Origin of the sequence: Desulfosporosinus sp. FKA (genome assembly GCF_002196785.1) — a bacterium.
Classification (GTDB): domain Bacteria; phylum Bacillota; class Desulfitobacteriia; order Desulfitobacteriales; family Desulfitobacteriaceae; genus Desulfosporosinus; species Desulfosporosinus acididurans.
In genome coordinates, this window is the sequence record NZ_NAHZ01000034.1 from 288,358 (window position 1) to 346,028 (window position 57,671).

The window sequence follows — 57,671 nt, forward strand, 5'->3', positions numbered from 1 at the left end:
GCCACAAAGGATTCATAAACAGGTACTTTACGCAAAAAGGCAATCACCGGGATAAACAAAAGAAGCAGCGGAATCGCCCAACGTGAAATTTCAGCAATTGCCTTCATTTGGCTGCCCTCCTACGGAAAAGATAATCCACAATAATAGCCGAGGTCATAGCACACCCCGTTGCAACAATAGTTGTTCCGATAATTTCTGTTGGATTAGCCGAATTAGCCTTCAGCCTTACCCCAATAATTGTAGCGGGTATTAGAGTTATACACGAGGTGTTTAGGGCGAGAAATGTTATCATCGCAGGACTTGCCGTTTCCGGCGTGGGATTTTCCTTTTGCAATTCCTGCATAGCTTTTAGTCCAAAAGGAGTCGCTGCATTTCCCAATCCCAAAATGTTGGCGCTCAAGTTCATAATTATGGCTCCAAGAGCCGGACTATCCGGTTTTAAGGTAGGAAATAAGAGGCGAACGACGGGCCCAAAAAGACGAGCGATTCCCTTTACAATTCCCGCTTCTTCGGCTAAACGCATCAACCCTAACCATAAACTCATTACTCCGATAAGTTCAATGGCTACCTCTACCCCTAATTCGGCAGCTTTCATAGCCGAAACTGTGACAATTTCTATCTGTCCATTAAGTGCTGAAATCAAAATGCCGATGACTAACATAATCAGCCAGATGAGGTTAACCATAGCCCACCCCCCTTGAAAAAATCTATGAAAAGGGCGGACAAAAAAGAACGAGATCTTCTCGTTCTTTTATTGAATATTGCCTATGTATTTGGGCGGCTAGAACTTATTCTCTGGCCAGTATAATTTCATCTGAAGTCTTCTTCTTTTTGTGAAGCATTCCTGACAGTTTGTCTAAAAGATCTGGAACCGTATCTAAGATACGATCGATGACGACATTACTGTCGACAGGCAGCAGGCGAATGGTTCCATTGCCAACGACTAAGAAACCGACGGGTTGTACGGATACCCCGGCACCTGCGCCGCCTCCAAAAGGAAGTTGGTTTGCCGAATCCCCTGAATTATTTCCGTTCTCTTTTTGCTGATCGGGCGGGGAAAATTCGCTGCCCCCTGCTGCAAAACCACACGCTACCCGTGATATTGGAATAATAACGGATCCATCATGGGTTTCTACCGGGTCACCAATAATGGTATTAACGTCAACAATTTGCTGGATACTTTCCATGGCTGTTTTCATCAATAATTCTATAGGATGATTACCCATGCTACTACCCCCTTCTAGCCCGCTTGAAACTACGCACAGCATTAAATCCAACAAAAATAATATGACCGATTCTTAATTGGAATATGCATTGGATATCACATAAAAATCCTTCTTTTTTAAATTGTGGAACGACCACAAGTTCAGGATTCTTAGCCTCCACGATAACTTGTTTGTAGAGACGGGCCAGGGCAAATCCAAACAGGCTCCAAAAAGCTCCCGCAGCCATCGCTGTTTGAGCCGCATCCTTGAAGCCAATCTCAATTCGCCATTTAATAGTTTTGCAATGGATTCCGCCATAAAACTTGTTCTTTAGCCAAACTAATCGATGAACATAAATTTGCAGCTTAGGCCAAAGCCGATAGATCCATCCTCCGCGGAAATATCGAAAACGTACGCTTGATTTTGCTTTTCGCCTGCCGCCCTTTCCTTCAGCGACTTGATCTACTTCTAATTCCGGACCTTTTTCCCATTCCAATTGGAGTGTTGGAATTTGATATTGAGTATGCCAAATCCCATGTAATGCTCGAAAATCAATTTCCAGATGATCTTTTTCCTCCACTCGCCGATAGCGAAAATCAACCTCCGCTTTTATTGCTAAGCTCAAAAGAAAAAGAATCGTTAACGCGAGTAAAAAGGCTAAAACTCGCACAGTAACCCCTCCGAACCAAACACTATCGTCTAAATAATTCTCTAAATAACTAAGATGTCCGAAGGAAGGTCATATTATGCTAAAGATTCCTTCTCGTAACAATTATTTCCTATAAGAGCTCTAAAAATTCTAAGGGATGGTTAATTAAAGATTGGGCACCGTTTTGGCTTAACTCCTCTCTCCTGCGATAGCCCCAAAGAGCTCCCACCGCGTACATCTTGGCAGTAGCTGCCGTTTGCATATCAACGCCTGAATCTCCCAGATAAACAATCTCAGCCTGAGGGATATTTAATTGCTTGCTGATATAGAAAGCGCCTGTGGGATCAGGCTTCCTAGGAATATCTTCCCTAGGTCCCAAAACAACTTCAAACTTCCAATTCGCAAGAAGAGCTGACACAACTTTTTGAGTCAGTTCATCAACCTTATTAGACAGAACGCAAAGCTTGAGTTTACGTCTTGTCAATTCATCAAGCAGCTCAGGGATACCCTCATAAGGTCTTGTTTTTTCAAGGCATCTCTCGCGATATTCCTTCATCATCAGATCGAAACATTCTGTAATGAAGGTTTCTTCTCTGGATTGTTCAGGCAAAGCTCGACTAACCAGATTTCTGATCCCATTGCCAATAAAGTATTTATAATCTTCCAGGTTGTGCACTTTCATGTCTAAGGTTTTCAAAACCAGGTTCATTGAATCAGCAATATCCTCAAGGGAGTTAACCAAGGTCCCATCGAGATCAAAAATAACAGCTTTGTAGGTCATGCTAAAATTATCCTCCTTGTTTCATTGAATATTAACAAATTGCCAAAAATCAACATTATTGTCTATGAATTGTCTAAAAAGCTACGGATAATTGACCAATGACAAATTTTCTCTTCCAGCTTTATAGTGTTGGCAGGACTAGTTGAAGGCAATTGCTTGAAACTTACCTTGGTGAAGTCAAACCCTACCTGTTTTTTAAACGTTGCATAAGCCTTTGATCCATTAAACACTACCAGGCCTAGGTTTGTATAGGTATTGAATAGCTGACCAAAATCATTTGCTTTTTCATCCTTGATCTTGGAATCTAAACTTCCTTCTCTGTGACAGGTAGCAATAACATCCCACAAGGCAATTCTTTTACTCCTAATAAACTCGATTCTCCGGGTATAATCAGAGTCCAGAGACGCGGAAAAAATAGTATATATAATCCGCCAGAACTGATTCTGAGGATTGGCATAATATCGCTGTTCTCTTAGGGACTGAACACTGGGCATTGAACCGAGAACTAAAACGCGGGAAGTCTCATCAATTATCGGCAGAAATGATTGGAGAGATGTCTTTGTCAAATGATCCCCCATCTTTCTAACTAAAATTCAGGAACGAATAAAGAAGAGAGTCCTTTCCATTCCAGAAAGTCTCCCTTATCATGAATCTTTCTAAATTACTTATTACTTAGCTATCTTTCCAAACCGCTGTAAGGGCCAATATCTTAAAACCGCTTTTCCTTCGACCTCTTTGGCGGGCAAAGCTCCCCAATAATGACTGTCGAGACTATGATTGCGATTATCACCAAGTAAAAAATATGCATCTTTGGGAACAATTACAGGACCGTAATTATAATTAGGAGCTTCCATTTCAAAGGGTTCTGACAGAGGCTGATCATTAATGTAGACCTTCCCGCCCTTAATTTGAACCTTGTCTCCCGGCAATCCAATAACCCTCTTAATCCAATAGTCCCCACTGGAATCCAAGTTCTTTGGAGGGTTAAAAACAATGATATCGTCCCTTTGTATTCCGGTAAATTTATACAACAACTTGTCTACAATGACTCTATCTTGTACATGAATAGTAGGCATCATTGAAGGGGACGGTATCGTTGCCGCTTCCACCACATTACTTCGTAAACCCCACGATAATATAAAGGCAAATATCAGAATTTCTGCAGCTTCCATTATTACCCTAGTTAAACTTCGCTTTTTCGCCAAAAAAATCCCTCCTTTCAAAGTTCTCCACCAAGTTAATTCGCTGTCTTTTGAAAATCCCCTCTAAATTTAATTTGTTGTTTTAAGCCATTTCATTGTCTCTTCTCATGTAGACTCTTTCTTTGATTGCATTAACTCTTCAAGAAATTGGGCAAATTAATAAGGAGGTGATTGTATGAAATGTAATGTTGGGAAAACTGAGCAAATTGTTAGAATTATCGTAGGAACAATTATTATACTTTTAGGTTTGGCCTTCAAAAGCTGGTGGGGGCTTATCGGACTCCTGGGAATAGCAACAGGATTACTGCGATATTGTCCGGTAAGCGCTATTTTGGGAATCTCGACCTGTGAAGTCCGAGACAAGAATTAATGTTTTAATAAAATAAAGGCTACCCTAGAACTGTAAATTCTGTTATACTTTCATTAATTGAATTTGATCCTTCGGGGCAGGGTGAGATTCCCTACCGGCGGTGACGATTGCATGTGCAATTCAGCCCGCGACTCGATGCATCTTTGACGATGCATCGACTGACTTGGTGAAATTCCAAGGCCGACGGTAAAGTCCGGACGAGAGAAGGTTAAAACTAGGTTTGGCCAAGCTGCTATCCTGGTTCCTCGTATATGCCTCGTGAAAAGAATTGTTTCTCGGGGTATTTTTCATGCACAATTTTCTCTTTGTGACATATGAAGGTTCAATTCAAATACATGCAAAAGATATGGAGGGTTTGAATTTGATTCAAAAAAAGCAATCATCTCCTTGGGCCATTTGGTGGATCGCCCTTGGAGCAGCCATGTGGGGACTTGATGGTGTCTTTATTGTTACATTGCTCCACTATGTGACATCCTCTCAAATTGTCTGGATGGAACATATATTATTGTTCCTCTTCGCTGCTCCGGTGCTTATTTGGAAACGTCAGGAACTGCGCCATTTAAAGCTCGCTGACTGGTTAGCCGTCATATTCATCAGCTGGGGCGGATCTGCTATAGCTTCGATCCTGTTTACTGCCGGATTTACTTACGGTAACCCCAATGTTGTTCTCATTCTGCAAAAACTGCAGCCTATTTTTGCCGTCCTCCTTGCCGCCTGGGTACTTAAGGAGCAACTGCGGAAAAACTATTGGAAATTATTTATTGCTGCACTCATCGGTGCCTACTTACTCACCTTTGGCCTGCACATTCCAACTACCGCTGCTAACACCTCACAGCTAATTGGGTCCTTATTTGCCATCGGTGCTGCCGCACTTTGGGGGGGATCTACAGTGATGGGTAAACATCTCGTTGGCAAATTGTCGTTTACTACTTTAACGGCACTTCGCTTCGCTGTTGCTCTGCCTTTGTTGACAGTAATTATCTTAGTCCAACATCCAAACTGGCTTATCATCGGTCAAGCCCTTAGTCTGGCACCTGTTTGGGCAAACCTTTTGTTTCAAACGCTCGTTCCAAGCCTTGTAAGTTTACTTCTTTACTACCGTGGGTTAGATGGCGTCAAGGCCTCTCATGCCACCATCGCGGAACTTGCCTTTCCTGCAACCGGCTTACTTCTAAACTGGCTGATTTTACATCAGACTATTGATCTGGGACAATGGGTTGGTTTTGCCATAGTTTGGATAGCCGTGCTTCTGTTATCCCGGATGAGCCGCGAACCGGAAGCAATAGGACTAAACCTTGAATCATCTGCTCAGCAAGCGGATTTAGCAAGCAAATGAGAGTTTGGAATATATGAAGTGAAGATTGGCGATTACTGAGTCCGTTGCATAATGAAAATCTATCCTTTTTTTATAAACAAGACCCTGCATATAAGTGGAGGATTTACGCCACTATTTATGCAGGGTTTTGTTAACTTCCTTTGTTTATTAAAAATTTAATATAAGGAAAAATACGGATATTAAACCAACAACCTTTACTTTTCACATGAGTTTTTAGATGCTAAGATTTAAACCATAACTTGTCCATGAACATTGCAGCGGAAAACCTAAAAAGTGATAAAATTCATTAGGAGGCAAAAATGCAGCAGAATTATTCATCTAAAAAATGGAGTCAAACACTTAAGCTTTTAGCAGCCAGTACATTTATCTTTACAAGCCTGGTAACTTTCACACCGACAGTTCAGGCAGCAACCCTTATGAGATTTGGCTCAACTGGTAATAATGTCGTAACCTTGCAAAAGGAATTAGTTAATTTGGGATATACTGTTGGCCCAATCGACGGAATTTTCGGTTCCAAAACATTTTCAGCTGTCGAGAATTTCCAACAAAATGATCATCTCCAAGTAGATGGAATCGTTGGCCCGCTGACTCAAAGCGCCTTAGATAAGGATCTAACTACCCAAGCTCCTGCCACAAACTCCTCTCAAATTGAGGGGATCATTGCCAAAGCGAAAAGTCTGCTTGGAACACCGTATTTATGGGGAGGCACTACTCCTGGTGGTTTTGACTGTTCCGGTTTTACTCAATATGTTTTCGCTTCCCAGGGGATTAATCTGCCTCGTACCAGTCAGGATCAGGCAAAGGTCGGAACTTCAGTATCTTATGGAGACCTGAAACCTGGTGATTTAGTCTTTTTCTCCACAGCTGGAAACGGAACCATTGACCATGTAGGTATTTATCTTGGTAACTCACAATTCATTAGTGCTACAACTCACAAAGGTGTGGCCATTTACCCACTGACTTCATCCTATTGGCTAAACGCCTATAAAGGGGCTCAAAGGGTTTTATAATTTAACACAGAACAAAGTGAACTCATTCAGCTCTAGCTGAACATCGGGGCTTCGGTGACAAAAGTGTCCTGTGGGCACTGGATAATATCCACAAAGGACCGGGTATCCGGTCCTTTTAAATTTATAATTATAATCCAGAACAGATGCCGCCCTTTCACGGATGATGATCAGTCGTTTCTATCCTATGGTTCCAAGCTTATGATTCCAAGAAACCGGTCGAAGCAGTGAGTATGGCAACAGGGTACTGTTATCACCTTTGGCGGCGTTTATTTGTCCTTGTGTAAGAAAAATGCTCTTACTTAAATCAGCTCCTCTTATGTCTGTGTCACGAAAATCAGCACCGATAAAATCTGTACCGCTGAGGTCGGCTCCTCTCAGGTCTGCAGCAATAAGAAAAGCTCCCCTTAAATTAGCCCCTCTAAGATCAAACTTCCTTAAATCTTTGCCAATAAGATCAGCTCCCCGTGAAAATGCCTTTCGCCGCCCTGCATGAACTTTTTGCTCCAGGCAGGCATCAGTGCGTAGGAGTTCGCTGGCTTTTAGGAGCAATACATTGGCATCAGCTCGAAGGGCAGCAACATCAAGTCCCAGAACTAAATCTGGTCTCAGCTGCGTCAAGGTCTCTATCTCTTCAAGCATAGTGCTGATTCCGCCATGAATTGGAAAGGCAGCCTTTAAGGTCAGCGCTTCAGTTAAATACCAAAGTAATTCATGAAGCTGCCGCATAATTAGAAATACCTCAAACATTTGTTTTGCCGATTCCGAGGCTGTTCGCCAATCCTTTCCGGCATAGCTGACCTGGGAAACCTTCTGACCGGCGCCAAAACAGTCAAAAGCAAGACATCCTTTTAAGCCGCGTTTCTGAAGATCTTTATGAATTCGGCAACGAAAATCAGATTGCAGGTTAAGACAAGGCTGACCAGCCTTTTTGTCGATCGGAAAACCTTCTGAAGCCGAAAAATAGAGTGCAACACAGCACAAGCCAAAGCAATTTTCACAGTCGGCTCGAAGTTTAGGGAGAATTATATCTGTAAATGAGGATGGATATTCCCGATTGAAAGATATTTTGTTAGTATTTTGGGGGTCAATTTGCTTTTCCATTGTGCATACCTCGTACTTACCTCAGATTTTCACCGATAACTTACCCACTAAAAACAGCCCTTCAAAACGGGCTGATTGGATGTTACCGCTGAGTAACGTTACTTCTGGCATTTTGGACAATAGACCGTTGTACGTCCAGCCAAACGCAAGCGTTCTAAAGTTTCACCACAAATACGACAGGGCTTTCCCCCTCTGCCATAAACCTGGAGAGCCTGTTCAAACTGTCCCTTTTCTCCATTGGCATCTCGGTAATCTCTAAAAGAAGTCCCTCGGGCATCAATACCCGCTTGTAAAACATCTTGTATTGATTTATGCAGCTGCTTGATTTCCTCTTCCGAAAGAGTATTGGCCTGCCGCTGCGGAGATATTCCCGCTCGAAATAAAGATTCATCTACATAAATGTTCCCTAATCCGGCAAGGACACACTGATCCAACAAGGCGGCCTTAAGGGCAACTCTTTTCTTGGCTAAATGATCCTTGAGCACGATTGGTGTAAATTCAGGTTCCAAGGGTTCCGGGCCAAGCTTACTTAGTGAGGACTCTTGGATACAGAGTGACGTTGGAATAGCTTGTATTCTGCCAAATTTTCGGACATCCGAAAAATGCACTTCGCCATGCTCCAAGGTAAAAACTACATGAGTATGCTTTTCCGGTTCTCTATGATCCGGATAATAATTTAGCCGCCCCGTCATACGCATATGGGCAATTAAGGTCATCTCCTCATCCAAGCGGATGAGGAGATATTTTCCCCGCCGGTCAAGACGTGTTATACGGCGTCCCAGGACTAGTTCTTTAAAACCTTTATCCTTCCAGCCGCAGACAGCGGAGGGCCAAATGAGAGCTATATCTTTTATCCTTGAATCTTTAATGTGTGCTGCTAAAGTTCGTCGAATAGTTTCAACTTCTGGTAATTCTGGCATGGTTACTCCTTGTTATCATTAGGCTGATATGGTTTCATATCATACCAATTTGGTCCGACTTTGCAATCGACAGTCATGGGAACTGATAAAGGAAAAGCATTTTCCATAGTTTCTTTTAAAATCAGAGCTACCTTCTTCAAATCTTCCGGAGCAACTTGGAGCAGCAGTTCGTCATGGACCTGCAGGAGAACAGCAGCTCGATAGGGTTTTATCCCTTCTGCGACTTGAATCATCGCCAATTTCATAATATCTGCTGCTGTTCCCTGAACCGGCGTATTCATAGCAATCCTTTCTCCAAGCTGCCTTTGGACTCTGTTAGCATGATATAATTCGGGAATCCGGCGCAGGCGATTAAATAAAGTACGGACTTGTCCATCTTGTTTAGCTTGAGCGACTACACTTTCCAAATAGTATTTTACGCCGCTGTAACGTTTAAAATATTGTTCTATATAAAACTTAGACTCTTTGCGGGGAATTCCCAAATCCCTGGACAAGCCGAACTCGGTTAAACCATAAACGAGCCCAAAATTGACAGCCTTGGCGCTTCTGCGCATATCTGAGGTAACTGCTTCCAGGGAAACTCCAAAAACTTCGGCAGCAGTTCTCGTATGAACATCTTGACCTAAGGCAAAAGACTCGCAGAGCAGGGGATCTTGCGAATAGTGGGCCAAAATACGCAGTTCAATCTGAGAATAATCTGCCGAAAGAAGGAGATAGCCCGGTTCCGTCGCATGGAAGATTTTTCTTAACTGCCGCCCTTGTTCCAAGCGAATTGGAATGTTTTGCAAGTTCGGCTCCGTACTGGACAGTCGTCCCGTTGCCGTAACGGTCTGCTGAAAGGTCGTATGAATTCTGCCCTCTTTCTCTTGGGCAAGTAGCCCGTTGACATAGGTTGACATAAGTTTATTCAGCTGGCGATAATCTAAAATTTTCTCGATAACCGGATGGGCCGAGCGAAGCTCTTCCAACGTCTCAGCATCTGTGGAATATCCTGTTTTAGTCTTTTTAGCGGCGACTAATCCGAGTTTTTCAAACAATATCGTTCCTAACTGTTTCGGAGAATTAATGTTAAAGGACGATTCGGCTAAATCATAGATGTCTTGTTCCAACTGTTTTAAGGTAATACTGATTCCTTCACCGAAATGTTTCAATTGCTCAATATCAACGCCAATCCCTTGACGCTCCATTTGAGCCAAGACCAGACTTAAAGGCTCTTCAATCGTATGCAGCAAATCTTCCAAGCCCAAAGTTTCGATGTCCTTTTGATATTTCGGAGCAACTTGAGCCAGGGCTGCAGCCTCCTCTGCAATACTATCAAAAGCGTCTAGCATAGGAACATATTCTTTGACTAAATCCAGGGGAGTAAACTTCGTGCGGGACGCTTGAATCAAATAGGATGCTAAGCCAAGGTCAAAGGACACTCCCTTTAAGCACTTATTCTCGTTCCCAAGTAATAAGTCCACCGTTTTTGAATCAGCCAAAATCTTGGGAACTTGTTCATTTGCCAACAGCTCCAGCCATGCCTCAGAAACCTTTGAGGATACTTCTTCGCGGGACAGTTTAAAAGACTCCCCTGAAACAGCAACTCCCCACTCAAGCCAACGTCCTCCTTGCAGCCCAGTTCTCTCATAACGGCAAGTCAACGTAAGGACGGTTTTTGAGTTTTGCCATTGTTTAATCTGAGTTAGCCAGCCTTCTTCAGAAAGTTCACGGACCGGCCAGGTCGCTAGAGACATTTCTGCAGTATCCTGCCTTGCCTCTTCATCCTTGGAATGACGTTCCTGCCATATACGTGTGACATTTCTTAGATCGTATTTATTTAACGCGGGAAGAACTTTATTGGCTTGAGGCCGCCGATAAATAAAGTCCTCCAAGGAAAATTCCAGAGGAATCTCCGTTAACATCGTTGCTAAGGTTTTACTTAATCTTGCTTGGTCTGCATATTCCTTTAAACTGCTTTGCAGTTTTTTCCCGGAGACCTTCTCAGCGTTCGCTAAAACGCCCTCGACTGTTTCATATTCCCAAAGCAATTTTAGGGCAGTTTTCTCCCCGACACCTGGAACACCGGGAATATTATCGGAAGTATCTCCCATCAAGCCTTTTAAATCAATAATTTGGTGAGGACGCAGCTGATAACGCTCCCATAAAGCATGCTCATCGTAGCATTCAACCTCGCTGATTCCCTTCTTCGTTAAATAAATATGAGTCTTAGGCGAGATCAGTTGTAAAGCATCTCTATCACCGGTGTAGACCTGAATCTGCATCCCCTGCGCTTCAGCTTGCTTTGTCACGGCCGCGATGAGATCATCAGCTTCGTAGCCTGCAAGTTCCAGCATCGGCACGCCCAATTCGGCGAGAATTTCTTTGAGATAGTCAAATTGCGGACGCAAACCTTCCGGAGTAGCTTTTCTTTGGGCTTTATACCCTGCGTACTGCTCTATACGCACCGTTGCCTTGGTTTTATCGAAAGCCACCACCCAGTAGTCCGGATGTTGTTCTTGTTCTAGACGAAATAACATCGTCAGAAAACCCTGCAGCACATTGGTCGGGCGTCCATCGGATGTTGTTAGTAAAGGTAAAGCATAGAAAGCGCGATTCGCTAAGCTGTTTCCGTCTAATATCAGCATTTTCGGCATCGTGAAAACCCCTTTCTCTTCGCACTTTACTATATCATACCCACTTGTTTCTAACAAACACTACTACCCTTCCCGAGGTTCTCAACTTCCTGTTTATTTTTTTTGTTGTTTTTTGCTCAAGGATCAAGTGCAGTGCTACAATAAAGTTAACATTAGTTCACAAAAACTACTTCTTACATTCATCAGAGCCATTTAAAATTTCGACACCGAAAGGAAACCTAGCGTGAAATATAAGAATATGTATCTTTTGTTCAGTGTGCTTATTACTTTTTTCCTTCTCCTCTTTAGTACCCTCAAAGGCATATTTATAGGTTTTCCCCTGATTCTATGTTTTTTAAACTTTGCCTGCATTGCACATCAACGCGGATATCCCCTTCGAGAGATTATGGGAATGTCATACCGGGGCGGCAAAAAATCTCTCCTTGTTTTACGTATTCTTGTTCTGGTAGGTGCTATTACCTCTCTCTGGATAGCCTCCGGAACGACCCCGGCCATTCTTTATTATGGAATGCTCCGGATGAATCCCCACTTATTCATTCTGTACACCTTTCTGATCAGCTCTGCAGTTTCCTTTTTGCTGGGAACCTCCTTCGGCACCGTCAGCACGGTTGGCTTAGCTTTGATGATCATGGCGAAAGGCGGTCACATTAACAGCAACATTGCGGCAGGAGCCATTATTGCCGGATCCTATTTTGGTGACCGCTGCTCCCCCATGTCCTCAAGTGCAAATTTAGTTGCTCATTTAACTCATTCTGACCTGTATGCTAATATTAAAGGCATGTTTCGCACAGGGATGTTACCCTTTCTTCTCTCTGTTTTAGCCTATCTTGGATTATCAATCTCCCAGCCATTACGATTCACCGGGACTACGATGATTAACGAGATTTCTCTTCTATTTACTCTTCACTGGATTGTTTTGCTGCCTGCCCTGGCGATTTTGGTGCTTGCTGTTTTCCGAGTTGACGTTCAAATCTCTATGGTTGTCAGTATTTTGTTGGCCATTTTTATTAGTTTAGAAGTACAACATTATCAAATTCTTGAAATACTGAAATTTATTCTATTTGGCTTCACTCTTCACGCCGGCAGCCCTCTTTCCGCAATTCTCCAGGGCGGTGGTATCCTATCGATGTGGAAAGTATCTGTGGTTATTTACGTATCCTGCTGTTGGGCCGGTCTATTTGCTGAAACAGACCTTTTAAAGGATTTAAATGAATTTCTTAGGACGATAAATTCACCGTCCGCAAGATTTCTGATGACGACACTCATGAGTCTTCTCACCTCAATTCTCGGCTGCAGTCAAACGATCTCTATCGTTTTAACCCATTCCTTGATGAACGACGTTTATACCAATGGTCAATCATCAAGGACTCAATTAGCTCTTGACTTAGAAAATACGTCAGTCCCCTTAGCAGCTGTCATCCCCTGGAACACTGCAGCCTTTGTTCCTACTGCCACACTTAATGTTAGTTTGATGGGATTCATCCCCTATGCCTTTTATCTTTATCTGTTGCCACTGACTCAAATAATCTTTTCTAGCCTAATCAAATCTCTATCATCACCGGTACATCGTTTGAGGAAGCCGAGAACGCTCTGAGTAAAAGAGGAATATTGGGAGCAAACAAAAAGGACTCTGTACGCATCACTGTGTTCAGAGTCCTTTACAATGGCTATTATTTAGATGTTTCTATAAGAGGGAACCAAACGCAAAACATAGTTCCTTCGTCAACAACACTATCGACCCTTATTGTACCGCCGTGAAGTTCCACAATTGATTTTGTAATTGCTAAGCCGAGCCCTGATCCCCCGTATTTTCGAGTTCTGGAAGAATCACTGCGGTAAAAACGATCAAACAATTTTGACAAATGTTTCTCAGAGATCCCGGAACCATTATCACGGATCAACAATTCTACGCCGCCCTTAACATTAATTAATGAAATTTTAATTTCACCTCTCTCAGAGTCGGTGTGTTGAACCGCATTATGAAAAAGATTTAAAATAACTTGTTTAAGACGGTCAACATCAAACCAACCTCTTAAATGAGATGTCAGTTCTAAGATAACCTTCCGGTCTCCAGCCAATACTCGTAGCTGAGGCGCCATTTCTTTAATAACTTCGTCCAAAACAACTTCTTTTCTCTGAATATTGGGTGAGCGATCAAGTTTAGCCAACAAGAGAAGGTCTTCGACCAACTTCTTCATACGCTCTGATTCGACGAACATACTCTTTAAGGAACGATCAAGCATATCCGGTTGATTTACAGCACCGCGCAACAGTACCTCCAAAAAACCATGAATAGCTGTCAGGGGAGTACGCAGTTCATGAGAAGCGTCAGCAACAAAGCGGCGCATTTGCTCTTTGGACTCTACTTCCGCGTCAAAGGATGACTCTAGTCGCTGCAGCATCCCATTAAAGGAATTTGCCAAATGATCGATCTCGACTTGACCTTGATCGGCTGGTATACGTTCAGCAAGATTTCCGGCATCAATTTGTTCCACCTTGTCAACCATGTTTGATAAAGGGACAAGTGTTTTTCTCAGCACGGGGATAAAGGTTAATATTCCAATGACAAGAGCAATTAAAGAAACTCCAAGAAAAACAAGCAGTTGATGCAACATCATATTCTTTAGAGGTTTAGTACTGATGCTCACCTGAATTAATTCCTGAGTATGATTTTTTGTGCGAATCGTCTGGAGAACGATAAGCTGCTCATTTTCCCCTGTTGGATTGACAATTTGATAGGATAAATGATGCTCATTGCTTTGCAAAGCATTCTTATAATCTTCCTCTGCTAAACGAGGGGATGTTCCCCCATCCCCGGAGCCATTCGTAAGCTCTGTAAATGTCCCCTTCTGATCGATAAGGGCAATGTGGGCGTCTTGAAGCAAAAAGAAAGGCCCATGACGATGAGGCCCCAACGAACTTGAATCTGGAACATCTGTGGTATCATGAACACTTTTGGCCATCATCATCCAAGCATCAGGGGGCAGGGACTGAATCTGGCTCTGAATGCTTTTGGCCTGATTCTGATAAATAAATCCCTGCATAAAAATGTATTGCAAGAACCCAATAACGATTAATAATCCAGCCAAGAGCATAAGGGAACTGGACAAGAGCTGAAAGCGCAGGGAATTAGGAACTATATAACGTCTCAGCCGAGTTTTTATGGTCATGATATGTCAACTCTGTATCCCGCTCCGCGTAACGTTCGAATTAGGCGGTGTTCTTTGTCATTAAGTTTATCTCGCAAAGATCGAATATAAACCTCCACAATATTTTCGTCTCCACCGAAATCATAACCCCATACTTTATCTAAAATTTTCGCTTTACTTAAGACGATACCTTGATTCAGCACTATAAATTTGAGCAGCTCATATTCTGTCGTTGAAAGCTCCAGTACGCGCTGTTGATAGAGAATTTCTTTACGCCGGTCATCGATTCGAAAGTCTCCGATGACTACCTCTCCCATAAGATATGGGAATTGATTGCGTATTCGCGCTTGTATACGCGCCAAAAGCTCCTCAAAACTAAATGGTTTCATCATATAATCGTCCGCGCCCAAGGTTAGTCCCTTTACACGATCGTCAACTTCATCTTTAGCAGTGAGCATAATGATGGCTGCATTTTCAGTTTTTTTAAGCATTCGGCATACTTCAAAACCATCCATGCCCGGCATCATAACATCCAGGATAATAATGTGAGGGTGAAACTCTTTAGCAAGGGTAACCGCTGTCATTCCATCTTGAGCCGTTTGGACCTCTAAGCCCTCATTCAGAAGTCCCATTTCCAAAAACTGCAAAATATTGGGTTCATCATCTACGAGAAGTATTTTTATACCTTTTAAGCTCTGCATTCCTAAGTCCTCCCAATCATAGAACCTTTTATTCAGACATCATTCCAAACGTTTTTAACTTATTTTCCTATATGCAGCTGAATTAGTACTGAAGAGTTCCTGAAAGTTTGCTGAAGGAATAGTGGATAAAGTATATATAATAAAATAGAGCCCCTAAAGGCTCTTACAAATTTCATTTTGGTGGGCGAGGGGGGACTTGAACCCCCACATACTCACGTATATCGGATTTTGAGACCGACGCGTCTGCCATTCCGCCACTCGCCCAAATCATATTCGCGATGAATTAATACGACTTAGCTATAATAACTTATTCGAACACTTAAGTCAAGCTTTTTTTAAGAATCAAATCGATTTTTCTTGGAACGGACCAATAGCCCGAAGCTTCTGATACCGTTTCTCCTGCAGGGCTTCAGGAGACTCTGTCCGCAGACGGACGAGGTACTTGGCAATAACCGCTGACAATTCATCAGCTGTCTGTCTTAAATTATAATGAGCTCCGCCTTGAGGTTCCCTGATTACTTCGTCAGCGACTCCCAATTTAAACAGATCTTGAGCTGTGAACTTCAAGGCTGCCGCAGCTTCTTTAGCCTTTGAGGTATCTTTCCAAAGAATAGACGCGCAGCTTTCCGGAGAAATGACAGAGAAAAAGGAATTCTCCAGCATTAAAATAACATTTCCTACACCAAGCGCCAAAGCGCCGCCGCTTCCACCCTCTCCGATAACCGTACTGATCACCGGAACATGGTACCCGGACATAGCCAGCAAACATCTTGCAATAGCTTCACCTTGTCCCCGTTCTTCAGCTGCTAAATCGCAGGCCGCACCAGGGGTATCAATAAAGGTCAAAATCGGTCGTCCGAACTTTTCTGCCTGATCCATTAAGCGCAAGGCTTTACGGTAGCCTTCAGGATGGGGCATACCGAAATTGCGCTTAATGTTTTCCTTGGTGTCTTTTCCTTTAACTTGAGCGACCACCGTCACAGGTACACCACGGAAAAGGGCCATTCCGCCGGCAATAGCCTGATCGTCAGCATACAGCCGGTCTCCCTTGAGTTCAATAAAATCGTCAAATAAGAGCGGCGCATAATCGTAAAAGTTTGGTCGCTCTGAATGTCGGGCAATCTGGACTTTTTGCCACGGTTCAAGATTGCCGTAAATTTCTTTCTTAAGAAGAGAGACTTTTTTCTCTAAGGTCTCTACTTCACGGGAAAGATCAATATCTTTTTCGACAGAAAACTTTTGCAGTTCCGCAATTTTCCGTTCAAGCTCTATAATAGGCTTTTCAAATTCAAACAGTTGCGCCATGCTGAACCCCTTCCTGATGGTACCGCAACAAACGTGCCAGTGTAGACCGCATTTGAGCACGTTCCACAATGAGATCGATCAAACCGTGCATTTGATTAAACTCTGCCGTTTGGGCTCCCGCCGGCAATTCTTGCCTCATTGTCTGCTTGATGACTCTTGGTCCGGTAAATCCTATTAAAGCATTCGGTTCAGCAATTAAAATATCACCAAGAGAAGCATAGCTGGCCGTAACCCCTCCAAAAGTCGGATCTGTAAGTACCGAAATATATAACAAATGATTGGCAGCTAAACGTCCCAAAGCTGCACTTGTCTTAGCCATCTGATAGAGAGAAAGGATTCCCTCCTGCATTCGGGCACCGCCGGAAGTAGAGAAAATAACAACGGGCAGGCGTAAATCAATCGCCCGTTCAACTGCCCGAGCAATCTTTTCCCCAACTACAGACCCCATACTGCCCATTATGAAATCAGCTTCATTAAAAGCTAAAACAACAGGAATTCCCTCAATCATAGCCCGGCCTGTAAGAACCCCTTCAATCATTCCCGCCTTTTCCTGAGCCTCAAGAAGTTTCTCTTCATAACCGGGAAACTCTAAGGGGTCAAGAGTAAGTATTTCCGAATCCCATTCTTCAAAGCTGTTTTCATCAGCTAGCAGCGCTAAACGAGCCCGACCGGAAATCCGAAAATGATAGAAACAAGTTGTACAAACTCGTGCATTTTCCTCAAGATCTTTAATGAAAAGTACTTCACCGCATTTTGGACATTTTACCCACAGCCCGTCAGGCAGTTCTTTCTTGACAGTTTTAGGTTCTTGGCGTGTACCTACAGCCGTCGTACGCTTGGGTGCAGGAGCCGATTGAATCGTAACGTATTTCGTTCTTCGGAAGATATCTTTGAACATAGTTAGCTCCCTATTGCGCCGGTAATAATTTCATAGGCTTCATCGGCTTCAGATTCAGGTACAAGAATTTCCACAGAAGCATGATCCCCCAAATGCGCAGAACCAATGGGTCGTAATTGAACAAGCATTCCTTCGTCTGTGAGAATTGTTTTATATTTTTCCGCAATTAACTTGTTGGGTGCAATATAAATAACGGTCCACACAGTAATAGCCCCCTTATTAAATCCGTATTATGATACCATAGCCCAATTAATTGTGCAACAAAGGGCCCAATTATAAATCCTCATCATGAACTTCTGAGCGAAGATTGGAGAATTTGGCCATTAAAGCTTTTTCCACATTAGGTGTTACAAAATCTGATACTCCGGCATGTAAGCTGGAAGCCCATTTTATAGCACTTGAACTAATAAATGAATATTTGCTTTGCGTCATTAAGAAAACAGTTTCGATATCAGGAGCAATTTTTTTATTCATAAGGGCCAATTGAAACTCATATTCAAAGTCAGATAAAGCGCGCAGACCTCTCAAAATTGCCACAGCACCACATTTACGAGCAAATTCCACAGTTAAGCCTTCAAAAACACGAACATTTACATTGGGCATATCTTTTGTAGCTTCAATAAGCAGCTCCATTCTCTCGCCAAGGGTAAACAGGGGCGTCTTTTTACTGTCAGCTGCTATGGCAATCGTTACCCCTTCAAAGAGTTCTTTGCCACGAATTAAAATATCAAGATGTCCATTCGTAACCGGATCAAAGGTTCCCGGATAAATCGCTGTTCGCACATTCAATCTCCTTTATTTCAGGATATCAAGATATCAGGATATTTTCATGGGTTTCGCCTTAAAACACAGAAATCCTGCTAACAAAATTATTTCGGTGAAATTTTTCCTGGTTTCCAGACAACATTACTTTTACCCAGAACCCTAAGCAAAGCATTTCGTAATTCCTCATCATCAGTTACCCAAAACTCACGATTACCCTCAATAACCTTCTGATTGTCCGCAAAATAAAAATAAACTGGCTGATTCCCTGGATAACGTCTCAAAATTTCCAAAACGTCCGCCATGTGGTTGCTTTCATTGCTGGAAAATCTTAAAAAAAGCCGCTCCCCCGCATCTTGAGCCGAGGAATTTGGAGATTTAGCCTCATATACAAGTGCTGCAGAGGGTTTAAGTTCTTCTAGGCGGGTAATCCTCTCGGCAAAGATCTTCTTTTCATCATCGCGAATATTGTACCTGCCGGTTACAACAACCACTTGGTCATTATTCAAGGACCGAGTGAAGGCAAAGACTCGCGGGAACACTAAGACTTCAATTCCGCTGGTCAAATCTTCTAAAATAAAGCTCGCCATCATTTCGCCCTTTTTAGTTACTGTTTGCCGTAAGCTGGTCACTAGACCTCCAAGAACAACCTTTTTTTCTTCTTCGCTTTCAAGGCAAGTCAAAATATCCGAAGAGACAAAAGGCTTTAGTTGTGGAATAACCGCCGAAAGGGGATGACCGCTTAAATAAAGACCCAAATATTCGCGTTCCATCTCCAGAATTTCTCGTTCATTAAACTCGGGCAGTTCAGGCAGGGTAATTCCTTGGTCCATATCTTCGGTTAGATCAAAAAGGGAGAATTGACCATTATTTCGATCTTTTTGCCGCCGCTGAGCAGTGTCCAGAACCTGATCGAGAACTGCCAAGGCCTGAACCCGAGTGCCAAAGGAACTCATGGCTCCCGACCGAATTAAGCTTTCCAGAACACGTCGGTTTAAGACCTTTTGGTCCACGCGCATACAGAAATCATAAAGAGATTTGAAGGGGCCGTCTTGTCTGACTTCCAAGATTTTCTCCAGCACATTGACTCCAACATTGCGGATGGCCCCCAGTCCAAAACGAATGGCCCTTTTTTCTGTGGAAAATCCTATTTGACTGTACTGCACATCCGGCGGAAGAACTTCAATTCCATTTTGTTTGGCATCCTGTATATAGAACGATATTTTATCGGGAGAACCCATGACACTGCTTAAAAGAGCTGCCATAAATTCTAAGGGATAGTTTGCCTTTAAATAAGCTGTCTGATACGAGATCACAGCATAAGCAGTAGCATGCCCTTTATTAAAACCGTATTCCGCAAACTTGGCCATTAAATCAAAAATTTCTTCAGCCTTTTCACTGGTTAAACCGAGGCGAAGGGCCCCCGGAATAAGCCACTGTCCCTTTTCATCCTGCAGGCCGTAAATAAAGTTCTGACGTTCCTCAGCCATAATCTCCTTTTTCTTTTTTCCCATAGCCCGTCGTAACAAATCTGCTCGCCCTAAAGAATAACCCGCCAAATCTCTGGCAATCTGCATAACCTGTTCCTGATAAACGATAATTCCGTAGGTTGATCTAAGTATGGGTTCTAATTTAGGGTGTAAGTAGGTGATTTGGCCCCCATGCTTGCGGCGAATAAACTCGGGGATCTGATCCATAGGACCCGGCCGATATAATGCTCCCACAGCAATAATATCTTCGAAACAGGTTGGTTTTACTTCTTTGAGGACGGCTCTCATCCCACCGGACTCAAACTGAAAGATCCCAGTGCTGTTTCCAGAGGCAAGCAGTTGATAAGTTTTACGATCATCTAAAGACAGCGCCCGCAAATCAAGTTTGATCCCCTGAGTTTCCTCTACCCGTTTCACTGCCTCTTGGATGATGGTTAAATTTCTCAAGCCGAGAAAGTCCATCTTTAACAACCCAATTTCTTCAACTATTTTCATAGGAAATTGAGTCATTACAAAATCCTCTGAAGTTCTCTGCAGAGGCAAATGATTCATCAAAGGATCTTTAGAAATCACGACCCCTGCGGCATGGGTAGAAGCGTGCCTCGTCATACCTTCAAGGGATTGGGCCAGCTTATAAAGCCTCTTAATTTCTTCATCCTCTTCGACCATTTGAGCTAAATCGGGAGACACCTGCAGAGCCTTTTCCAAAGTTATACCCGGATCTGAAGGAATGGCCTTGGCAACTTTATCCACACGGGCCAAAGGAATCGCCAACACCCTCCCCCCGTCTCGAATAGCTGCTTTGGCCCCCATGGTTCCAAAGGTAATAATCTGGCAAACCTTGTCTGAACCGTATTTTTCCGTCACATAGCGAATGACTCGCTCACGGCCCTCCGGGTCAAAATCTATATCAATATCCGGCATAGAAATTCGCTCCGGATTTAAAAAACGTTCGAACAACAAATCATGACTAAGGGGTTCAACGGAAGTGATTCCAAGCAAGTACGCAACCATGCTGGCAGCAGCAGAGCCCCGTCCCGGCCCGACAGCTACCCCGTTCTCTCTGGCAAATCGGCAAAAGTCAGCAACAATCAGAAAATATCCCGAAAAGCCGGTCTGAGAAATAACTCGAAGCTCATAGTCTAAACGATCACATTCATTTTTAGTCATTTGGGGATAGAAGCGCGGAAAAGCCTCCTGGCATTGAGCTTCCAGATATCCGTCTAAGGTGTATCCGGGGGGAACGTCAAAAACCGGCAAGAAATTTTCACCAAACTTAAAATCCACCTGACAACGTTCGGCAATTTTAACAGTATTGTCTAAAACCTCAGGATGTTCTCCAAACAGCAGGGCCATCTCTTGTTCTGATTTAAGAAAAAGTTCCTGACTTGAAAACCTCATTCTCGAGGTATCCGTTAAGGTCTTACCGGTTTGGATACTCAGCAGTGCATCTTGGACAAGAGCATCGTCACGATTTACATAATGCACGTCATTAGTAGCTGCGATAGGAATTCCCGTGAGTTCATGAATCTTCCATATTCCCTGCATAACCTTTAGCTGTTTGTCAATTCCATGGTCCTGAATTTCAAGATAAAAATTACCTTTGCCAAAAATCCTTTCATAATCCAACGCGCTTTGAACTGCCATTTCTAATTGATCATTAAGGAGAAAATCTGCCACTTCACCGGCCAAACAGGCACTAAGGGCAATAATTCCGCTGGAATAGTTGTGCAGAATTTCTTTATCTACTCTAGGCTTATAGTAAAAGCCTTCAATATGAGCCATGGATACTAAGCGGATCAAGTTACGATATCCTTCTTCATTCTCCGCGAGAAGAACTAGATGGTAGTTTTTATCATCTCTTCCCGGAACTTTATCCGTCCGCTTATTGGGCGCAACATAAACTTCACATCCGATAATCGGCTTAATGCCCATTTTGCGGCACGCTTTGTAGAAATCAATGACTCCATACATTACCCCATGATCGGTAATTGCCAGTGCCGGCATATTCAATTCAGCAGCGCGCTTGACTAAATTATTAATGCGGGCAGCTCCGTCAAGCAGACTGTACTCCGTATGGTTGTGAAGGTGAACAAACATCACATATCTCTCCTCAAGATATTAGCAAAGGCCTTGAAAAATTCAAGACCCGTCATTCAATAATTGTTGATTTATTTGTAACTTGTAACTTTGTCAAGGAATAAATTCATCGTCAATTAAATTAATGAACTGCTTTCATTCACCAGTTTTTTATCTCCGATACGTGCTGTCATCAGACCTTTAGCAACTATTTCATTTTCAACCTTAACTTCTACTTCAATATTACAATGTTTCTTAGCTACCAAGAGAAGTTTAGCAGTAACGGTAATTTCCGTCCCTACGGGTATGGGCTGAAGCTGATAGAGGGTAAAGTTTTCGGTAATTGCGTTGAGTTTGTATTTCTTACGAAGCCCGATATATCCAGCCATGTTCATGACTGTAACTATAACACCACAACTGGCTGATCCGTAGTCATCCACCATGGCGTTGGTAATTTCACCTTCAATGGAAAGATGTTCGGAATCATCAACAAACCGAAATCCGCTTAACACCAGATTATCAACGGTCTCTCCGAATTGAGGCTGTTTCTGGACTTGCTGATAAGCTTCAATGACATCTTGTAAACTAACAATGCCTATTAACTTACCCTGATCCGCTACGACCGCAATTTCCCATCCTTCCCAAACCATAATTCGCGAAATATGGGTTACAGGATCATCGCGGCCAACCATAAAGGGATTGCCGTTCATAACGTCCTTGATCGGAGCTTTGAGATCCTCCCCGGCAACATCAACCGCCGTGACAATTCCCACAAGATTCATGTCATTATCAACGACTGGAAAACGGCTATGGTCTGTACTTTGGGAAAGATTCCGCCAATCTTCTACGGTAGCATCAACATTCAAATACTTAACATCTTTGACCATAATATCTTCGACTAAAATGAGTTCTTTTTGAATTAACCGATCATAGAGAGCGCGATTAATCATCGAAGTAACGGCAAAGGTATCATAGGGTGATTGAATAATGACTAACTCACGCTGCCGCGCCAAAGCTACAACGTCTTCGTCAGGTTCTAAGCCTCCTGTAATTAATAAGGAAGCATTATGTTCTAAAGCCAGAATCTGAGCATCATGACGATTGCCCATAATGCACAAAGCATTTTCTTCCAAATAACGCCCCATTGCATCAAGCTCCATAGATGCAATAATAAATTTATGAGGGGAGCGATCGAGATGCTCAAAGCCACAGATAACAACACCTTCGGCGATCTGTGACACTTCGCGCAACGTTAAATCCTCGATCTGGCGTTCCTTAACCCCTTCAATTCGTATGGTACCAACTTTGGGAATTGAGCGAACTAACCCCTTAGCCTCAGCTTCTTTAATAGCACGATAAGCTGTCCCTTCACTGACGTCTAAGGCTTTAGCAATAAAACGGACAGAAACCTTACTTCCGATAGCTAAATCTTCAATGAATGTTAATATTTGTTGATGTTTTGTCAAGTGATAACGCTCCCCACCTATTACTATACAATCATTAATTATACCATATGATTGAAGATCGAACTAGCTTATTCGTTTCTATCTTTAAGATTTTCCCGTCTCCGCCGTTGGGTCATTAACCCGCCGATTTTACCGGCATCTTTGGCGTTTAAGGAGTGCCATCCTTTGGTCTTAACTTGCTCTAAAAGTCCCAATTCTGCGGCTATTTCCATTTTCAATGGTTCTAAGGGGTCTGTTCGCCTTACTCTTGGTTTTGCTGATTTCATCTTATATTCTCCCCCTGCTCATAGTAAATGCATCTTCTTCATAATGCGGACAATTTGGTCCTCTATCTCCTAGCAAATGTTCTAAACGGCAACGTCCGTCGACTCCGTAAAGACAATGAAGCGCACACATTTTTCTGGTCATGTTCTCATCTCCTTATCTAAAAGTTTTACCCTTTTTAATTAAAAATATCCCGCCTGATCTACAAGCGGGATATTTCAGAAAAATTTATTGTTCAGTATTCATTTTATTTATATGTACTATGTATACGGACTAAGCTAATTCAAAAGATTCCCCTGCTTTAAGTACTATGCCCTTCGTCTCAGGTACTCTGCGTTGCAGCATACGCAGGAACTCGTTAACATCTTGGTTGATAAGGGGAAAAGTATTGTAATGCATGGGGATAACTACTTTGGAACGCAGTAATTGGGATGCGTGGGTCGCTTCCTCGACGCCCATGACAAAGTTATCACCGATGGGCAGCATAGCGACTTCCAAAGGATGCCGCAAGCCAATCAGCTCCATGTCTCCAAATAATCCGGTATCTCCGGCATGGTATATCCACTTTCCTTCTATTTGCAGGAGAAAACCGCAGGGCGGACCGCCATAAATCATAGGCCCTCCTGCTGTTTCTTCAATCCCTGAACCATGAAGTGCCAATGTAAGCTTAACCCATCCAAAAGGAAAAAGATATTTCCCTCCAATATGCATACCATGAGTTACTGCACCTTGACTTTGGCAATAGGCTGCCAGCTCATAGACTGCAATAATAGGAGCACCTGTTTGTTGCGACAATTCTACAGCATCGCCTAAATGATCGTAGTGACCGTGGGTAACCAAAATAGCATCAAGCTGTTTGAAGTCTTCAGGTTTCGCAGTAGTACTCGGGTTCCCTTTTAAATAGGGATCAATGATGATTCTTCCCGCCTCGCTCTCAATTTCAAAACACGAATGTCCGTGGAAACGAATATTCATTCTTTAACCTCCATCTGATCGCTTTAACGCGCTGAATATACTTGAAGCACTTCCCACACTGCAGGATAACTTAAATTCATTTCCCAAAGGGCTACTCCTCGAATGCCTTTACTTAAAGCAAGATCCAGCTTATCCTTCAAGCTGCGAGGATCTTCAAAATAAACAGTATGTTTAACACCCATAGTTTCATAGCGAAAATGCAAGCCGTGTTGTCTTGAATCCCAAAGGATGGGGGCGCCATAACGTTTAGCAAGGTCTACTGCCCTTTGGTAACTGATGCTCTGCGCCCCGCCTCGTTCTGACCAATCATAGCCATAAAGAGGAATACCCATATAGATTTTACGGGCCGGGATATTTGCTAAAGCATAGTTTAAATTCTCATTGACCCAAGGCAAAGAAGCTACTGATCCCGGAGGACTTGCCGGCCAATGCTCCTCATAAGTCATGATGATAACCTCATCAACAACCTGGCCGAGAGCCTGATAGTCAAAGACACCTTTCCACGGATCAAGAGGTTCACTCGAGGACTTTGCCGGAACATCAATAGTAATAATATAGTTCGCTTGGTGAAACAAAGTTGACCATCTTTGGATAAGCTGAGTGAAAAGATACCGGTCTCCCGGACTCGCTTTTTCCAGATCTAGATTGACTCCATCAAACTGATACTGTGCCAGAGGATTCCGTATATTCCCCCAAACATAATCCGCGAATTGTCGGTCCCGCACCAACTGGGTCATTAAATCTGTAGAAAAGAGTCCCCTCTGTGTCAAGTTGCTGACGGTTAAAAAAACCTTGATCCCCTTGGCATGGGCTTCGGTTATTATTTTTTGACTGGGTCGGCCCTGAAGTGTTCCATCATTCTGAATGGCTACTTGAAAAATATCCAACTGATCGATAGTATTTCCGTAACGTGCTAAATATGGGTAACCCTTTACTTGTTCCGTCAGACCATTGTAAAAGGCAAAAACATTCAATGGCATACTTATACCCCCTTTCCGATCATCATATGCATCGCGGGGGGTATAAGTGTGAAGAAAACTATTGAGAATAGATTTGGGATAATCAAGATTTTATTTTGAGTGACGCCTTCCAAAAACTGCCAGCATTGCGGTTCTACGCATTAAAATAATCACCAGGAGTGCAAAGACAAGGATGAGAATGGCTAAAGCCATAATCCATTGTCCTTTAGCTCCTAAGACTGCCGAAATCCCGAAGCAAGCACTGATTCCATACATTGACAAAACCGCCTGACGCTGGGAAAGTCCCGCGTCAAGCAGGCGATGATGCAAATGTCCCCGATCGGCGGTGGCCACGGATTGACCTCTAAGTTTACGGCGAATAATAGCAAAGGTTAAGTCCGTTACCGGCATGCCCATAACGAGAAGCGGAAAAACCACGCCTAAAATAGTCGCGGTTTTAAGCAATCCGTAAATGGAAAGGCCACCAATAATATAGCCAAGAAACATACTACCGGAATCCCCCATAAATACCTTCGCCGGGGGAAAATTAAACAATAAAAATCCCAGCAGTGATCCAGCTAAAGCCAAGGTCAGATGCGCTGCAGGACTACTGATTCGATTAGCCGACCAGAACAATAGCAGTGCCGCCATAAAACATATCCCTGCGGCAAGACCGTCTAAACCATCAGAGATATTGACCGTATTAACCAGGCCAACGATCCAAAAGAGCATTAAAGCAAAACCTATAGTACTAAGCCAAAAACCTGTGAAATTAATCTGCCCGATTATAGGCAGGGAAATAAAATCCATGGAAAAATTAAAGCCAAAGAGCAACGCCGCTGAAACAATTTGCCAAAAGAGCTTTACGAGCGGACGAATTTCCCATATGTCATCACATACACCGACCACCATAATTAACGTACTACCTAAAAATAACCCCCAGAATGATAGATCCCATTTTTGAGTTAATGCAGCCGCCAGCCAAAAACCGGCGTACAAGGCCAATCCGCCTAAGCGGGGAATAGGCTTTTTATGAACGTGACGCCCTCCCGGATAAGCAATAGCCCCCCATTTTTGGGCCAGTTTCATCGTCAGCGGTGTACAAACAACTGCAATTACTAAGGCCAAGGCAAAGGTTATTATATAGGCCATGATTATTCCTCCGCAGTCTTAGGCTCAAGCTTATCACGCAGCATTGTCGGTTGGCGCAGTTCCAAACAAGAACAGGAAAAAGTTTGAGGAAGCATAGCCATCGCGCTTAACAAAATTCTGCCGGCGAAATTGGACTGATTATAAAAAATATCAGCTAATTCCTCGTGTTCCCAATCCTTGATGATACCTTCAGCATAGTTAACAACAAGCTGGACCGTAGCGTAATGGGCTCCGATTTCTCGGGCCAGGTATACTTCCGGACACATGGATTGTCCGATGATATCACCGCCCATCTGTTTAAACATCTGAACTTCAGATGGACTTTCGAAATGACGCCCGTCCGTACAAACATAAACCCCTCGTTCAAAGACATAGCGCGGTGGCTGGTTTTGTAAAACGGTCTCATGTAAGACTTTAATCAAGTCCGGGCAAACTGCATTGCGCATGGTTAACAGATAGGGAAGTCCGATGGATACATCTTTCCGCATTGAAAAGTCCAAATAATCGTGAGGAATAACAATATCACGAGGTTTTAGCAGATGATTAATTCCCCCGACCCCGCCCTCAGTTAAAACCACGTGGACCCCTGCTTGATGAAAAACCCAAAAAATTTGCTGAGAAGCCTGAGTTCTGGTGACTCCCTGTCTCCAGCCATGCATCCGGCATGTTAAAGCCTCTTTGCCTGCATATGAAAAATGGGTAAATTCCGGCGACGGCCCATAAGGAGTATCAAAAATCAAGGCCTCACCCAGCACCTTTGTTCCGGGTATTTTTAAATCTTTAGGAAAGGAAATCGAATTAGTACTTGAACCACATATTAACCCTACGTCAACGTTGGGTATCATAGTATCTCCCCCTTTTTAAACAAGATTCGGAAAGCCCCATTGACGCAATACTTCATAAACAACAACAGCTACTGAATTGGATAGATTTAAGGAACGCGCTTCCGCACGCATCGGCAGTCTTATAGTCTTGTCCGGGTAACGGCCCAAAATTTTGGGTGATAATCCTTTCGTTTCCTTACCGAAAATTAAATATCCCCCCGGTTCATAAACCATGTCAGTGTAGGAACGGCCACCTTTTGTCGTTGCTAAGTAACGGAGTCCGTCAGGGTTTTTTTCTTCAAAATCGTTAAAATTGTCATAATAGTAGATATCAAGAAGGTGCCAATAATCTAAGCCGGCACGCTTTAAATGCTTATCGTCAATGCTAAAACCCAATGGTTTAACCAGATGGAGTGCAGCTCCTGTTGCAGCGCAAAGCCGAGCCACATTCCCCGTATTAGGCGGGATTTCCGGCTCAACCATTACTATATTAAGTCGATTGTTCAAAACCTGGTTCCCCTTTCAATGACACCCGGAACAATTTCCATGGCACCCGGGTGAACACGTTCCGCCGCTGTTTCCTTTAGTCACTCCGGGACTTGAAAATTTGGATAATTGTTTGAAAAGTCCTTTATGTCCGCAGCTCGGGCATGCTAGGGACTCTCCATTTTCGCCTAATCTGCATAATTCTGTGGTAAGCAAGCCACAGCTTGGACACTTGAATTCATACATGGGCAATTTAATGCAGCCTCCCACTACTTAAAGCTTATTTCAGATCTTATAAAAGGTTTTGCTTATGATTACCTATTATAACCTGAAATTATTGCAAACCCAAACTTTTGTCTGTTTTTTTCCCCTTTATTTCCCCTTTATTAGAGAATTAAATATTGACCATATTAAACTTTACTAAATATATCGTCTATCTATCCGCCGCAGGACAGATATTTTATATAATTACACCAGAATATTACAAAACAAGTATCTGTTATATAAAACTTCCTTGTAATTATTGTTGTTCTAAGTTATGATAATGTTTATCGACCTTATTAGATTGTTTAAAGAGGTGTAAAAGGATGCTCACTCCAGAAGATCGCAAATTACTTAAAATTATAGCTAAAGACTGCCGCTATACACCGGAGGAACTTTCACTGCAAACCGGCTTATCTGCGGAATACATCAAAAAGCGGATCAAGGACTGGGATAAAGAAAAAATTATTGCCGGTTATCAACCTGTAATCAATTGGGAGCGAACGGGCGAAGAAAAAGTTTCCGCTCTTATTGAAGTAAGAGTTCTCCCTCAACGCGGTTATGGTTTTGACAAAATTGCTAAACGGCTGCAAAAATTCCCGGAAATCAAATCATTAATGCTTATGTCCGGCGGATATGATTTGGCGTTACTTATTGAAGGCAAGACGATGCAAGATGTTGCTCTTTTTGTTGCAGAAAAACTAGCCCCCCTTGAGCATATCCAGAGTACGGCCACTCATTTTGTGCTGCGCCGCTATAAACAGGACGGTGTAGAACTTATGGGTGAGGAAGAGACACTTCAACGTCTCGTGATCTCACCGTGAAGCGTTATCTAGCGAACCATGTTGCTAATATGCCGCCTTCAGGAATCCGCAAATTCTTTGATCTTGTTGCCACGATGAAAGACGTAATATCTCTGGGAGTCGGCGAACCTGACTTTGTAACTCCCTGGACTGTGAGGGAAAGCGGTATATTTTCCCTTGAGCAGGGGCAGACGATGTATACCAGCAACGCGGGACTTTTTGAACTGCGGGAAGAGCTGGCCCATCATTTAAACGTTACTATGGGCCTTTCCTATGACCCACTTAAAGAAATTTTGATTACAACCGGTGCCAGTGAGGCTGTTGATCTCGTTATGCGCGCTGTCCTTGAACCGGGAAATATTGTCTTAGTGCCAGACCCCTCTTACGTATCTTACGGACCCTGCGCAACTTTAGCAGGAGCTAGTGTGCGCTATGTTCCAACCCACGCTGAAGAAAATTTCCGTTTGCGGGTTAAGGACCTGACCCAAGCCTACTCACCCGAAGTCAAGCTCTTAGTATTATCCTACCCTAATAACCCGACAGGGGCTATTATGCAGTGCGAAGACCTCCTGCCTATAGCCGAATTTGTCAAAGAGCATGATTTACTCGTGCTGGCCGATGATATTTATTCTGATCTTACCTACGAAGGCACTCATACTTCATTTGCCAGTTTACCGGATATGCACGACAGAACCCTCTTCGTCAGCGGTTTCTCCAAATCATACGCCATGACAGGCTGGCGAATCGGCTACGTTGCCGGGCACCCTGACCTAATCAGCGGAATGACCAAAATTCATCAATATACCATGCTCTGTGCCCCAATCACTGGCCAAATTGCCGCTCTTGAGGCTTTGCGCTCTGCTTCCGAAGCTAAAGACGAAATGGTCGCCGCCTATGATCGCCGACGCCGGCTTATGGTCCATGGTTTTCGATCCATGGGTCTGGATTGTTTTGAGCCCCTGGGTGCCTTTTATGTCTTTCCCGATATATCGAAAACGAAATTATCCTCGGAGGCCTTTGCCGAAGAACTCTTAAAAGAGGAAAAAGTCGCTGTCGTCCCCGGGACCGCCTTCGGGCCATCCGGTGAAGGATTCATTCGCTGTTCCTACGCTTATTCTCTGGAGCAGCTTGAAGAAGCATTACAGCGAATCGGTCGGTTTGTTGAACGGAGATTCTCCCTTTGAACGTCATCTTCCATTACTTCTTCCAGATATGGAGTCAATATTGGTGGAAGGGCTCTTTCTTTATCTACCAGCCAAGATTTAAGTCTAGGATCCTGCAGGTTACGCAAAGCGAGAAAGGCATTTCGCTGCAGGATGCCTTTACCACGCCATCCGGCTGCCGTATGAAGAAAACGCTCTCGAAACTCCCCTTTGGTTAAATTCAATGTATCCACTAAATCGACACCGCGCTTTTTCCCCGCTGCCGATACCATCTGCATCTCTTCCTGAAGCCGTTGTTGATTATGAGGGCAAGCTTCCTGACAAGTGTCGCAGCCAAAAATTCGATTTCCTAAACCTATTCTCTCTTCTGGCGTTAGCACTTCTTTGCTCTGAGTGAGATAAGAATAGCAACGTTTAGCTGCAAAGATCTCCTTGCCAAGAATTTGGGCAGGGCAAGCTTGAATACATTTACGACAAGAACCGCACTTGTCTAAAATCATTTCATCGCTGGGAAGTTCATGATTCAGCAGCAACAACGCTAACCCCACAAAGGAACCGTAACCAGGTATAATCAGTTGCTGATTTCGGCCGATCCAACCGAGCCCTGCCCGAACCGCAAAGGCTCTTTCAACTAAAGGTCCCGTGTCGACCTGCCAGCGAATAGCTCCGGGCCAATGGTTTTCTGCCATTATCTCAGCGAGCTCTTTTAATTTCTGATTAATTACCCGATGGTAGTCTTCCCCGATGGCCGAGCGGGCTAAAATGCCCTCTCCCTTCTCGGGAGCGACCGTAAGAGGAAGCTCATAACCTAACGCAACAACGCCCCGACAATCCTGCCACACAGCCTTGGGATCAACCCTCTGCTGAATTATTTGACTCTCAAAAGGAGTGGACACACCTTGTTCAAGGCGAACCTGCAATAAACCATTAAGCCCCTTAATCGGTTGGGCAGTGGTAAACCCAACTGCTATAAACCCTAATTCTAAAGCCCATTTCCTAAGCTTCTTTTTCCAATCTTGCCATTCCTCCAAGCTCAATAAACCATCCTCCCTAACAAGGCAAAATGTGATCTTGCATCAGTATTTACATTTTAACTCACTTTTCTCAAACTAAACATCCTTGATATTTCTAATGCTAAAGTGGCTCTGTCAATTAAACTGTGGAATGTAAAGGAATGACCTGTCTGCTTTCCCGCCTAATATTATAAAAAAGGGTGGAGCGGTATCATCCTGTGTTCAATACATAAACAAACCCCCTGAAAACACTAAGTTCTCAAGGGGTTCTATCCGCTATTATTTATTTACCAAAATATCTGTCTAATAATCCTTTGAAAGCTTTACCATGTCTAGCTTCATCCTTGCACATTTCATGAACCGTATCATGAATAGCATCGTAGTTCAGTTGTTTTGCTTTGGTGGCGATTTCTTTTTTGCCTTGGCAAGCTCCATATTCGGCTTCAACTCTTGCTTCTAAATTCTTTTTAGTGTCAGCAAACACTACTTCGCCAAGCAGCTCGGCAAATTTAGCAGCATGTTCTGCTTCTTCAAAAGCAATTCTCTTATAAGCTTCTGCAACTTCAGGATAACCTTCTCGGTCTGCTTGACGGCTCATAGCTAGGTACATACCAACTTCAGTACATTCTCCGGTAAAATTAGCTCTTAAACCTTCAAGAATTTCCGGATCAACACCCTGGGCTACTCCAATTTTATGCTCATCAGCCCATTGCAGAAGGCCGTCTTTTTTCTCGGAGAATTTGTCTTTAGATGCTCCACATTGCGGACATTTTTCCGGGGCCTCATTTCCTTCAAAAACATAACCACATACTGAACATACAAATTTCTTAATCATTTAAATTAACCTCCTCAAAGTTGTTATCAATTAATTTATGTTCTTATTTTACAATTACTTTAAATAAAAATCAAGGGGTTTTGAAAATTTTTTTACATTTTAACCTCTAAGACTTTTACTTCTTCAAGTAGGAGCGGGTCCCCTACCAAGTTCACTCGCCCCCTCGCACATCCACTTTAACATCATAAAGTGTGCTTGCCGAAGCTCGATCAGTCAAACGTTGAGAAGTAAGAGCATTAACCGATGATGTTCTAGAATTCCCATTCCAAAACAGCCCTTCGGTAACAACAACTCCGCTGGGAACCTTAGTCGTTGTTTTAAGAATGAAGTTAACTTCACCACGTTCATTAAAGGCAAGCACCTGCTGAAGATCCTTTAAATTCTTTGCCAGAGCATCCTCTACATTCATTAAAAGATAGGCTGTTTTCTTCTTCTTTAATAAATCTTCTCGCTCATTAAACGATGAATTCAAAGAATACAAATTAGGACTACTCATCAGGAAAAATGGAGCTTTATCTCCATGAGGTTCGATATAGCGGGGCAGAGGGGCTGGTTCCTGGGGATTATAAAGTTCGATTTTTCCCGAAGGAGTCCGGCTATCAGTTCGACCCTAAGCCCACAAGTGTCAGGACAATCATAAGGACAAACTGATCTCTTAACCTCTGAATGCATAATGATCCCCCTAACGCCTAATTTATCCACTGATCCACTACCAAAAACCTTTATGGATTTGTGAATAGAATCAGGCTAATTCTGTTTTACACGAATTAGCCTGATCACTTTTTTCTATAGATTCCTGCAGCCTTTATTTGCTGGCTCTAAAAAAGGCATAGCTCATCGGTTCTCCCTCTTGAAGGATCTCAGCCGCAATAACATCCGCCAAAAAGAGGGTATGAGTTCCCGCATCGAGTTGGCCTACCACTTTAGCTTCCATTGTAGCAAGTACATCATCAAGCAGCAAAACACCCGATTCCCCGCGATGAACCGCTACTCCTTCAAACTTATCCGCGTCACGCCCTGAACGATATCCGAACTTACGAGCATAGTCCTGACCTGTTTGGCTTAAAACGGATACTCCAAATCTCCCGCTTTTTTGGATTAGTTCATGCGTATAATTTGATTTATTAATGCCGATCGCTAATCTCGCCGGATCCGATGTCACTTGAAAACATGTATTGGCACATTGTCCATTATCTCTTCCATCGGCTTCAGCCGTAATAATATAAAGGCCATAAGAAATCTTATAAAGTGCTTGGCGAATGACCTGGGGACCGTCCGATTGAGACGAGGCAATCTTCGCTGCCGATTTGACATTTGAGGTTGCGTTCAATTCAGGGTCCCCTGTTACCAACTCAAAATTACTAGCATCAACACTACAAATAGGGCAAACTTCAGGCGGATTATCGCCCGTATGTATATAACCACATACGTTGCATCGCCAACGCTTCTCCATAAAAGCACCTCTTTTTTAGCAGTAATTATAAACTTATCGTCACTACCGGTCAAGACATATTTTTCCTTTTAGAGCTCAATCTCCGCTCTATTCAAATAAGATATACAATTGCAATTATTTAAAGAACATCTAAGGAACGATATCATTCTCTGTTCGTTTTTCTTACATGTATGTATTCCAGCTGTTCCTTATAGAGCAGCTCCAAACGCTGAGCATCTCTCAGTAAAAAAATCTGGTATTCTGCTTCCAGAAAGGTGGTATCATTCAAACAATACTCTGGGCATCGTATTAGGACTCTGCGCACCTGTTCTTTAAATCGTCCATAGCTTTTACCTCTTAAGCCTTTTTCCTGAACAAATTGAGTGAATACCTTCCAATCCAGAGTCTTCATTCGCTCAGTTATCCATAACGAAGCAGCCCTTACCTCACTTTGAATTCTTGTATACCGTTCAAAATTATTCCAGTATACTTGCCTTCCGCCTTGAAAATCCGCCAACCACAGTTTTAGTAAATTTTCGACTCGAAGAGGATCAAAAAACTGGCCGTTCCAGCCAATTTTCCAAGCGAAACAACGTGCTTTAAAGGATACCTTCCGCCAATCAGCTTCTCTCCTCAATTCCTTTCTAAAGATACGAGAACCCAGACTGTGATGCCTTACAAGATATTCAACCTCTTGTTCTCCATGAGTTCCCCCGGGAAGAACCATACTCCAACGAAAGCGGGTAAAGATTTCCCGCGAAAGCCGGGCACTTTCTTTATCGTGAGGAAAATAATATCCTTTCTCTCTGCCGACGGTTTGCCATTTTCCTAGATCATGAAATAAAGCTGCTAAACGTAAAGTTATCTGCTCTGGGCAATACTGAACCACCTTCAAAGTGTGATCCCACACATCTTTAGTATAAAAGCGATTTTGAGCCAATCCTTTAAGCCTGAATAGTTCAGGAATATATAGTTGGAAAAACCCAATCCGATCTAATAGTGAAAGGCTCTGAGCAATATTCTCCAAAACCAAGATTTTTCCCAATTCTTCAGTAACTCGTTCTTTGGAAACTTCTGAAAGTTGAGGGACAAAGATAACTGCCGACTGCCAGGTCTTATTCTCTATACTTAAACCGTATTTAACGGCAAAGCGTATCATTCGCAAAACCCTTAAAGGATCTTCCTCAAATCGCTCGGAAGGATTGCCGCAAGTTCGTAGATACCTATTTCTTAAGTCGCTCAGACCCTGAAGAGGATCCTCTATTTCCCCTGTCTTAACATCTTGATAGATGGCATTAATCGTAAAATCACGACGCAAAGCATCCCTTTCAAGCTCATCGGGGAAGGAGACTAAGTCTAAGCGATCCGACTCCTGAAACAAACTTATCGTTTGTAGTTTTGCGCCAAGCAAATGAGGTGTATAGCCCCAATGGGTTAAAAGGTTAAAGATTTCTTCAGGGGGCAGGGCAGCGACAGCATCCACATCTTTGTTAGGTATCCCCAGTTCTGCATCTCGCACTGCACCGCCGACACAATAAACAGGACAAATCAGGCTTAGACGTTTTAAAACTTCCTGTTGAAAGGATGAGCCAAGCATCAAGTCCCCCCCATTTAACCTTTAAAATCACGGTCAAGCCTCAAGACCAAAATTAACAAAACACAGAAATTTTGGGGCCAACACAGATATGCCAAGGGCTTTCCGGGCCATGTTCCCCGTCAAGATCCGAGGTTATGAGCCGATCAGTATGAATCGTTAGTTCTGAGATCTGAAATTCTTTCATTTTGGGGGTACTTACCTGTTCTCCGCGTAAAACTCTCAGAAGAATTCGAAGAGTTTCCGGCCAGCCAACAAGTGGGACCATTAAAATATCCAACCTTCCGTCAGACAAAGACGCTCTGGGCATTAGTTGTCTAATTCCCCCAACGGAAAGACCATTAACAGCTAGAAAAAGAATAATTTCTTCACTATAATGCTTTCCATCAAGATCATACTCTACTCCGAAAGGCCGGTATGAAGGAAGCGTCTCAATCCCTTTCAGAAAATAGGCTAACTGACCCAAAGAGTTTTTTACTCTCAGGTCCACTTTTTGCGAAACATCTGTTAAAAGTCCTGCACTGGCAACATTAACAAAATAGCGATTATTGACCATACCCGTATCTATATTGTAAATATTTCCTCGTCCAATTACTTTACAGGCTTCAGGAACACTTTTAGGCAGATGGAGAGCATAAGCCAAATCATTGGCTGTTCCTACAGGCAAAATTCCTAAGGCTGGACGTTGGGATGCCGGAATTTCTACCAAACCATTAACTACTTGGTGAATACTCCCGTCTCCTCCGGCAATTACCAGGCAATCAACATCACTGCTTTGTAAAGCAGTCTCTTCAATGTCTTCCGGAGAACAGGCTCGATGAATACATACATCATGTCCGCTTTCTTGAAAAATACGTATCACCGAATCTAATTGACCTGTTAACTTACACCGTCCAGCGTAAGGATTATAGATTAAACGCAAGCGTTTATTCGACATTGTTATAAATCCGACTCCTCTTCCATAGTTAAACCACTTACTTTTTTATTCCCATACGCCAGCGGCGAATCTTCGTGTTCAATAAATGAGCATTAAAGAAAAATACTCCTGCTAAAATAACAGCAATTAGGCCGCTTTCAATTAACACGGCTCTCGTTTCCTCAAGAGGAAAACCTTTTGCTAGCAAATAAACCATCGCCAAATTAGCCAGGGGAAAAAGAAGCGATTCTACAGCTAAGCCTCTGAGAATAATAATCCATAAATCTATACTTGTCTTTTCTTCTGACAAAGCTTTAGTGGCTAAAAACCCCAGAGCAAGAAGTACTCCCGCCAAAAAAGCCGGCAATCCGTACTTGGCGATGGCAACAACAATATTAATGTAAGTACCCAGCCCCCATAAAACCGCACCTAAGATAATGGATAGCAACTTATTAACCATCGAACCGCCTCCATTTGAATTCAGTAAGCCCCTGCTCAATTCCTAAATGCGGCTTACGACCAAGGTCATCGACGACGTTATTTCAGGTTTTCCGGATTCAACACTTCCAGTTCCGGTACAACAAAACGGCCATCTTTGCGAATTAACTTTTCATCAAAATAGATCTCACCACCGCCATAATCCGGTCTTTGTATACACACCAAGTCCCAGTGAACGGCTGATTTGTTGCCGTTGTAACAGTCATCGTAGCAGGAACCAGGAGTGAAATGAAAACTCCCTTCGATCTTCTCATCAAAAAGGGTGTCCAGCATTGGGTTTAAGATGTATGGATTTACTCCGAGGGCAAATTCCCCCACATACCGTGCCCCTTCATCGGTATTGAAGACATCTTCAATCCGCTGCGTATCATTGGCGACGGCCTTAATGATTTTACCGTTTTTAAAATCCAAGACAATTTTTTCATAGGTGAATCCTTGAAACAAAGAAGGGGTATTATAACTGATCCGCCCGTTTACCGATTCCTTAACAGGCGCCGTATAAATTTCTCCGTCAGGAATATTCATGCGTCCGTCACATTTAATCGCCGGCATTCCTTTAATCGAGAAGACTAAATCAGTACCCGGTCCAACAATTCGTACTTGATCGGTTTTCTCCATCAAGTCCTTGAGCGGGTTCATCGCCAAGGACATTTTACCATAATCTAGGTTACAGACGTCAAAGTAAAAATTTTCAAATCCTTCCAGGCTCATGGATGCTAACTGTGCCATAGAAGCGTTGGGATACCGTAAGACACACCAACGAGTGTGGGGAACGCGCTGTTCAGTATGCACCTTCTTTTGATAAGAGGATGAATATGATTTCAAAGATTCACCGGGAACGTCTGCCCACTCGTTAGCGTTTTCTCCCGCCCGAATTCCTATATAGGCCTGCATTTCTTTCATTCTTGCAAGGTCCCAGCGGGCCATGGCCTCAGCTTGTTCAGCCGTGAATTCTTTTAATAAGTCTCGCATTAGAGTATGATTAATGACAGACACAAAAGGCACCCCTCCAGCTTGATATGCATGCCGTACAAGAGCCTGGGCAAGTGGAATACCTGTTCCAATGACTTCAATAAGAATTTTTTCTCCAGGTTTCAGGGCGATAGAATAATCAATTAAAGAATCGGCTAGTTTTTCAAAACGCGGATCTTTCACGTTAGGGCCTCCTTAGACTAAAATCATAGTTTTAACAGTTTTTGATGTCAATCGCTTTGTTCTACTGACATGATATCCTTAAATTGCTCATTGCTGTGCAAAATGATCTCAATAACAGAAATGATTTTAAGGTCATTTACCAGTAAATAGTTTGTATGTATATTCTTCATACCTTAGCATTTTCCTTTTTATTAACGCATTATGTCCGAAATGAACCTTTAATACACTTCAATTTATGTTGATGAAGATGGAGGCCGCTATGAACTCAGTCAATACCTTATGGGAATATCGTTTACAACCGGAGGATGCCGGTCAGAAATATCTTTCCATATTAAAGCATAAATTTCATTTTTCGCTTAAAGTTTTACAACATTTAAAACAGGGAGAACGAGTCTGGGTAGACGGACGTTTCACTTACTTAACTGCACGGGGCAAAGAAGGTCAACTTCTCACTATCCAGCTTTTTGCGGAAGAAGAATCGCCAATTCAAGGCGAAGATCTACCCTTAAGTATTCTCTACGAGGATGATTATCTGTTAGCTGTTAACAAACCTGTCGGACAGGTCGTCCACCCCAATCGACGTTACCCTGATAATACCTTGGGGAATGCTGTCATAGGTTACTGGGAGCGCAAAGGAGAGCAGAGACTTTTTCGCCCCATTCACAGAATTGACCGCAATACTTCCGGGGTCGTGATCATTGCCAAAAATCAATTTACCCATCAGCAACTTGCTTGGCAGCTAGAGCGCGGTCACATTCACAAGCGTTACTATGGCTTTGTCCACGGGTACCTGCGCGCAGACAGCGGGAGTATTAATTCTCCAATTGGTCTTGCTCCCAATAGTTTTATCAAGCGCCAAATTCAAGAAAATGGAGAACCATCACGAACAGATTATCGAGTCATTCGTCGTTATTCTGAAGCGTGCTTGCTTGAATTTATCCTAGAGACTGGGAGGACGCATCAAATTAGAGTCCATTGTGAAAGCATGGGTCATCCCCTGCTGGGAGATGACCTTTATGGTGGAAACACCTCACTCATAAACCGTCAGGCCTTACATTCTTCAGTTTACGCATTTCTGCATCCTGTCACCGGCCTTCCTCTCGTAATTCGTGCCCCTTTCCCCGAAGATCTTAGACATTTGCTCAAGACACTAAACAAGGCTAAGGAATAGGTTTAAACTCTTTAAATCCCTTAGGTTGTCCTTTAAGGCGAATGCAAACTAAAAAATGATCCGAGTTTATTAAAAAGAGTGGATAACTTCTCCCACAGAAGCATATCCACTCTTTTACAAAATCATATTTTTATCCGATTTTTACGCCCCGATGTTCAGCTTTGGCTGAACAAGTTCACTGTTTTCTTTGTTACTGTTCTAAGTTGATGTCTAAAACTAAACTATGCTCGCGAAAGCACTCTTTACGCTTAAGGAAAGTTCTTTAATACACTCTGTCCCCAATTCCGGACACCCTAACTCTACCGGTTTTTCACTATAAAAACCGTGAAAATCTGAACCGCCTGTAATCACTAAGTTATGCTTCTGTGCATAATGCAGGGATTGGCGTCGGTCAGTGTCATTATGGCTGGGATGAAAAACTTCGATCCCGCCAAGTCCTTCTTCTGCCCACTTATCAATGGCATCAAAATTATCCAGTTGTCCCGGATGGGCAAGAATAGGGATTCCTCCTGCTTCTCTAACAGCCTGAATCGCCTCTCGAACATCAACGTATTCTAACGGAACAAAGGCTTCACCTTGGGGGTGCGTACTGCTTCCACGGTGAAAAAGTTTTTTATATAGGTCATCATAAATGGCCTCACAATACCCCTTATCCAATAAGGCATGCATTAAATGCTGTTTATAAACGCCAGTCCCCCCAGCATACTTCAGAACATCCTCCCAGGTTATTTCATACCCCGCCGCAAGAATCTTAAGGAACATATCGTAGGATGCTTGCTTCCTGCTTTCAATTAAAGGCGTACAAAGACGATCCAGAGAAGAATGACCCGGTTCGATATATAAACCCAGAATATGAGCTCTCTTGTTCCTCTCGTAATCGTAAGCTGATATTTCTATGCCCGGAACGATGGTAACACCTAAATCGGCTCCCAGGCACAAAGCATCGTTTAACCCCTTTGTGGTATCATGATCTGTAATGGCAAGATGAGTAATTCCCTTTTCTTTTGCCTGTCTGATGACTTCATCAATACTTAAGGAATTATCAGAAATATTCGTATGAACATGTAAGTCAATCATAGTTTCTAATCATCCTTTGTAATTATTTTTGTTTTTTCTCAATAACTGTTAACTTTTAATTCCTTAAAAATACGGTTAATGAGATGCTCGTTCCAACAAAGTTACAAAAGGCTACTATAAGTGATCAGTGTCCGGCTGCACAGCCGTCTATCATTTAGCTAGCTTATTGTTAACGCCAAAAGAATCGCAGCAGAAAAAAATAATGAAATGCCAATGCTGCAAGAATCAATACCACGGTCCGAACAATCGTAATAGCCCTTTTTAAGAACGAATTTTGATTGTTCCCAAAGTTCTCCTTCAATAAAACAACGTCTTCAGAAAAAACCGAAGCCTCATTCTCTGTCATATAAGACTTTAAAACTCGACAAATGCTCTTTGACTCTTCCCTTATTATTTCTTCATATTGAAGCATAAAATCACCCTTTTATCCAATCGTGAGACTCCCACTTTAAATGGAGCCCAATGTTCAAATTTAGCTAAACGGACTCAATGTTCGTTGTGCTGTATCACCTGCTAATTACGCGTCAAACTTATCTCTCAGGCAAAGGGGAAGATATTCGCGAGCCTCTGTCCATATTAAAGGCGAGCGAAAAGCAGCTACTAATAATTTACCAAAAGGTGATCTGTCCTCATTGTTTCTTCGAATAAGAACTTCTCCCCCACGTTGTTCGAGAAAAATCCTGGCGGCAGCAATGTCCCATTGATGGACATTCGACGAAATAAACAAATCATATTCACCGTTGGCAACTTTACATATTTCCAGAGAGGCGCAGCCCAAATATCTATAGGCCTGGGCCTGGGACAACATCCCCATGACATCCATACCCAAACTTGCGAATTCTCTCATAGTTCTCAAACTAATACCAACAACCGCCTTGCTCAGCTTATCATGGGAATCCGGCAGAGCGTCCAAAGGGAGTCCATTGATGATTGCTCCTTCACCATGACCTGCGCTAAACATCTCGCTATTAGCGACATCATAAACTAAACCAAAAATCGGATTTTCATTTTTATATAAAGCGAGGGATATGGCATAATCCTTGCCAAACCTATAATAATTGACCGTACCGTCAATAGGGTCGATAACCCACGCATAATCATCATTATGCTTCGAACAAATCTGTTCCCTGCTTTCCTCAGCAAGGATATTATGATCTGGATAGTTACTTAGAATAGCATCAATGAGGTATTTCTCAATAAGTAAATCATGTTCTGTGACCAGGTCCATCTGAGACGTCTTTTCCTTAACCTTAATGACGGATTGTCGGCGCTCTTGTTTCAACTTCGACCCCGCAGAATACATTAAGAGTTTAGCGAAGTCATACATTTCTCGTTCTTCGACGTTCATAAACGCTTAATTCCTTTCACCATGGAGATAGCTACAACCTGAAAACAGGCCAATGATCCTGGCGGTTAAACTCGGAAAAATTATCGAATTTTCTAACTTCAGCCCGTTTAATCCTAAAGGGTAAGGGAGTATTGAAAAATCTCTTGTTTGTTTCTGATACAGCATCAGCCATTATGCGTCTTTCTTTTCCTGATAACTCTTCCTCTAGATAAAACAAACTGATATGTCCCTGGAACCGTCGTTTTCTCTCAACACCTAGTTGTTTAAGATTGTTATCATCGTAAAGATAGTCTCTGACTGCCTGCAGCCCCAAATAATCACCTTCGGTCAGCGGCGAAACGATAGCGGCTATGACACCTTGGGGAAAAACAGATAAGCCCTTAATTTCATAGCTTAACGATCCGGTACTAGACATATGAGAAAACATCTGATGACAGGCCAGCAGAAATTCGTCTTCACGAGAATCTCTAATCCTCTGCTTAAAAACATCGCCGGATATCAACCGGCCTATGGTCATATGAAGGGCAATCGTAGGAGCCCAGACTATCCCGGGAAAGGGGATATTCCAAAATAATTCTTCTCGAATATCGCTAAGAAATCTATAGGAATCAACATTTTCCTCGTCATCTAAATATGTTGGCGTGATTAAAGTATAGCCTGAATAAGGAACCGGCTCCCAAAGGCCATCCGTAGACTCTTTGAATTTTCCCAGAGTCTTCATTTGGCGAGCATATTCTCTAATCGCTTTTTCCGCAAGTACCATTTCAACATATTCGAGATATTCGGTATAATTCATTTCCATAAATCGCACCTCGTCTTGCTAAACATCATTTGTGCGCCTCCATGACTCTTACCACAATCGGAAGTGCCCCACTGCTTTTAAAAAAACCGATCTCACAAGCTCCATGAACTAGTATTGATTAAGTTCAACAGCAAAACTAATCCCATGTTGTTGAAAGCCCTGCTTCTGATAAAACGCATGGGCTTGCAGCCTTTTCTTATTGCTGGAAAGCATAAGCTTGTAACAATTTCCCTCCTTAGCTTCATCCATAATAAAGTGCATCAGCATACTGCCTATACCAGAGCCTCTGTAATTCGCAGCGACAATCACACTTTCGGCAAGGGCAAGTTTGGCACCTCTATGGCCCAAATTTTCCAAGATGATCAAACTGCAGGCAGCGATTATCTGGTCGCTGTCTGCAACTACAAATACTTTGTAATAGGGATACTCCTTCATTTTCCGCCATATGGTTACGGCTTCGCCGTAATCGATCTTCTCCTCGCCATCCATGGCTTGTAAAAGATCTACTATACTTAACAGATCTTGCTCCGTAGCTTGTCGGATTAACATACATTATCAACTCTTTCACTATAGGCCTTATAATCTGATTGAAATACCGTGTTCCCGCCCACTAGGGCTTTCCGAAGGATCGGATAGTCCTGATGCATTTCCACAACGATTAAATCCGCACATTTACCGACTTCGATGGTACCGACCTCAGCGTCAATTTTTAAAGCCTTAGCGGGATTTAAGGTTACCATCTTAACTGCCTCATTCAGCGCGATTCCTTCCTGCGTTAAAGAAAAAACTGCCGGAAGCATAGCACTTGGCAGATAATCGGAACAGATGATATCTGCCGCATGATTGAGAATGGCATCTATCGCTCTCATATTGTTGCTGTGCGACTTTCCGCGAATAATATTAGGAGCTCCCACAGAGACGTGAATTCCTTTAGATGCCGCATAGACTGCTGTTTCCAAATTAATAGGAAATTCACTGACGATCCCTTCACATTCCAGGAGGGTATCAATTTTCTCTTGAGTATCATCGTCATGAAAAGCTAAAGGAATCCCCTGACATTTGGCAATCTTGGATAGTTCCGTAAGTTTAGCCCAATTAATTCGTGATTGGTTTTCGATGGTTTTATCAACAAAATCGTCAAATTCCCGCTCTTTTTGGCCATAAGATTGGAGAGTAAAAATTTTAAGTGCTTCAGCATCTCTAAACTGTCCCTGCCCCGGCGTATGATCCATATACGACATTAAATCAATGCTCTTGTTTTTAATAAGACCTTCCAAGGCTTTAAGCCCGGCAAGAAACGTCAATTCGTAGCGCAGATGAATCTTATGATTAATCATGGAACGAGCATTTTTAAGGGTATTGATGCTATTTATTACACCGACAACCATCTCTTGATTTCTTACTCCCCATTCGTCACTTAAGCTAAGAGAATGAAACATAGTTGTAATACCGCTAACCGTAAGTTTCTTCTCTAACTCATAAAAGGCCATATGAATGGGGAATAAAGTATTGGGCCTTGGCTGGATTTCCTTTTCGATAGCATCGCTGTGAAGATCAATCATCCCCGGCATAACAAAACATTCTTCGGCATCAATCATCGTCAGGTCTGAATAACACTTCACTCTGGGAAAATCACTTTCCGTTACCTCGATGATTCTATTTTCGTCTATAATAATATACCCTTTGCTAACCTTCTCAGGCAGAATCATTTTGGCATTGTAAATGCAAATCTTCTTTGTTCTCACGTCAAATTTGCTCCCTTTTAATCCTTATTTTCAAATCTCTCAATTAACCACTTCATCCTTCTTAACAACGTTTTGAGAGAATATCAAGACCAGCCTATAATTTAAGATCTATGGTCAAGGCTTTAATTTTGCTTTCTGCACTCCATTACACTAAGCCTTTTTCAATAATATCTTGCTTTTTAAATTTGTCGAAATTGTTTCAAGCACTAGAGCGAAAGCTATAATAAAATAGGTTACTAGTCCTATTTCCCTCAGATCAAAATAAAAGCCGCTGTCCATAAACAAATCAAAGCCGATTCCAGCTGCCCCGGCAGCAGCGCCCATGGCAACAGCATTGGCGAAGTTGATTTCAAATCTCATAAACGTCCAGGACAGCAAGGAAGAAACAGAGGAAGGTATAACCGCTTGAAAAATAATCTGCCACCAATTCGCCCCGCTGGCCATCAAGGCTTCTATAACGCTTCTGTCCAATTCTTCAAAAGACTCGGAATAAGCCTTCGTCAAATAGCTGACAGAGTGAAAGGTTAAACCAATAACGGCAGCCACACTGCCCAGGCCCGCCGCCACGGCAAAGATCAAAACCCATAAGATGCTGGGAACTGCACGAATAAAAGCGACAAAACCTTTGATAATATTGGTAACTTGTTTTGGCGCCAAATTCTGGGCGGCCAACAATCCCAGGAGCATAGCAATGATGCCGCCAAACAAGGTCGTTAAAAATGCCAAGCCCATGGTTATTAAAACTTCGTAAAATGCGTCCCACAAGCTAAGCCGGTGAGCTGCAGGATGGAAAAATATAGTTTTGAAATTATTGAGAGTATCAGCCATTGCCTTTCCCATATCCACACTCGTGTAATCAATGGTGGCCAGGGCATAGATAGTCAACAGGGATAAAACAAGCAATAATATCCACATGGTAAAAGACTCCCTAGTCAAGGGTTTCGCGGGTAAAATTGCTTCCTCAATCTTCTTCACATAATCACCCTTCTGATAGTATTGGAAACCATTTCAATAAGAATTACAGTAATGACAATTAAAATCACGACAAGGCTTGCGGCATGAAAATTAAAACTCTTATAGTACAAATCAAAGGAAAATCCGATTCCTGTGCCTGTAAGAAGGCCGACTAAGGTGGCATCACGAATATTCGTATCAATCATAAATAATATCCAACTGATCATCTGGGGGAGACTGGACGGCAAAACTGATTGAAAAATTATATGGAAATAGCTGGCCCCGGTAGCTGACAAGGCTTCAACGGAGTCGTTGGACACTTCGTCAATGGTTTCAATAAAGGCTCTTGTCAGAAACCCAAACGATCCTAAAAAAAGAGCCAAGTAGCCTGTAATTGAGCTTTGACTAAAAGCTAACATCAAGACCATGGCCCAAGCGACGAGAGGAATGTTGCGAAAGAGTGAGGCAATGCCCCGGGCAACCAGACTAAACACTCTGTTCATCCTTGTGGTTCGGGAACCAACCAAGGCCAAAAGCGTTGCGAAAACCGTGGCAACTGTCGTTGCCGCAATAGACATCAGGATCGTATCCCATAATTTTCGCAGTACATCAGGCAATATGGTCAGTGACTTACCATCGGGATAAAAATTGGAACCTCCCCAGATAAACGCCTTAAGAAGACTGGTAAACCCTTTCGACACGTCATACTGGGTAATGACGACCGAGCCAACGGTAAGCACTATTAATAAGAAAAAAAATATCAGACTGTCCTTTTTGCGTTGAGCAAAAATATCAGATTGCATAGCGTTCTCCTAATTCAACCATGAGATCATTGGACTCCGACCCATAAATTTCTGCGATTTTTTCGGTAGTTAAAGCACTCGGGGAGCCGTCGAAAACGATTTTTCCCTGATTGACACCGATAATGCGATCCGAATACTTGAGAGCAGCACTGACTTGATGCAAATTAACAATAACTGTTATGCCCATCTGAGCAGAAACATCTCTTAGGTGATCCATAATAATTTTGGCTGAATTGGGATCTAAGGATGCAATGGGCTCATCACATAAAATCAGCTTGGGATCTTGAATTAAAGCCCTGGCAATACCAACCCGCTGCTTCTGACCGCCGCTTAGTTGGTCACAGCGTTTATAGACCTGGTCATGCAAACCTAATAAGTCAATAATCCTCATCGCTTGTTGTTTTTCTTCTGGGCTATACCGTCCCATTACCCCGGCAAGGGTTGATTTGTAACCTAACCTGCCATGAAGAACATTCTCAATCACAGATAACTTATCGACTAAATTATAATGCTGAAATATCATGCCGATCCTTGTTCTCAGCTTTCTCAGGTCTCGTTTCTTCAGTTTTGAAATAAGGACTCCATCAAAGGAAATCTCGCCGCTGGTCGCTTCAATCATCCGGTTAATACAACGGAGAAGGGTGGATTTCCCGGCACCGGATGGGCCTATAACAGAGATAAACTCTCCCTCCGCAACCGAAAAATTGATGTCTTCCAGGGCCGGTGCCGCACCGTGATAATACTTGGTGACATGTTTTAGCTCCAACAAAGGTTCACAAAATTCTCGGTTCACACCTAGTTCCAGTTTCATTCATAGTCCCCCTTTCTTATTGAGAGAGGCGTCAAGGCAACGCCTCTCTCCCTCAAACCTTAACTACTTAATTGAAAAACAATAATTACTAGTTACTTAAACTATTGCTTCTATTTTGAATAGCCAAGAACTTTTCTCATGGGATCGTACCAGGAATCATCAACTTTCAAGAAGCGGTGGGGCTGGACAAAGACAGATCCTTGAGAACCTTTCGGAGCAAATATCTTGGTATCCTTTGTTGTCTCATCAGAGGTAAGTGCCTGAGTTATTTCGTCCAGGGTTTTTTGACTCAGCACTGCGCTGTTGGCTTCAAGGGGGGTGTTAAAGACCGGTATGGATTTAATGATCTCAAATTGAGCGCCGGCAAGAGTGTTAAATGGAGCATCGGCACCCTGTTTAACTGTATATACAGCCCCAGTCTCATTGTCTTTTCCTGAGCTGAGAGTTACATATTGGGCTACATCAAGATCATCAACTGCTGAAACATCAGATTTGCCCGTAAGTACATTTACTAAGGACAATTGGTGTGAGCCAGCAAAGAGAACCTGGCTGAAAAATTTTCGACTCCCGCCTTGGGCCAAGTCATCTTTAGTAAGACTTTTCCATTTATCCTGGCTGTTAAATTTCCCCAATATTGCTGCGGCAGGCATATTAAAGCCGGACGTCGAGCTGGTGGAAACAAAGGACATTCTTTTTCCTGTTATGTTATCAATGTCATAACTGTCACCTGATTTGTACTGATCTTCATTGCCTTTTTTAACGAGAAAACGGCTGTGGTAAAGGGCATCGTTCAAAGTCCCTGAATCTCCGCTTTCCACCACCAAAGGTATGACCTTGGGATCTTTAGCATGTGAGACAATGTATTCATTCGGTCCGAAATACCCTAATTGAGCGTCTCCGCTTTCCAAGGCTGAAATGGCTATAGCATAATCAGTCGTCAATTTATTTTCAACTTTTTTTCCTGTTGCTTTTGCGATGATCTGGTCAAATTCCTCACGAAAAGCCTTTTCATTATCTCCTGAATTATTAGGCAGCCAGGCGATGGTAATTGTTGCAGGCTCTTTAACACCTGAACCTGAACCAGAATTTGCAGATGAGCTCGAAGAAGCGGCAGTGCCGCATCCCGCCAGCAGGGAAGACATTAGAAGAACTGCCATGACCGATAAAGTGGCTTTTTTCACGTTTTTTATTCTCCTCTCGATGTTTAAAATATGATTGCGATGTCCATAAGCCTTATCTATATTTTACCTAACAATAATTATGTTCCCATTAAACTATTGTAATATTTAGGTTAAATTTGAAGATCATGTAATATCCCATTACTCATTGTATAAACCCGAGTACAGAGGTTTTCCATAAATTCCAGGTCATGAAAGATTCCCATCATCGTTGTTCCTTCTCGTTTCAATTGCTCAATCAGTTCCCGCACTTTTATTTTTGAAGCATGATCCAAACTGGCAGTAGGTTCATCCAGAAGCAGTAACCTAGGACGCTTGACCATAGCCCTGGCAATATTTAAGCGCAGCTTTTCACCGCCGGAAAAGGTTCCGGGATAACAATCCCATAATTCTTTGTCCAATTCAAAATGTTCCAGCATTCGCTGAGCTTCCATATTGGCATAATCTTCACCAGATCCCATTTCTAAAACGGCTTGTTTTACCAGTTCCCGTGCGGTTGTCCGCGGCATTATATTTAGAAACTGTGATACGTAACCGATTTCATGTTTCCGAAGATAGATCATTTGTCGTTCTGAGAGTTCTGCTAAATTTACAAAGCCATATTTTTGCGAGTTATACCAAATTTGTCCATTCTGAGCTACATAAGTACGATATATGCACTTAAAGACCGTTGATTTTCCGCTGCCGCTTTTCCCTGTAATCCCGACGAATTCACCTCCTTTTAGGTTAAGGGAAATATCATGAAGGGCTTCAATGTGCTTAGCTAAATTGTGAATGATAAAGGATTTGGTTAAATCCTGGACAACTAATATTTCTTCCATTTACGCACCTGCTTTTTTATACTTCTCTAGAAATTCATGGATAGGAAGATAAAAATCATTAAGCCTTTCTTTAATCATTTCATAGGACCAGTCCCACCACTTAATCTCCTCAAGTATTTGAACAGACTCTTCAGAAAATCGTTTCTTGATTGGTTTAGCCTCCACTCCGACTACAACGGTATAGGGATCCACATCCTTCGTAACCACTGCACCACTGCCTACCACCGCTCCATTGCCGATTTTCACACCGGGCATAATGATGGCACCATGTCCAATCCAAGTATCATGACCAATTATGAGCCTCTGCTCCTTCCTCCATTGAAAGAACTGTTCATCATCGGATTCTGCCAAACCATACTTCTTGCGGCGGTAAGTGAAATGATGCAAGGTCGGCCTATCCATGGGATGATCGGTAGGTCCGATTCTTACCATCGCCGCAATATTGGCAAATTTGCCGATTTCGGCGTTTTGGGCAATGCAAAAGGGCCCTGTATAGGAGAAATCAGCTAATTTAACATTTTCTAAGACGTTATAAATTCCTACCTCCGTATACTGACCCAATTCAACATTGTCCAGCAGACAGTTTTCATGAATACACGGTTTCTGATCAAGCCTTTCGGTCATTATTAGTTCACCTGACCTTTCTCAATTTTCTCAACCTTTAAGCCGAATACGATGTTGTACTGTCGATTTCTGCTATTATCCTTCATCCGCCGGCAGTTATAACAAGGATTGGACAAGCTTCTGAGTATAACCATGCTGGGGATCTTCTAAAATTTGATCCGTTAAGCCTTGTTCAATTACCTGTCCGTCAAGCATAACAAAAGTTCGATCAGCCAACATCCTGATAACACCTAAATCATGAGACACGATAATCATAGAGATCTTTAACTGTCTCTGAATGCTCTTGATTAAATCCAGGACACTGGCTTGAACGGATAAGTCCAATCCTGTCGTGACCTCATCGAGAAGCAGCAGCGGCGGATTGTTCGATAACGCTTTAGCAATTTGGACCCTCTGCTGCATTCCTCCCGAGAAGTTCTTAGGAGCTTCTTTCATACGGTAGACAGGGATATTGACGTGCTCCAACAGTTCTTCCCCGCGGGCTTTCATCTGCCCTACATTCCTGTTTCCGGCTGAAATCAGCTTCTCGGCGATATTTCCGATGGAGGAGAAATTCATTTTGAGACTCATGAGGGGGTTTTGATACACCTTTCCCATGAGATGATTCCTTATGTATCGTTTCTGCTGTGAGGATTCCATAAAGACATTTGTTGTGCCGCCTTTATAGGCCGTAATATAAGCTTCGCCGCTGCTTACTTCCTGGTCAAAATAAAGGCACTCCATCATCGTCGACTTTCCGCTGCCGCTTTCTCCCACGATTCCTAAAATTTCTCCCGCATAGACTTCAAAGGAGATATCCCTGCAGGCATATACCGTACCGCAAACGGGACAATAATTTTTCAGCAAGCCTTCCCCTTTTGACCCACGGCAATTGACACATCCTTTACCATATTGTTTATTAATATTTCGTACTGCTAAAACAGGCCGTTCAAAATCGTCCATGTTACAATCCCTCATCCTTTTGATTTTCCATTCATTCTTTGCAGGCAATAGCTGGTGTCATTGCATTGATATGAGGCTTCACCCGTAATATCATTCAATAGTTCATCCAGAAATACGTCCTTAGCTCCACATAATCTGCAGCACTTATCCTGAAACGTTTCAACCCTAAAGGGATAGTCCTCGAAATCCAGAGACGCAACCTTAGTGTAGGGAGGTACTGCATAAACCTTCTTTTCACGTCCGGCGCCCAAAAGAATCAAGGCTTTATTCTGATTTAGCTTGGGGTTATCGAATCTCGGAATAGGGCTGGGAGCCATCACATATCTGCTGTGAACCATAACAGGATGATCTGCTCCTGTGGACATGGCCCCATAGTTCACGATCTGCTCAAAAAGCATAAGCCAAGCACCACTATATTCATGTTCTGCATGAAGTTTTTTTGTTTCATATTCACTCGGTTCATAATACCTAAGGGGTTCTGGTATCGGTACTTGGAGAACCAGGATCTGATCTTCTTGCAGCGGGGTTTCGGGGATCCGATGTCTCGATTGGATGATGGTCGCTTCAGCCGTTTCGTCTGTAACTCCAATTCCAGTCGTCAGGACGATAAGTTTCTTAATATTGACGGCATTTACCGATTCATCAGAGCCTTGGTCAATAACTTTCAGACTATCTTCTTTCCCCACCAGGGAAAGGGTTAACTGAAGTCCTCCTGTTCCCCATCCTCTGGCAATGGGCATTTCTCTGGAAGCAAAAGGCACCTGATAACCTGGGATGGCAATGGCTTTTAAGGTTGCTCTTCTAATTTCCCGTTTAGACCCTTCATCAAAAAAAGCAAAATTATACTCTATGTTCATGACTGCAGCTCCTCATTGTTTCCCTTGGTTTGGGGCAGGTCTTTTTTCGATTGTCGCACGCTGTCCAACTTGGACTGAAACGTTACATAGTGCGGCAATTTCAGATGCGAGATAAAACCCGAAGACTCGACGGAATCGATATGCAGCAGGACAAACTCCTCGTCATAAATGGTATGCTCTGATTCACCCACTTCTAAACAGTGGTCAAGAATACTCATGGCAATTGCTTTTGTCTCATTTTGACCATAACAAAGTCCATAGCCAAGCTTAAATTCAATCTCTTTTTCCCCATTAATGTTCTGAATATCTTCCGGAAACAATGTCTCGACTTCCGTGACTTTAATTTCACCGATGTAATAACCATCATCTTTTTCATTTTGTTCATTAAAGGGATTATCCACATAAAGGGGCAGGTTTCCCATGCGCAGTTCCCCCACCGTAGGATGAAGGGCCCCGAAACTGCGCAAGGCTACATACCCCAGAGACGTAACAGCTCCAGTCTGCCCTCGGGTTAAAATCTGCAGCCGTTCACTTCGGCTTGCCGGAAACTGGAGACTCTCTTTTGTAACATCATCCGGTTCGTGGTTATCATTATCACAAACTGACATCAAACCATTTTCCCGCAGATAATCCACCACCTTAGGTAAATTAGCCAAATCTGTTCTATCGTTACCTTCTCCGCCTTCCAGGACATAATCACATACCCAATTGATCGCCTCTTCATCGCTTTCCTCACTTAAGTTAAAGTCAAGCAAACGATGAGTATAATCATTAGCAGCACCTAAAATCTGTCCGCCGGGTATATCTTTAAAACTTGCAGATATTCTGCGTTCGACCATCATGTCCTCAGGCTCAACAACGCGGGAATAATGATTGCGTGGCAGAGTTGAACGGTAGGCTCTCATTAAAAAGACAGCTTCTTCAGGACTTCCTTCGGCTTGCTTTATGGCCAACGCTGCCAACGTTTCATTATATAGACTGCTTTCCGACATAACTTGGTCAATTAAGCAGCGCATTCCGCTTTCAATTCTCTGACAATCAACAACGACTCCCTTTTTTAACCGCTCATATTTTAGTCGTTTCAGCGATTCCTCAATGGCAAGAGTCCCGCCTTTAACAGCAACATACCCCATCTATCCAACCACCTGTTTTATAATTTGAGTTGTCCGCGGGAGGCACAAAATGTTATCTTCCCGATCTGTAAAGATTAAATCAATTCCCAGAGGATATTCAGAGTTTTTTTCTTCCCGCCAATCAACCCACTGGCCGTTCAGCGTTACATCCATATAGTTTTCTTTTTCGATTCCGGGCCCTTTCAGAGTGAGGTTCCGATCATTACTCACGACGTCTGTTTCAATGATCAAGGTTGCTCCTTTGTGAGGGTCCAGCAAATCTCCGCTGCGGGCTATTTGAAAAGCCTCCTCCAAATCCCCCGGTTTCGAGTCATGTAAGATCAGAATATAATCGGCACTCTCCAGTTCTGTTGCTTTGGCGTACGTTAACTGATTAATAAGTTTGGCCATCTCAGCTTCATGTTCCGAGCATATTTTAAAGGTTACTTCTGTATCGAAAAGCATCAGGGCCAATACTAGAGTTGAGTTAAAACATCCAATCTCCATAGCCACCTTATCTGCCTGATCACGAAGGTTTTTGATTAAGCCCGGCCGAGACATGGAAGCAAGCGTTTTGCGATAAGCTGTTTGGATATCATGAACGAGATCTAGTTTCATCTACTTATCCCCCCTCTTATTGAACATCCATGGTGTTAAAGTTAACTTTTGTTTTTAAGACTTGCTTCTTTAGGGCCTCATAGTTTTCGTTAATGTGAAATTGTTCTTGCAATAAGGCCTTAGTCCATGCTTTGGTTTCTGGCAAATCCCCATTATAGGCCGCATCAATAATTGCCAGGTTATAGGCTAAGTTTGGTTCATGCCCTTTGACCATACCAATTCCCAAAAAACCGTTGATCATCACCTTACATTCGGTAACAAGTACCTCACCTAAGTAAAATAAGCTTCGCTGAGCGCCCTCCCGAACTTTTACCATGACTAAACTATTCTTGCTTTCTTCAATGGTCCTAACGTCATAAATCTGGAGTATTTCATGGGCTAATTTTGCAGAAACTTCCGCAGAACCTTTAATTAAGATCTCTGTTCGCTGTTTTCTAATCATGACCCAGCCATCCTTTGCAAGCGTTTATCGTTTACATATTGAGCATAACTTGTTGCCAAGTTGGCTGTGTTAAAGCTCTGTATGGGCTCCGTTAAATCTTCGTAAATAAACTGCACTGAACTCGTTCAGCTAAAGCCTAATACCAGGGCTTCAGTGTCGAAAGCGCCTGGCCCATAACAAATTCTATCGCGCTGAAGGATGGGCTCTACCCCCGTCGGAAATAGTTCAATTAAAAAACGGCATTTCCAGGGTTATTCGCTGTCAGTTCAGCAAATAACCCTGGAAATGCCGTTTTACATAATTCAATCCCTTATTATGCTTATCGAGTTAGGATTCCAAGCAAGAGCGTAAAAGCTGATCTTCTTCCTCAACATAGAGTCTGTATTCACTTGGAGTCTTTTCCTTTCTTACGCGCTTATTTCTCCAAGCTTGACGATTTCCTTTAATTTATCGTTAATAAATGACTGAAAACGGGCTGGTACATGATCTTGATAATATCACAAAGAACTTCAGTACATGTGCACTTAAGGTTTATGGTCACTGGCGATTTACGGTATAACATAAGAAAAGCAATCGCTTCGATAATAAATTTTGAGATACTCCAATACCTTACCCGTTTTCTTATCCATGCAACCCGATTCCAAAACTAAGAGAGGAATCAAATGAGGACAATTAAACAACGTTCTCTGAGACGCCGTAGGAAAAGAAACACTTAAGACGCTGGGTTTAGAATCAAATTGTGTATACCCTTTACTGTGATAATACTGAAACATTGAGGTTATATCCCTGCCGACGTCATCAATATCCTCAAAGACCGATTTTGCAAGATAAGAGACATGCAGCGCTATTGGTTGACGATCAATATACCTTAACCTGCCGACTTTGAAGATCTTATCCTCTTTAGTAGTTTCTAAGTAATTATAAATTTTCTTGTTGTACTTAATTTCTTGGCAAAAGATCGTTTTCGATTGGAAGTCATATCCTTTTTCGATCATTTTTTGGCTGAAACTTACATCTCCTGTCAGAACAAGTTCAATTTGCTGATATCTGTCTTTGACGTAGCTCCCTTTTCCCTGCTTTTTATAAATATATCCCATTTCTTCAAGTCTTTCATAAGCTTTCCGCGCTGTAATTCGAGGAACCTCGTAAGTATCGGCAATTTCATTTTCCGAGGGCAGTCTATCATGAGCGACGTATTTTCCTGAGGACATTAAAGAAATTAGCTTATCAACTATTTCTAGATCATGAGACATTTTAGGCACCCACTTTCAAGGTTATTATACTAAAAGACCTGCCCTTGAACGTTAAGGTTTTGTAAACATTTGTATAATAAGCTAGGCGAGCCTTAGGCCATGGATCTCCGAATCTCACAAACCATAGACGGCAAGAGGGGAGAGTCTACTATTATTGGCAAGGCTCCTCCCTTGAAGCTATAGCTTTTCCAGAAAGTTTAAAGGAAACAGTAAAGGAGTATCCTTGTGAATGGATACTCCTGCTGAACTATAATGATAAACGTAAACATCCTATTCAGTAAATCGATCCTAGTGAACTCGTTCAGCTAAATCTTAACGAACTTTTGCCCAACTCTCATAATAAGTTTTAAAACTTCACTGAACACAACAATACTAAACGTAAATCCAAGCATTCTTAACCATAGATAAGGTTCAAGAGGAACCGTTTTAAATACCTGCCCGCCAAATTGAGTAACCATAATTTGAATTAAAAAGGTTAGAAATACGACGCCGAGCATCGTTTTATTTTTATGAATATAAGGAAAGATGCTCTTATCCCCAAATTCTCTGCAGTTAAAGGCATTCCATAACTGGAAGAGTACAAACGACGTAAAGACAATAGTCGATTGCTGCTCTGCACTTCCCCCAAGGATTCGAGTTTTCAGAAGGAAAATTAAGGCTGCCACGATAAACAAACCGTTAGCTATGATTTTAAATAACATATCTTTAGTAACAATAGAAGCATTTCGTTTAATCGGCCGTTTTTCAAGCAAATGTTCTCTGGGAGGTTCTAACCCTAAAGTTAAGGCCGGCGGTCCGTCCATAATAATATTTACCCACAGCAATTGCAGGGTTGTAAACGGCATTTTATAACCTATGATTTCTGCCAAAATAACTGTAATGAAGGCTACAATATTAACAGTCAACTGAAACTGAATGAAGCGCTGAAAGTTTTCATAAATGCCTCGCCCCCACTTTATAGCTTTGACGATGCTGGAAAATGAATCATCCAATAAGACAATATCCGAAGCCTCCTTGGAGACTTCAGTTCCGGTGATTCCCATAGCAACTCCGACATCAGCCGCTTTCAAAGCAGGAGCATCGTTGATGCCATCACCGGTAACAACTACGGAAGCATTGTTTTCACGCAGCAATTTAACAACTCTCATTTTAGCCGAAGGATTTGAACGCGCTATGACAACAATGTTACTGAGTTTGCTTTTCAGCTCCTCATCACTCATCACATCAATATCGGTAACCTCAAGAACCAGAGAATCCTCGCGGATAATTCCCAGTTGATCGGCGATAGCTTTAGCAGTGTTAATGTTATCCCCGGTTAAAATTTTAACCGCAATACCAGCCCGACGACACTGATCAATAGCCTCCTTGACGTCCTTGCGCAAAGGATCTTCAATTCCAACAAAGCCTGTAAAAATAAGATTTTTTTCCACATTGTAGATATCTTCCCATTGAGGCTCTGCTCTAAAATCGGTGTAAGCAAAGGCTAATACTCTCCGTGCATGATCCTGAAGTTCTTTAATTCCAGCTTCAATTCTATCTTTGTGTTCCTGAGTTAAGGGAACAATCTCATTATTTACCAAGACTCTATCACTAATCTTAAGGACTTTTTCCGGGGAGCCCTTGGTATAAATACGGTAGCCATCTGCCTTTTCATAAGCCGTGGACATCATTTTTCTTGCTGACGTGAAATTGTATTCGGCAACTGGCTCGCCAAACTGTTTGCGATAGTCCCGGTAGTTAATTTGTTTCATATCAGCATAGACAAGAAGCGAACATTCCGTTGGATTTCCCAGAAACGTATATTGACCATCCTTTTTCGTGATATCTGCTGTCGTATTAAGACAGAAATTCTCTAATAATGCACGACAATTCAGGCTCTCAGCGGATGCCTCTTGACCATTACACCAAGCCTCTACCACAGTCATCTTGTTTTCTGTTAAGGTTCCTGTTTTATCGGAACATATGACGTTCACAGAACCAATTGTTTCACAGGCAATTAACTTACGGACTAAAGCATTATTTTTAGCCATTTTCTGCATGTTAAATGCAAGGGTAATTGCCACCATAGTCGGTAAGCCTTCCGGAACCGCAGCCACGATAAGGGCTACGGAAGTGATAAAAGCGTCTTTAACTCCCGGCAAGACCGAAGCGATATGACCCGGAACAAACAACCCTTGTCGATACATGATAAACAACTCGAACAGAAAAATTGCAGCTGCTACTATCGATCCAATAATTGAGATTTTTTTGCCAAGATCCGCTAATTTCTCCTGCAGGGGAGTTTGAGCCGTCGTCTCCCCCTTTAACTCTTCAGCAATTTTACCCATCTCAGTTTGATCGCCAACAGCAGTTACGATAGCAATAGCCCGTCCTTCGATGGCCATAGTGCCTGAGAACAGCATATTGGTTTGTTCAGCCAGGGGACAGTTTTCCCGCTCAATAGGCTTGGATTTTTTGGTGACAGATTCTGCTTCACCAGTCAGCAGAGATTCATCAATTCCGAGGTTTGAACAATGGATAACTCTGGCATCTGCCGGAACTTTTTCCCCCGTTTCTAAATGGATAATATCACCGATAGTAAGCTCACTTTGCGGTATATGAATTATCTGGCGATCTCTCACTGCTTTCACCAGAACATCATCACTCAGCTTAGCCAAGGCTTCGAAGGCTTTATCCGATTTGCCTTCCTGAATAACGGAAATAGTTGTGGCTATAAGAACGGCTGCGAAGATTCCCAGCCCATCCGGCAGGTGACCCATGAGCAATGATATTACCCCTGATATTAAAAGAATTATAATTAAAGGTTCTTTTAAGCTTTCCATAATTTTGACAAAAAGGCTCTCTTTGGGCTTAGGAGTAAAAACATTTTTCCCATAACGCTGAATTCTGGCTCTAACTTCAGAAAAAGATAATCCACTGTCTTCGTCGCTCTTTAATTCGGCAATAACCGCCTGGGCTTCTTTTTGATAATAATTCACATAGATCCTCCTTTTGCTTTCCTATTATCCCCTACCCCCTATTAAATTTCGATTTACTTAATGAATATAACCACTCCTCACTTCAAATATAAACCTTGCGGTAAATAAAAAAGACTTTTGACATAGTCATTTAAGACCATGTCAAAAGTCTTGTTACCACTTGGGCTTACAAAGCCAGGCAAGAGTTCTTGCCGGGTATGTTGACTTTGTAATTTAAAACTACTCCCTTTTAACTCTTTCAGTATAATTGAAAACCACCTGCTTGTCAAGTGAGTAAACTCGTTCAGCTAAAGCTGGGCCCTACCCCACCGAAGCAAGGAATTATGCTGAGTAATTTTCTACGTCATGAAGAAAAATCTCTACTAACTGAGGATCAAACTGAACTCCGGCGTTAATTTTCAATTCCCGCAAGGCAATGGTTTCAGGCAAAGCCTTGCGATAGCTTCGTTCACTGGTCATAGCATCATAGGTATCAGCAATGGCAATAATTCTAGACTGCAGTGGGATTGCTATACCCTTTAGCCCTTTAGGATATCCCTTCCCATCCCAACGTTCATGGTGAGATAAAACATAATCCGCCATTTCAGACATATCATTGACCGTGCTAAGGATGCGATAACCTATTTCCGGGTGCTTTTTTATTTCTTCCCATTCATCATCGGTCAATTTGCCAGGCTTGTTTAAGATTGTTTCTTCAACGGCGATTTTACCGATATCATGAAGCAAACCAACAGTTTTTAGTTCT

The 57,671-nt window shown here is 42.6% G+C and carries 60 protein-coding genes, 1 tRNA gene and 1 riboswitch (2 of these 62 only partly in view); of the genes, 7 read left to right on the forward strand and 54 right to left on the reverse strand.

Going from position 1 to position 57,671, the window contains the following annotated elements; translation table 11 throughout:
* The 7 genes from B5771_RS22585 to lepB all read right to left on the reverse strand — a co-directional run.
* A protein-coding gene (locus tag B5771_RS22585; RefSeq protein ID WP_047809223.1) for a spore maturation protein crosses the window boundary here: on the reverse strand, nt 1-107 show its 5' portion. 430 nt of this gene lie to the left of the window's left edge; 107 of the gene's 537 nt are visible here — the first part of the coding sequence; its start codon is at nt 105-107; its stop codon lies beyond the left edge, outside the window.
* Nucleotides 104-685: a nucleoside recognition domain-containing protein gene (locus tag B5771_RS22590; RefSeq protein WP_088189533.1), complete on the reverse strand. Its 582-nt coding sequence runs from the start codon at nt 683-685 to the stop codon at nt 104-106. The genes B5771_RS22585 and B5771_RS22590 overlap by 4 nt, the downstream gene beginning before the upstream one ends.
* A gap of 103 nt (nt 686-788) precedes the next feature.
* Complete coding sequence (gene ytfJ, locus B5771_RS22595) at nt 789-1,226, reverse strand: GerW family sporulation protein (protein WP_047809221.1); 438 nt, start codon at nt 1,224-1,226, stop codon at nt 789-791.
* 4 nt (nt 1,227-1,230) lie between these two features.
* Nucleotides 1,231-1,875: a DUF2953 domain-containing protein gene (locus B5771_RS22600; protein WP_088189534.1), complete on the reverse strand. Its 645-nt coding sequence runs from the start codon at nt 1,873-1,875 to the stop codon at nt 1,231-1,233.
* Between the two features lie 109 nt (nt 1,876-1,984).
* Nucleotides 1,985-2,635 carry an HAD family hydrolase gene (locus B5771_RS22605; protein WP_088189535.1) on the reverse strand — a complete coding sequence of 217 codons (651 nt, stop codon included), beginning with the start codon at nt 2,633-2,635 and terminating at the stop codon, nt 1,985-1,987.
* Between the two features lie 62 nt (nt 2,636-2,697).
* Complete coding sequence (locus B5771_RS22610) at nt 2,698-3,201, reverse strand: DNA-deoxyinosine glycosylase (RefSeq protein WP_242966940.1); 504 nt, start codon at nt 3,199-3,201, stop codon at nt 2,698-2,700.
* A gap of 102 nt (nt 3,202-3,303) precedes the next feature.
* Nucleotides 3,304-3,840, reverse strand: a complete 537-nt coding sequence (gene lepB, locus B5771_RS22615; protein ID WP_088189537.1) for a signal peptidase I — start codon at nt 3,838-3,840, stop codon at nt 3,304-3,306.
* 172 nt (nt 3,841-4,012) lie between these two features.
* On the opposite strand from lepB, the gene B5771_RS22620 reads away from it, so the two are divergent.
* From B5771_RS22620 to B5771_RS22630, 3 genes are all read left to right on the forward strand, one after another.
* The gene (locus B5771_RS22620; RefSeq protein ID WP_088189538.1) at nt 4,013-4,207 is read left to right on the forward strand and encodes a DUF2892 domain-containing protein; all 195 of its coding nucleotides are present in this window, start codon (nt 4,013-4,015) and stop codon (nt 4,205-4,207) included.
* A gap of 63 nt (nt 4,208-4,270) precedes the next feature.
* Nucleotides 4,271-4,420, forward strand: a riboswitch (FMN riboswitch).
* A gap of 148 nt (nt 4,421-4,568) precedes the next feature.
* A complete protein-coding gene (locus B5771_RS22625) occupies nt 4,569-5,543 on the forward strand; it encodes an EamA family transporter (RefSeq protein WP_088189729.1) in 975 nt (324 codons plus the stop codon).
* Between the two features lie 299 nt (nt 5,544-5,842).
* Complete coding sequence (locus B5771_RS22630; protein ID WP_088189539.1) at nt 5,843-6,553, forward strand: NlpC/P60 family protein; 711 nt, start codon at nt 5,843-5,845, stop codon at nt 6,551-6,553.
* Nucleotides 6,554-6,730: 177 nt separating this feature from the next.
* Here B5771_RS22630 and B5771_RS22635 read toward each other — a convergent pair whose 3' ends face one another.
* The 3 genes from B5771_RS22635 to polA form a co-directional block, all read right to left on the reverse strand.
* Nucleotides 6,731-7,654, reverse strand: coding sequence for a pentapeptide repeat-containing protein (locus tag B5771_RS22635; protein WP_088189540.1), 924 nt, complete (start codon nt 7,652-7,654; stop codon nt 6,731-6,733).
* A gap of 98 nt (nt 7,655-7,752) precedes the next feature.
* Nucleotides 7,753-8,574, reverse strand: a complete 822-nt coding sequence (gene mutM, locus B5771_RS22640; RefSeq protein ID WP_088189541.1) for a bifunctional DNA-formamidopyrimidine glycosylase/DNA-(apurinic or apyrimidinic site) lyase — start codon at nt 8,572-8,574, stop codon at nt 7,753-7,755.
* Nucleotides 8,575-8,576: 2 nt separating this feature from the next.
* The gene (polA, locus tag B5771_RS22645) at nt 8,577-11,210 is read right to left on the reverse strand and encodes a DNA polymerase I (protein WP_088189542.1); all 2,634 of its coding nucleotides are present in this window, start codon (nt 11,208-11,210) and stop codon (nt 8,577-8,579) included.
* A gap of 391 nt (nt 11,211-11,601) precedes the next feature.
* Here polA and B5771_RS22650 point away from each other — a divergent pair, with 391 nt between their 5' ends.
* Complete coding sequence (locus B5771_RS22650; RefSeq protein WP_348982970.1) at nt 11,602-12,804, forward strand: Na+/H+ antiporter NhaC family protein; 1,203 nt, start codon at nt 11,602-11,604, stop codon at nt 12,802-12,804.
* Between the two features lie 76 nt (nt 12,805-12,880).
* Here B5771_RS22650 and B5771_RS22655 read toward each other — a convergent pair whose 3' ends face one another.
* The 17 genes from B5771_RS22655 to B5771_RS22735 all read right to left on the reverse strand — a co-directional run bounded on the left by B5771_RS22655 (nt 12,881) and on the right by B5771_RS22735 (nt 27,966).
* On the reverse strand, nt 12,881-14,380 hold the full coding sequence (locus B5771_RS22655) for a HAMP domain-containing sensor histidine kinase (RefSeq protein ID WP_088189543.1): 1,500 nt from the start codon (nt 14,378-14,380) through the stop codon (nt 12,881-12,883).
* Entirely contained in the window at nt 14,377-15,060 is a 684-nt protein-coding gene (locus tag B5771_RS22660) for a response regulator transcription factor (RefSeq protein WP_088189544.1), read from the reverse strand. The genes B5771_RS22655 and B5771_RS22660 overlap by 4 nt, the downstream gene beginning before the upstream one ends.
* A 178-nt stretch (nt 15,061-15,238) precedes the next feature.
* Nucleotides 15,239-15,324 (reverse strand) — tRNA-Leu (locus tag B5771_RS22665).
* A 78-nt stretch (nt 15,325-15,402) separates the two neighbouring features.
* On the reverse strand, nt 15,403-16,365 hold the full coding sequence (locus B5771_RS22670; protein WP_088189545.1) for an acetyl-CoA carboxylase carboxyltransferase subunit alpha: 963 nt from the start codon (nt 16,363-16,365) through the stop codon (nt 15,403-15,405).
* A complete protein-coding gene (gene accD, locus B5771_RS22675; RefSeq protein ID WP_088189546.1) occupies nt 16,349-17,263 on the reverse strand; it encodes an acetyl-CoA carboxylase, carboxyltransferase subunit beta in 915 nt (304 codons plus the stop codon). Before accD ends, B5771_RS22670 begins: the two co-directional genes overlap by 17 nt.
* Before the next feature lie 2 nt (nt 17,264-17,265).
* Entirely contained in the window at nt 17,266-17,466 is a 201-nt protein-coding gene (locus B5771_RS22680; protein ID WP_047809209.1) for a glutamate decarboxylase, read from the reverse strand.
* A 70-nt stretch (nt 17,467-17,536) separates the two neighbouring features.
* Complete coding sequence (gene coaD / locus B5771_RS22685) at nt 17,537-18,046, reverse strand: pantetheine-phosphate adenylyltransferase (protein WP_047809208.1); 510 nt, start codon at nt 18,044-18,046, stop codon at nt 17,537-17,539.
* 86 nt (nt 18,047-18,132) lie between these two features.
* The gene (locus B5771_RS22690) at nt 18,133-21,615 is read right to left on the reverse strand and encodes a DNA polymerase III subunit alpha (RefSeq protein ID WP_242966941.1); all 3,483 of its coding nucleotides are present in this window, start codon (nt 21,613-21,615) and stop codon (nt 18,133-18,135) included.
* A gap of 116 nt (nt 21,616-21,731) precedes the next feature.
* On the reverse strand, nt 21,732-23,060 hold the full coding sequence (locus tag B5771_RS22695; protein ID WP_088189548.1) for a DRTGG domain-containing protein: 1,329 nt from the start codon (nt 23,058-23,060) through the stop codon (nt 21,732-21,734).
* A 68-nt stretch (nt 23,061-23,128) separates the two neighbouring features.
* Entirely contained in the window at nt 23,129-23,326 is a 198-nt protein-coding gene (locus tag B5771_RS22700) for a small, acid-soluble spore protein, alpha/beta type (protein ID WP_047809206.1), read from the reverse strand.
* 1 nt (nt 23,327) lies between these two features.
* The gene (locus B5771_RS22705) at nt 23,328-23,468 is read right to left on the reverse strand and encodes a cleavage protein (protein ID WP_088189549.1); all 141 of its coding nucleotides are present in this window, start codon (nt 23,466-23,468) and stop codon (nt 23,328-23,330) included.
* Between the two features lie 129 nt (nt 23,469-23,597).
* Complete coding sequence (locus B5771_RS22710; RefSeq protein WP_088189550.1) at nt 23,598-24,299, reverse strand: metal-dependent hydrolase; 702 nt, start codon at nt 24,297-24,299, stop codon at nt 23,598-23,600.
* Between the two features lie 23 nt (nt 24,300-24,322).
* The gene (locus B5771_RS22715) at nt 24,323-25,279 is read right to left on the reverse strand and encodes a glycosyl hydrolase family 18 protein (RefSeq protein ID WP_088189551.1); all 957 of its coding nucleotides are present in this window, start codon (nt 25,277-25,279) and stop codon (nt 24,323-24,325) included.
* Nucleotides 25,280-25,369: 90 nt separating this feature from the next.
* Nucleotides 25,370-26,410, reverse strand: coding sequence for an MraY family glycosyltransferase (locus tag B5771_RS22720; protein WP_088189552.1), 1,041 nt, complete (start codon nt 26,408-26,410; stop codon nt 25,370-25,372).
* Nucleotides 26,411-26,412: 2 nt separating this feature from the next.
* Nucleotides 26,413-27,255, reverse strand: a complete 843-nt coding sequence (locus tag B5771_RS22725) for an MTAP family purine nucleoside phosphorylase (RefSeq protein ID WP_088189553.1) — start codon at nt 27,253-27,255, stop codon at nt 26,413-26,415.
* Nucleotides 27,256-27,270: 15 nt separating this feature from the next.
* Nucleotides 27,271-27,717, reverse strand: coding sequence for a tRNA (cytidine(34)-2'-O)-methyltransferase (locus B5771_RS22730; RefSeq protein WP_088189731.1), 447 nt, complete (start codon nt 27,715-27,717; stop codon nt 27,271-27,273).
* A 39-nt stretch (nt 27,718-27,756) separates the two neighbouring features.
* On the reverse strand, nt 27,757-27,966 hold the full coding sequence (locus tag B5771_RS22735) for an FmdB family zinc ribbon protein (RefSeq protein WP_242847098.1): 210 nt from the start codon (nt 27,964-27,966) through the stop codon (nt 27,757-27,759).
* A gap of 341 nt (nt 27,967-28,307) precedes the next feature.
* Here B5771_RS22735 and B5771_RS22740 point away from each other — a divergent pair, with 341 nt between their 5' ends.
* Both B5771_RS22740 and B5771_RS22745 read left to right on the forward strand, forming a co-directional pair.
* Nucleotides 28,308-28,805, forward strand: coding sequence for an Lrp/AsnC family transcriptional regulator (locus B5771_RS22740; protein WP_047809200.1), 498 nt, complete (start codon nt 28,308-28,310; stop codon nt 28,803-28,805).
* Nucleotides 28,802-29,968 (forward strand): aminotransferase class I/II-fold pyridoxal phosphate-dependent enzyme, encoded by a 1,167-nt coding sequence (locus B5771_RS22745; protein ID WP_088189554.1) that lies wholly within the window; start codon nt 28,802-28,804, stop codon nt 29,966-29,968. Before B5771_RS22740 ends, B5771_RS22745 begins: the two co-directional genes overlap by 4 nt.
* Here the strand turns inward: B5771_RS22745 and queG are convergent.
* The 8 genes from queG to B5771_RS22785 form a co-directional block, all read right to left on the reverse strand.
* Nucleotides 29,896-30,984, reverse strand: a complete 1,089-nt coding sequence (queG, locus tag B5771_RS22750) for a tRNA epoxyqueuosine(34) reductase QueG (protein ID WP_088189555.1) — start codon at nt 30,982-30,984, stop codon at nt 29,896-29,898. The two genes, B5771_RS22745 and queG, sit on opposite strands and share 73 nt — an antisense overlap.
* Nucleotides 30,985-31,243: 259 nt before the next feature.
* On the reverse strand, nt 31,244-31,792 hold the full coding sequence (locus B5771_RS22755; protein ID WP_088189732.1) for an NADH peroxidase: 549 nt from the start codon (nt 31,790-31,792) through the stop codon (nt 31,244-31,246).
* Between the two features lie 154 nt (nt 31,793-31,946).
* Nucleotides 31,947-32,291: a molybdopterin dinucleotide binding domain-containing protein gene (locus B5771_RS22760; protein ID WP_282433374.1), complete on the reverse strand. Its 345-nt coding sequence runs from the start codon at nt 32,289-32,291 to the stop codon at nt 31,947-31,949.
* Nucleotides 32,292-32,600: 309 nt separating this feature from the next.
* On the reverse strand, nt 32,601-33,248 hold the full coding sequence (locus B5771_RS22765) for a flavin reductase (protein WP_088189556.1): 648 nt from the start codon (nt 33,246-33,248) through the stop codon (nt 32,601-32,603).
* Between the two features lie 142 nt (nt 33,249-33,390).
* A complete protein-coding gene (locus B5771_RS22770; RefSeq protein ID WP_088189557.1) occupies nt 33,391-34,824 on the reverse strand; it encodes an HD domain-containing protein in 1,434 nt (477 codons plus the stop codon).
* A gap of 52 nt (nt 34,825-34,876) precedes the next feature.
* Complete coding sequence (locus tag B5771_RS22775; protein WP_088189558.1) at nt 34,877-35,758, reverse strand: diacylglycerol kinase family protein; 882 nt, start codon at nt 35,756-35,758, stop codon at nt 34,877-34,879.
* A gap of 37 nt (nt 35,759-35,795) precedes the next feature.
* Nucleotides 35,796-36,197, reverse strand: a complete 402-nt coding sequence (locus tag B5771_RS22780; protein ID WP_088189559.1) for a hypothetical protein — start codon at nt 36,195-36,197, stop codon at nt 35,796-35,798.
* A gap of 77 nt (nt 36,198-36,274) precedes the next feature.
* Nucleotides 36,275-37,390: an aminopeptidase gene (locus B5771_RS22785; protein WP_088189560.1), complete on the reverse strand. Its 1,116-nt coding sequence runs from the start codon at nt 37,388-37,390 to the stop codon at nt 36,275-36,277.
* Between the two features lie 259 nt (nt 37,391-37,649).
* On the opposite strand from B5771_RS22785, the gene B5771_RS22790 reads away from it, so the two are divergent.
* Complete coding sequence (locus tag B5771_RS22790; RefSeq protein WP_088189561.1) at nt 37,650-38,561, forward strand: RluA family pseudouridine synthase; 912 nt, start codon at nt 37,650-37,652, stop codon at nt 38,559-38,561.
* Nucleotides 38,562-38,777: 216 nt separating this feature from the next.
* Here B5771_RS22790 and B5771_RS22795 read toward each other — a convergent pair whose 3' ends face one another.
* From B5771_RS22795 to B5771_RS22890, 19 genes are all read right to left on the reverse strand, one after another.
* On the reverse strand, nt 38,778-39,638 hold the full coding sequence (locus B5771_RS22795) for a PHP domain-containing protein (RefSeq protein ID WP_088189562.1): 861 nt from the start codon (nt 39,636-39,638) through the stop codon (nt 38,778-38,780).
* 517 nt (nt 39,639-40,155) lie between these two features.
* Nucleotides 40,156-40,986, reverse strand: a complete 831-nt coding sequence (locus tag B5771_RS22805; RefSeq protein ID WP_047809186.1) for an inositol monophosphatase family protein — start codon at nt 40,984-40,986, stop codon at nt 40,156-40,158.
* Nucleotides 40,987-41,017: 31 nt separating this feature from the next.
* A complete protein-coding gene (locus B5771_RS22810) occupies nt 41,018-41,788 on the reverse strand; it encodes a hypothetical protein (RefSeq protein ID WP_088189564.1) in 771 nt (256 codons plus the stop codon).
* A gap of 108 nt (nt 41,789-41,896) precedes the next feature.
* Nucleotides 41,897-42,337: a GNAT family N-acetyltransferase gene (locus B5771_RS22815; RefSeq protein ID WP_088189565.1), complete on the reverse strand. Its 441-nt coding sequence runs from the start codon at nt 42,335-42,337 to the stop codon at nt 41,897-41,899.
* Entirely contained in the window at nt 42,331-43,533 is a 1,203-nt protein-coding gene (locus B5771_RS22820) for an alpha-D-ribose 1-methylphosphonate 5-triphosphate diphosphatase (protein WP_088189566.1), read from the reverse strand. Before B5771_RS22820 ends, B5771_RS22815 begins: the two co-directional genes overlap by 7 nt.
* A gap of 150 nt (nt 43,534-43,683) precedes the next feature.
* The gene (locus B5771_RS22825; protein WP_242966943.1) at nt 43,684-44,508 is read right to left on the reverse strand and encodes an ABC transporter permease subunit; all 825 of its coding nucleotides are present in this window, start codon (nt 44,506-44,508) and stop codon (nt 43,684-43,686) included.
* A complete protein-coding gene (locus B5771_RS22830; protein ID WP_088189567.1) occupies nt 44,505-45,290 on the reverse strand; it encodes an ABC transporter permease subunit in 786 nt (261 codons plus the stop codon). The genes B5771_RS22825 and B5771_RS22830 overlap by 4 nt, the downstream gene beginning before the upstream one ends.
* Nucleotides 45,280-46,101, reverse strand: a complete 822-nt coding sequence (phnC, locus tag B5771_RS22835) for a phosphonate ABC transporter ATP-binding protein (protein WP_088189568.1) — start codon at nt 46,099-46,101, stop codon at nt 45,280-45,282. Before phnC ends, B5771_RS22830 begins: the two co-directional genes overlap by 11 nt.
* 110 nt (nt 46,102-46,211) lie before the next feature.
* The gene (locus tag B5771_RS22840; RefSeq protein WP_088189569.1) at nt 46,212-47,282 is read right to left on the reverse strand and encodes a phosphate/phosphite/phosphonate ABC transporter substrate-binding protein; all 1,071 of its coding nucleotides are present in this window, start codon (nt 47,280-47,282) and stop codon (nt 46,212-46,214) included.
* A 110-nt stretch (nt 47,283-47,392) separates the two neighbouring features.
* The gene (locus B5771_RS22845; protein WP_088189570.1) at nt 47,393-48,100 is read right to left on the reverse strand and encodes an ATP-binding cassette domain-containing protein; all 708 of its coding nucleotides are present in this window, start codon (nt 48,098-48,100) and stop codon (nt 47,393-47,395) included.
* Complete coding sequence (locus B5771_RS22850; RefSeq protein WP_088189571.1) at nt 48,101-48,724, reverse strand: DapH/DapD/GlmU-related protein; 624 nt, start codon at nt 48,722-48,724, stop codon at nt 48,101-48,103.
* A gap of 96 nt (nt 48,725-48,820) precedes the next feature.
* A complete protein-coding gene (locus B5771_RS22855; RefSeq protein WP_088189572.1) occupies nt 48,821-49,666 on the reverse strand; it encodes an ATP-binding cassette domain-containing protein in 846 nt (281 codons plus the stop codon).
* Nucleotides 49,667-49,677: 11 nt separating this feature from the next.
* On the reverse strand, nt 49,678-50,523 hold the full coding sequence (locus B5771_RS22860; RefSeq protein ID WP_088189573.1) for an alpha-D-ribose 1-methylphosphonate 5-phosphate C-P-lyase PhnJ: 846 nt from the start codon (nt 50,521-50,523) through the stop codon (nt 49,678-49,680).
* A complete protein-coding gene (locus B5771_RS22865) occupies nt 50,520-51,656 on the reverse strand; it encodes a carbon-phosphorus lyase complex subunit PhnI (protein ID WP_088189574.1) in 1,137 nt (378 codons plus the stop codon). The genes B5771_RS22860 and B5771_RS22865 overlap by 4 nt, the downstream gene beginning before the upstream one ends.
* Complete coding sequence (phnH, locus tag B5771_RS22870; RefSeq protein ID WP_088189575.1) at nt 51,657-52,253, reverse strand: phosphonate C-P lyase system protein PhnH; 597 nt, start codon at nt 52,251-52,253, stop codon at nt 51,657-51,659.
* A gap of 16 nt (nt 52,254-52,269) precedes the next feature.
* Nucleotides 52,270-52,695 (reverse strand): phosphonate C-P lyase system protein PhnG, encoded by a 426-nt coding sequence (gene phnG, locus B5771_RS22875; protein WP_047809172.1) that lies wholly within the window; start codon nt 52,693-52,695, stop codon nt 52,270-52,272.
* Between the two features lie 548 nt (nt 52,696-53,243).
* Nucleotides 53,244-53,948, reverse strand: a complete 705-nt coding sequence (locus B5771_RS22880; RefSeq protein WP_088189576.1) for a GntR family transcriptional regulator — start codon at nt 53,946-53,948, stop codon at nt 53,244-53,246.
* A 305-nt stretch (nt 53,949-54,253) separates the two neighbouring features.
* Nucleotides 54,254-56,926, reverse strand: a complete 2,673-nt coding sequence (locus B5771_RS22885) for a calcium-translocating P-type ATPase, PMCA-type (protein WP_088189577.1) — start codon at nt 56,924-56,926, stop codon at nt 54,254-54,256.
* Nucleotides 56,927-57,247: 321 nt separating this feature from the next.
* Nucleotides 57,248-57,671 carry the end of a PAS domain S-box protein gene (locus B5771_RS22890; protein ID WP_172408350.1) on the reverse strand. Its footprint extends 1,844 nt past the window's final position, so the window shows 424 of its 2,268 coding nt (coding positions 1,845-2,268); the start codon falls outside the window, past its right edge; the stop codon is at nt 57,248-57,250.

What these genes read in the sequence shown, in the direction of transcription:
- phnH (WP_088189575.1), bottom strand. Translation starts at nt 52,253, where the DNA reads ATGAAACTAGATCTCGTTCATGATATCCAAACAGCTTATCGCAAAACG.
- B5771_RS22720 (WP_088189552.1), bottom strand. Translation starts at nt 26,410, where the DNA reads ATGGCCTATATAATAACCTTTGCCTTGGCCTTAGTAATTGCAGTTGTT.
- B5771_RS22880 (WP_088189576.1), bottom strand. Translation starts at nt 53,948, where the DNA reads ATGTCTCATGATCTAGAAATAGTTGATAAGCTAATTTCTTTAATGTCC.
- B5771_RS22795 (WP_088189562.1), bottom strand. Translation starts at nt 39,638, where the DNA reads ATGATTGACTTACATGTTCATACGAATATTTCTGATAATTCCTTAAGT.
- B5771_RS22715 (WP_088189551.1), bottom strand. Translation starts at nt 25,279, where the DNA reads ATGCCATTGAATGTTTTTGCCTTTTACAATGGTCTGACGGAACAAGTA.
- B5771_RS22790 (WP_088189561.1), top strand. Translation starts at nt 37,650, where the DNA reads ATGAACTCAGTCAATACCTTATGGGAATATCGTTTACAACCGGAGGAT.
- B5771_RS22805 (WP_047809186.1), bottom strand. Translation starts at nt 40,986, where the DNA reads ATGAACGTCGAAGAACGAGAAATGTATGACTTCGCTAAACTCTTAATG.
- accD (WP_088189546.1), bottom strand. Translation starts at nt 17,263, where the DNA reads ATGTTCAAAGATATCTTCCGAAGAACGAAATACGTTACGATTCAATCG.
- B5771_RS22860 (WP_088189573.1), bottom strand. Translation starts at nt 50,523, where the DNA reads ATGAACATAGAGTATAATTTTGCTTTTTTTGATGAAGGGTCTAAACGG.
- B5771_RS22710 (WP_088189550.1), bottom strand. Translation starts at nt 24,299, where the DNA reads ATGAATATTCGTTTCCACGGACATTCGTGTTTTGAAATTGAGAGCGAG.
- B5771_RS22730 (WP_088189731.1), bottom strand. Translation starts at nt 27,717, where the DNA reads ATGGTTGAGCCGGAAATCCCGCCTAATACGGGGAATGTGGCTCGGCTT.
- B5771_RS22865 (WP_088189574.1), bottom strand. Translation starts at nt 51,656, where the DNA reads ATGGGGTATGTTGCTGTTAAAGGCGGGACTCTTGCCATTGAGGAATCG.
- polA (WP_088189542.1), bottom strand. Translation starts at nt 11,210, where the DNA reads ATGCCGAAAATGCTGATATTAGACGGAAACAGCTTAGCGAATCGCGCT.
- B5771_RS22855 (WP_088189572.1), bottom strand. Translation starts at nt 49,666, where the DNA reads ATGGACGATTTTGAACGGCCTGTTTTAGCAGTACGAAATATTAATAAA.
- B5771_RS22845 (WP_088189570.1), bottom strand. Translation starts at nt 48,100, where the DNA reads ATGGAAGAAATATTAGTTGTCCAGGATTTAACCAAATCCTTTATCATT.
- B5771_RS22590 (WP_088189533.1), bottom strand. Translation starts at nt 685, where the DNA reads ATGGTTAACCTCATCTGGCTGATTATGTTAGTCATCGGCATTTTGATT.
- B5771_RS22605 (WP_088189535.1), bottom strand. Translation starts at nt 2,635, where the DNA reads ATGACCTACAAAGCTGTTATTTTTGATCTCGATGGGACCTTGGTTAAC.
- B5771_RS22810 (WP_088189564.1), bottom strand. Translation starts at nt 41,788, where the DNA reads ATGGAAATGAATTATACCGAATATCTCGAATATGTTGAAATGGTACTT.
- B5771_RS22815 (WP_088189565.1), bottom strand. Translation starts at nt 42,337, where the DNA reads ATGTTAATCCGACAAGCTACGGAGCAAGATCTGTTAAGTATAGTAGAT.
- B5771_RS22850 (WP_088189571.1), bottom strand. Translation starts at nt 48,724, where the DNA reads ATGACCGAAAGGCTTGATCAGAAACCGTGTATTCATGAAAACTGTCTG.
- phnG (WP_047809172.1), bottom strand. Translation starts at nt 52,695, where the DNA reads ATGATTAGAAAACAGCGAACAGAGATCTTAATTAAAGGTTCTGCGGAA.
- B5771_RS22620 (WP_088189538.1), top strand. Translation starts at nt 4,013, where the DNA reads ATGAAATGTAATGTTGGGAAAACTGAGCAAATTGTTAGAATTATCGTA.
- B5771_RS22765 (WP_088189556.1), bottom strand. Translation starts at nt 33,248, where the DNA reads ATGGAGAAGCGTTGGCGATGCAACGTATGTGGTTATATACATACGGGC.
- ytfJ (WP_047809221.1), bottom strand. Translation starts at nt 1,226, where the DNA reads ATGGGTAATCATCCTATAGAATTATTGATGAAAACAGCCATGGAAAGT.
- B5771_RS22830 (WP_088189567.1), bottom strand. Translation starts at nt 45,290, where the DNA reads ATGCAATCTGATATTTTTGCTCAACGCAAAAAGGACAGTCTGATATTT.
- B5771_RS22780 (WP_088189559.1), bottom strand. Translation starts at nt 36,197, where the DNA reads ATGGTTAATAAGTTGCTATCCATTATCTTAGGTGCGGTTTTATGGGGG.
- B5771_RS22725 (WP_088189553.1), bottom strand. Translation starts at nt 27,255, where the DNA reads ATGATACCCAACGTTGACGTAGGGTTAATATGTGGTTCAAGTACTAAT.
- B5771_RS22705 (WP_088189549.1), bottom strand. Translation starts at nt 23,468, where the DNA reads ATGACCAGAAAAATGTGTGCGCTTCATTGTCTTTACGGAGTCGACGGA.
- B5771_RS22700 (WP_047809206.1), bottom strand. Translation starts at nt 23,326, where the DNA reads ATGAAATCAGCAAAACCAAGAGTAAGGCGAACAGACCCCTTAGAACCA.
- B5771_RS22650 (WP_348982970.1), top strand. Translation starts at nt 11,602, where the DNA reads ATGTCATACCGGGGCGGCAAAAAATCTCTCCTTGTTTTACGTATTCTT.
- B5771_RS22760 (WP_282433374.1), bottom strand. Translation starts at nt 32,291, where the DNA reads ATGAGTAGTCCTAATTTGTATTCTTTGAATTCATCGTTTAATGAGCGA.
- mutM (WP_088189541.1), bottom strand. Translation starts at nt 8,574, where the DNA reads ATGCCAGAATTACCAGAAGTTGAAACTATTCGACGAACTTTAGCAGCA.
- B5771_RS22775 (WP_088189558.1), bottom strand. Translation starts at nt 35,758, where the DNA reads ATGTCGAATAAACGCTTGCGTTTAATCTATAATCCTTACGCTGGACGG.
- phnC (WP_088189568.1), bottom strand. Translation starts at nt 46,101, where the DNA reads ATGAAACTGGAACTAGGTGTGAACCGAGAATTTTGTGAACCTTTGTTG.
- B5771_RS22740 (WP_047809200.1), top strand. Translation starts at nt 28,308, where the DNA reads ATGCTCACTCCAGAAGATCGCAAATTACTTAAAATTATAGCTAAAGAC.
- B5771_RS22735 (WP_242847098.1), bottom strand. Translation starts at nt 27,966, where the DNA reads ATGTATGAATTCAAGTGTCCAAGCTGTGGCTTGCTTACCACAGAATTA.
- B5771_RS22690 (WP_242966941.1), bottom strand. Translation starts at nt 21,615, where the DNA reads ATGTTTGTTCACCTTCACAACCATACGGAGTACAGTCTGCTTGACGGA.
- B5771_RS22630 (WP_088189539.1), top strand. Translation starts at nt 5,843, where the DNA reads ATGCAGCAGAATTATTCATCTAAAAAATGGAGTCAAACACTTAAGCTT.
- B5771_RS22655 (WP_088189543.1), bottom strand. Translation starts at nt 14,380, where the DNA reads ATGACCATAAAAACTCGGCTGAGACGTTATATAGTTCCTAATTCCCTG.
- B5771_RS22635 (WP_088189540.1), bottom strand. Translation starts at nt 7,654, where the DNA reads ATGGAAAAGCAAATTGACCCCCAAAATACTAACAAAATATCTTTCAAT.
- B5771_RS22770 (WP_088189557.1), bottom strand. Translation starts at nt 34,824, where the DNA reads ATGCTTGGCTCATCCTTTCAACAGGAAGTTTTAAAACGTCTAAGCCTG.
- B5771_RS22660 (WP_088189544.1), bottom strand. Translation starts at nt 15,060, where the DNA reads ATGCAGAGCTTAAAAGGTATAAAAATACTTCTCGTAGATGATGAACCC.
- B5771_RS22670 (WP_088189545.1), bottom strand. Translation starts at nt 16,365, where the DNA reads ATGGCGCAACTGTTTGAATTTGAAAAGCCTATTATAGAGCTTGAACGG.